This window comes from Halalkalibacterium halodurans (genome assembly GCF_004376175.1).
Taxonomy (GTDB): Bacteria; Bacillota; Bacilli; order Bacillales; family Bacillaceae_D; genus Halalkalibacterium; species Halalkalibacterium halodurans.
The window spans coordinates 57,672-107,192 of the sequence record NZ_SNUY01000005.1; the positions used below are offsets into that span (position 1 = coordinate 57,672).

General features: G+C 44.5%; 47 protein-coding genes and 1 pseudogene (1 of these 48 cut by a window edge). 22 read left to right on the forward strand and 26 right to left on the reverse strand.

The window, feature by feature from the left end; genetic code table 11:
* Nucleotides 1-502: the 3' end of a cardiolipin synthase gene (gene cls / locus E2L07_RS02865; RefSeq protein ID WP_134228805.1), read on the forward strand. Its footprint begins 695 nt before the window's first position; only the last 502 of its 1,197 coding nucleotides appear in the window; its start codon lies beyond the left edge, outside the window; it ends in the stop codon at nt 500-502.
* Between the two features lie 193 nt (nt 503-695).
* On the opposite strand, the gene E2L07_RS02870 is transcribed toward cls, so the two are convergent.
* From E2L07_RS02870 to speE, 8 genes are all read right to left on the reverse strand, one after another.
* A complete protein-coding gene (locus E2L07_RS02870) occupies nt 696-1,199 on the reverse strand; it encodes a GNAT family N-acetyltransferase (RefSeq protein WP_010899929.1) in 504 nt (167 codons plus the stop codon).
* Between the two features lie 186 nt (nt 1,200-1,385).
* Entirely contained in the window at nt 1,386-2,165 is a 780-nt protein-coding gene (locus tag E2L07_RS02875) for an alpha/beta fold hydrolase (protein WP_053430134.1), read from the reverse strand.
* Nucleotides 2,166-2,199: 34 nt separating this feature from the next.
* Nucleotides 2,200-2,361, reverse strand: a complete 162-nt coding sequence (locus E2L07_RS02880) for a XapX domain-containing protein (protein WP_010899931.1) — start codon at nt 2,359-2,361, stop codon at nt 2,200-2,202.
* A 59-nt stretch (nt 2,362-2,420) separates the two neighbouring features.
* Nucleotides 2,421-2,900 carry a DUF456 domain-containing protein gene (locus E2L07_RS02885; RefSeq protein ID WP_010899932.1) on the reverse strand — a complete coding sequence of 160 codons (480 nt, stop codon included), beginning with the start codon at nt 2,898-2,900 and terminating at the stop codon, nt 2,421-2,423.
* 205 nt (nt 2,901-3,105) lie between these two features.
* Nucleotides 3,106-4,776, reverse strand: a complete 1,671-nt coding sequence (argS, locus tag E2L07_RS02890; protein WP_134228806.1) for an arginine--tRNA ligase — start codon at nt 4,774-4,776, stop codon at nt 3,106-3,108.
* 2 nt (nt 4,777-4,778) lie between these two features.
* A complete protein-coding gene (locus E2L07_RS02895; protein ID WP_134228807.1) occupies nt 4,779-5,213 on the reverse strand; it encodes a YwiB family protein in 435 nt (144 codons plus the stop codon).
* A 111-nt stretch (nt 5,214-5,324) separates the two neighbouring features.
* A complete protein-coding gene (gene speB / locus E2L07_RS02900) occupies nt 5,325-6,194 on the reverse strand; it encodes an agmatinase (protein ID WP_053430131.1) in 870 nt (289 codons plus the stop codon).
* A 12-nt stretch (nt 6,195-6,206) separates the two neighbouring features.
* Nucleotides 6,207-7,034 carry a polyamine aminopropyltransferase gene (speE, locus tag E2L07_RS02905; RefSeq protein ID WP_010899936.1) on the reverse strand — a complete coding sequence of 276 codons (828 nt, stop codon included), beginning with the start codon at nt 7,032-7,034 and terminating at the stop codon, nt 6,207-6,209.
* 233 nt (nt 7,035-7,267) lie between these two features.
* On the opposite strand from speE, the gene E2L07_RS02910 reads away from it, so the two are divergent.
* Nucleotides 7,268-9,331 (forward strand): penicillin-binding protein 1A, encoded by a 2,064-nt coding sequence (locus E2L07_RS02910; protein ID WP_134228808.1) that lies wholly within the window; start codon nt 7,268-7,270, stop codon nt 9,329-9,331.
* Between the two features lie 182 nt (nt 9,332-9,513).
* Here the strand turns inward: E2L07_RS02910 and E2L07_RS02915 are convergent, their stop codons facing one another.
* Entirely contained in the window at nt 9,514-10,053 is a 540-nt protein-coding gene (locus E2L07_RS02915; protein ID WP_010899938.1) for a YwhD family protein, read from the reverse strand.
* 305 nt (nt 10,054-10,358) lie between these two features.
* On the opposite strand from E2L07_RS02915, the gene E2L07_RS02920 reads away from it, so the two are divergent.
* The 3 genes from E2L07_RS02920 (at nt 10,359) to E2L07_RS02930 (ending at nt 14,550) form a co-directional block, all read left to right on the forward strand.
* A complete protein-coding gene (locus E2L07_RS02920) occupies nt 10,359-10,544 on the forward strand; it encodes a 2-hydroxymuconate tautomerase (RefSeq protein WP_010899939.1) in 186 nt (61 codons plus the stop codon).
* 35 nt (nt 10,545-10,579) lie between these two features.
* Nucleotides 10,580-11,038, forward strand: coding sequence for a MarR family winged helix-turn-helix transcriptional regulator (locus tag E2L07_RS02925; RefSeq protein WP_053430129.1), 459 nt, complete (start codon nt 10,580-10,582; stop codon nt 11,036-11,038).
* A gap of 230 nt (nt 11,039-11,268) precedes the next feature.
* Entirely contained in the window at nt 11,269-14,550 is a 3,282-nt protein-coding gene (locus tag E2L07_RS02930) for an efflux RND transporter permease subunit (protein WP_134228809.1), read from the forward strand.
* Nucleotides 14,551-14,910: 360 nt separating this feature from the next.
* Here E2L07_RS02930 and E2L07_RS02935 read toward each other — a convergent pair whose 3' ends face one another.
* The 5 genes from E2L07_RS02935 to E2L07_RS02955 all read right to left on the reverse strand — a co-directional run bounded on the left by E2L07_RS02935 (nt 14,911) and on the right by E2L07_RS02955 (nt 20,244).
* Nucleotides 14,911-15,411 (reverse strand): YwgA family protein, encoded by a 501-nt coding sequence (locus E2L07_RS02935; RefSeq protein WP_010899942.1) that lies wholly within the window; start codon nt 15,409-15,411, stop codon nt 14,911-14,913.
* Nucleotides 15,412-15,423: 12 nt separating this feature from the next.
* Nucleotides 15,424-16,722: an HD domain-containing protein gene (locus E2L07_RS02940; RefSeq protein WP_010899943.1), complete on the reverse strand. Its 1,299-nt coding sequence runs from the start codon at nt 16,720-16,722 to the stop codon at nt 15,424-15,426.
* 115 nt (nt 16,723-16,837) lie between these two features.
* Nucleotides 16,838-17,884 (reverse strand): pectate lyase family protein, encoded by a 1,047-nt coding sequence (locus E2L07_RS02945; protein ID WP_134228810.1) that lies wholly within the window; start codon nt 17,882-17,884, stop codon nt 16,838-16,840.
* A gap of 471 nt (nt 17,885-18,355) precedes the next feature.
* Nucleotides 18,356-19,597 carry a dicarboxylate/amino acid:cation symporter gene (locus tag E2L07_RS02950; RefSeq protein WP_010899945.1) on the reverse strand — a complete coding sequence of 414 codons (1,242 nt, stop codon included), beginning with the start codon at nt 19,595-19,597 and terminating at the stop codon, nt 18,356-18,358.
* A gap of 422 nt (nt 19,598-20,019) precedes the next feature.
* The gene (locus E2L07_RS02955; RefSeq protein ID WP_010899946.1) at nt 20,020-20,244 is read right to left on the reverse strand and encodes a YuzB family protein; all 225 of its coding nucleotides are present in this window, start codon (nt 20,242-20,244) and stop codon (nt 20,020-20,022) included.
* A gap of 166 nt (nt 20,245-20,410) precedes the next feature.
* Between E2L07_RS02955 and lipL the strand changes: the two genes are divergently transcribed.
* A complete protein-coding gene (lipL, locus tag E2L07_RS02960; RefSeq protein ID WP_134228811.1) occupies nt 20,411-21,247 on the forward strand; it encodes an octanoyl-[GcvH]:protein N-octanoyltransferase in 837 nt (278 codons plus the stop codon).
* 127 nt (nt 21,248-21,374) lie between these two features.
* On the opposite strand, the gene pta is transcribed toward lipL, so the two are convergent.
* Nucleotides 21,375-22,394, reverse strand: coding sequence for a phosphate acetyltransferase (pta, locus tag E2L07_RS02965; protein WP_134228812.1), 1,020 nt, complete (start codon nt 22,392-22,394; stop codon nt 21,375-21,377).
* A 265-nt stretch (nt 22,395-22,659) separates the two neighbouring features.
* Between pta and E2L07_RS02970 the strand changes: the two genes are divergently transcribed.
* The 4 genes from E2L07_RS02970 to gerQ all read left to right on the forward strand — a co-directional run bounded on the left by E2L07_RS02970 (nt 22,660) and on the right by gerQ (nt 25,545).
* Nucleotides 22,660-23,400 carry an enoyl-CoA hydratase/isomerase family protein gene (locus E2L07_RS02970; protein ID WP_010899949.1) on the forward strand — a complete coding sequence of 247 codons (741 nt, stop codon included), beginning with the start codon at nt 22,660-22,662 and terminating at the stop codon, nt 23,398-23,400.
* Nucleotides 23,401-23,515: 115 nt separating this feature from the next.
* Complete coding sequence (hemQ, locus tag E2L07_RS02975) at nt 23,516-24,265, forward strand: hydrogen peroxide-dependent heme synthase (RefSeq protein ID WP_053431907.1); 750 nt, start codon at nt 23,516-23,518, stop codon at nt 24,263-24,265.
* Nucleotides 24,266-24,462: 197 nt separating this feature from the next.
* A complete protein-coding gene (locus E2L07_RS02980) occupies nt 24,463-24,894 on the forward strand; it encodes a cell wall hydrolase (RefSeq protein WP_208401969.1) in 432 nt (143 codons plus the stop codon).
* 105 nt (nt 24,895-24,999) lie between these two features.
* Nucleotides 25,000-25,545, forward strand: coding sequence for a spore coat protein GerQ (gene gerQ / locus E2L07_RS02985; protein ID WP_412733950.1), 546 nt, complete (start codon nt 25,000-25,002; stop codon nt 25,543-25,545).
* An 84-nt stretch (nt 25,546-25,629) separates the two neighbouring features.
* Here the strand turns inward: gerQ and E2L07_RS02990 are convergent, their stop codons facing one another.
* A complete protein-coding gene (locus E2L07_RS02990) occupies nt 25,630-25,995 on the reverse strand; it encodes a DUF423 domain-containing protein (protein WP_010899953.1) in 366 nt (121 codons plus the stop codon).
* Nucleotides 25,996-26,127: 132 nt separating this feature from the next.
* Between E2L07_RS02990 and E2L07_RS02995 the strand changes: the two genes are divergently transcribed.
* Nucleotides 26,128-26,748 carry a GNAT family N-acetyltransferase gene (locus E2L07_RS02995; RefSeq protein WP_134228815.1) on the forward strand — a complete coding sequence of 207 codons (621 nt, stop codon included), beginning with the start codon at nt 26,128-26,130 and terminating at the stop codon, nt 26,746-26,748.
* A 137-nt stretch (nt 26,749-26,885) separates the two neighbouring features.
* Here E2L07_RS02995 and E2L07_RS03000 read toward each other — a convergent pair whose 3' ends face one another.
* The 5 genes from E2L07_RS03000 to E2L07_RS03020 form a co-directional block, all read right to left on the reverse strand.
* Nucleotides 26,886-27,188, reverse strand: coding sequence for a YwdI family protein (locus E2L07_RS03000; protein ID WP_134228816.1), 303 nt, complete (start codon nt 27,186-27,188; stop codon nt 26,886-26,888).
* Nucleotides 27,189-27,365: 177 nt separating this feature from the next.
* Nucleotides 27,366-28,421 carry a M14 family zinc carboxypeptidase gene (locus E2L07_RS03005; RefSeq protein ID WP_010899956.1) on the reverse strand — a complete coding sequence of 352 codons (1,056 nt, stop codon included), beginning with the start codon at nt 28,419-28,421 and terminating at the stop codon, nt 27,366-27,368.
* A gap of 297 nt (nt 28,422-28,718) precedes the next feature.
* Complete coding sequence (locus E2L07_RS03010; RefSeq protein ID WP_243854891.1) at nt 28,719-29,450, reverse strand: 3'-5' exonuclease; 732 nt, start codon at nt 29,448-29,450, stop codon at nt 28,719-28,721.
* On the reverse strand, nt 29,447-30,457 hold the full coding sequence (locus E2L07_RS03015; RefSeq protein WP_134228818.1) for a DUF294 nucleotidyltransferase-like domain-containing protein: 1,011 nt from the start codon (nt 30,455-30,457) through the stop codon (nt 29,447-29,449). Before E2L07_RS03015 ends, E2L07_RS03010 begins: the two co-directional genes overlap by 4 nt.
* 2 nt (nt 30,458-30,459) lie before the next feature.
* A complete protein-coding gene (locus E2L07_RS03020; protein ID WP_010899959.1) occupies nt 30,460-31,725 on the reverse strand; it encodes an ammonium transporter in 1,266 nt (421 codons plus the stop codon).
* A 245-nt stretch (nt 31,726-31,970) separates the two neighbouring features.
* On the opposite strand from E2L07_RS03020, the gene E2L07_RS03025 reads away from it, so the two are divergent.
* Both E2L07_RS03025 and hpaB read left to right on the forward strand, forming a co-directional pair.
* Nucleotides 31,971-32,312, forward strand: coding sequence for a hypothetical protein (locus tag E2L07_RS03025; protein ID WP_010899960.1), 342 nt, complete (start codon nt 31,971-31,973; stop codon nt 32,310-32,312).
* Between the two features lie 130 nt (nt 32,313-32,442).
* A complete protein-coding gene (hpaB, locus tag E2L07_RS03030; RefSeq protein WP_053430119.1) occupies nt 32,443-33,882 on the forward strand; it encodes a 4-hydroxyphenylacetate 3-monooxygenase, oxygenase component in 1,440 nt (479 codons plus the stop codon).
* Between the two features lie 25 nt (nt 33,883-33,907).
* Here the strand turns inward: hpaB and E2L07_RS03035 are convergent, their stop codons facing one another.
* The 3 genes from E2L07_RS03035 to E2L07_RS03045 form a co-directional block, all read right to left on the reverse strand.
* Nucleotides 33,908-34,939, reverse strand: a complete 1,032-nt coding sequence (locus E2L07_RS03035) for an AbrB family transcriptional regulator (protein WP_134228819.1) — start codon at nt 34,937-34,939, stop codon at nt 33,908-33,910.
* Nucleotides 34,940-35,044: 105 nt separating this feature from the next.
* Nucleotides 35,045-35,731: a response regulator gene (locus E2L07_RS03040; RefSeq protein WP_134228820.1), complete on the reverse strand. Its 687-nt coding sequence runs from the start codon at nt 35,729-35,731 to the stop codon at nt 35,045-35,047.
* Nucleotides 35,728-37,353 carry an ATP-binding protein gene (locus E2L07_RS03045; RefSeq protein ID WP_134228821.1) on the reverse strand — a complete coding sequence of 542 codons (1,626 nt, stop codon included), beginning with the start codon at nt 37,351-37,353 and terminating at the stop codon, nt 35,728-35,730. Before E2L07_RS03045 ends, E2L07_RS03040 begins: the two co-directional genes overlap by 4 nt.
* A gap of 321 nt (nt 37,354-37,674) precedes the next feature.
* On the opposite strand from E2L07_RS03045, the gene E2L07_RS03050 reads away from it, so the two are divergent.
* From E2L07_RS03050 to E2L07_RS03065, 4 genes are read left to right on the forward strand one after another with little or no spacing between them, the layout of a single operon-like run.
* Nucleotides 37,675-38,673 (forward strand): sugar-binding protein, encoded by a 999-nt coding sequence (locus tag E2L07_RS03050; protein WP_010899965.1) that lies wholly within the window; start codon nt 37,675-37,677, stop codon nt 38,671-38,673.
* Complete coding sequence (locus E2L07_RS03055; RefSeq protein WP_010899966.1) at nt 38,670-40,115, forward strand: sensor histidine kinase; 1,446 nt, start codon at nt 38,670-38,672, stop codon at nt 40,113-40,115. The genes E2L07_RS03050 and E2L07_RS03055 overlap by 4 nt, the downstream gene beginning before the upstream one ends.
* A complete protein-coding gene (locus E2L07_RS03060) occupies nt 40,108-41,700 on the forward strand; it encodes a response regulator transcription factor (protein WP_134228822.1) in 1,593 nt (530 codons plus the stop codon). The genes E2L07_RS03055 and E2L07_RS03060 overlap by 8 nt, the downstream gene beginning before the upstream one ends.
* Entirely contained in the window at nt 41,690-42,694 is a 1,005-nt protein-coding gene (locus E2L07_RS03065; RefSeq protein ID WP_010899968.1) for a Gfo/Idh/MocA family protein, read from the forward strand. The genes E2L07_RS03060 and E2L07_RS03065 overlap by 11 nt, the downstream gene beginning before the upstream one ends.
* 157 nt (nt 42,695-42,851) lie before the next feature.
* On the opposite strand, the gene E2L07_RS03070 is transcribed toward E2L07_RS03065, so the two are convergent.
* Nucleotides 42,852-44,030, reverse strand: a complete 1,179-nt coding sequence (locus tag E2L07_RS03070; protein WP_134228823.1) for a hypothetical protein — start codon at nt 44,028-44,030, stop codon at nt 42,852-42,854.
* 293 nt (nt 44,031-44,323) lie between these two features.
* On the opposite strand from E2L07_RS03070, the gene E2L07_RS03075 reads away from it, so the two are divergent.
* From E2L07_RS03075 to E2L07_RS03090, 4 genes are all read left to right on the forward strand, one after another.
* Nucleotides 44,324-45,634: an ABC transporter substrate-binding protein gene (locus E2L07_RS03075; protein WP_134228824.1), complete on the forward strand. Its 1,311-nt coding sequence runs from the start codon at nt 44,324-44,326 to the stop codon at nt 45,632-45,634.
* Nucleotides 45,635-45,701: 67 nt separating this feature from the next.
* Nucleotides 45,702-46,688 carry a carbohydrate ABC transporter permease gene (locus tag E2L07_RS03080; protein ID WP_010899971.1) on the forward strand — a complete coding sequence of 329 codons (987 nt, stop codon included), beginning with the start codon at nt 45,702-45,704 and terminating at the stop codon, nt 46,686-46,688.
* A complete protein-coding gene (locus tag E2L07_RS03085; RefSeq protein ID WP_010899972.1) occupies nt 46,685-47,506 on the forward strand; it encodes a carbohydrate ABC transporter permease in 822 nt (273 codons plus the stop codon). The genes E2L07_RS03080 and E2L07_RS03085 overlap by 4 nt, the downstream gene beginning before the upstream one ends.
* A gap of 127 nt (nt 47,507-47,633) precedes the next feature.
* Entirely contained in the window at nt 47,634-48,089 is a 456-nt protein-coding gene (locus E2L07_RS03090) for a hypothetical protein (protein WP_010899973.1), read from the forward strand.
* Between the two features lie 47 nt (nt 48,090-48,136).
* On the opposite strand, the gene E2L07_RS03095 is transcribed toward E2L07_RS03090, so the two are convergent.
* Entirely contained in the window at nt 48,137-48,973 is an 837-nt protein-coding gene (locus E2L07_RS03095) for an aldo/keto reductase (protein ID WP_134228825.1), read from the reverse strand.
* A 162-nt stretch (nt 48,974-49,135) separates the two neighbouring features.
* On the opposite strand from E2L07_RS03095, the pseudogene E2L07_RS03100 reads away from it, so the two are divergent.
* A pseudogene (locus E2L07_RS03100) lies at nt 49,136-49,521 on the forward strand (DDE-type integrase/transposase/recombinase); the annotation flags it as partial.

The following is a 49,521-nucleotide window of genomic DNA, read 5'->3' on the forward strand; positions in this document are numbered from 1 at the left end:
TTTTTTAGAAGACAGCTTTCTTCAACTCGTCGAACAAGCGGAGGAAACGATTACGATCGGAACCCCTTACTTCATTCCTGGGGAAAAATTGCACCATGCCCTTTTGGATGCAGCCGCTAGAGGGGTGGCTGTTCGTCTACTCGTACCGAAAAAAGGCGATCACCCACTCGTGAAGGAAGCAGCGTTCCCTTACTTTAAGGAGCTCCTTGAAGGGGGCATCAACATTTATCGTTACTATCGCGGCTTTTTTCATGGAAAGGCAATCGTAATCGATGATAAGCTGGCCGATGTAGGAACAGCCAATTTTGATAAGCGCAGCTTTCGGTTGAATTATGAAATCAACTGTCTTTTATATGACAAAGAGATAATTCAGCTCGTTCGCGAAGAATTGGATTATGATTTTTCCATATCGGAACGGCTTCAAATGGAGGACCTCGCGAACCGCTCCTTCTTCCATCGTACGAAAGAACAAGTAGCTACCCTGTTCTCTGGTTTTTTTTAGCTGGTCAAGCCTGAGTCCGTTCGACTCAGGCTTTTCTGTGTTTATTTCAAAACACGTGACGTATCCCCATCCCCATATTAAACGAATGATTTTATGTTATTATCCACGCTGTGGCAAGTGCCCTTTTTCGTTTTCATTCTTTGATCCCTGCGTGGAAGCTTTCAAAGGGGGCGTAAAAGGGCATCCTTTCAATTTATAACTTTTTGTCCTCCATAGTACTGATTTTAAGCAAATCATAATGAAGAATCCGCTGCGGCCCTATAGGTCCTACCCGGCGTAGCCCACGGTCCTCAAAGCCTACCCGAGTGTACAATTGCTTAGCCGCTGCATTACGCTCATTAACGACGAGAAACAGTTCGCGAATGTTTGGCCAATGGACAGTAACGAAAGCCGGGAGAAGGAGCATCGCTTTTTTTCCATATCCTTTCCCTTGTTGCTTTTCGTCAATCGCCAAGCTACGAATGAGTAGCAACCCCTCTTCCTCTATGTAGGCCTTCGTTGCCTCCCCTTCATGGAGGACGAAAAAGCCTACAGGCTCTTGGTCAGCCAAAATGACGATGGGCGTTCGTGTAGGATCTTCCTCACATGCTCGGAGTGCATCCACCGGCAAGCTTGTAAATGGTAGCTGTTCTGGCGGCAATGAAAAGTTGCACAGCACCGATAAATGTTGTTGTTCGACAAAAGACAAAGTGATCATTCAAATCCCTCCAGAGAAGCAAACATGCGTTCTCTATATTATACCATAGTTATCTCCCGTGTTAAAAAGGAAACAAGTGAATAAGGTCGGTGCTCTTTAACACTAAGCAACCTCAAATAAAAGGGCGGCAAGGCCACAGCTCTAATCATGTAAAAAAGAGTACCTTTCAAAGGCACTCCTTCAATTTTAAGGAAATAATCCTTTCCGCTTCGCCCATGAGCGAATGATTCCGTTCAACTCAGCAGGATGGTGCGTTGGTATTTGGTGTGTCGAACCATCAATGTAGACAAGTTCAAGGTCTTTCACATGATCGATAAAAGGCCTCTTCGTCGAATGAATGTAATAATCATGATCCCCGTATAAAACAAGTAACGGAACGGTTAACCGGTGAAGCGCTCTTGTCACATTTCCCTGTTTTCCAACAGCGTACTGCTGTTCAATCATATGAGGGTCGGACTTTTTAATTTCTTTCTGGATTTCTTTTCTTACCTTCTTGTCTTGAAAATGGGCAATGGCTAATACCCATGCAAAGAAGTCAAGATGCTCGCTTCCTGTGACAGAAACGCCTAGATCGTATTGCTTTTTTAACAAAAGGGGACTCACCTCAGAAAACCCGCTAATGCTTACAACTCCTAGACATCTGTCTGGATACATTAGAGCAAACAACTGGGCAATTAACGCCCCGTTAGAATACCCGCACACAATGGACTGCTCTACACCAAGATCGTCTAGAATCGCTTTCACATCTTCCGCCATCTGCTCAAGAGTGATTGGTTCATCCGTTGTCTCACTCCGGCCATTCCCCCGCAAATCATAGGTAATCACTTGAAAACAACTCGTGAGCCCGCGCACCTGTTCGTGAAAGGTGAGGTGCCCCATGGCTGGCGGAGGAATAAAAAGAATGGCGGTCCCTTCGCCACTTACTTCATAATAAAGCTTCGGCCGATGTGCTGTGAAAGCTTGCATCTGTCATTCCCTCCTTGTCTTATCTTCCATCGATTCATATGGGCCAGATCCATTGGTATAGCTTGTATCCTACATAAATACCTACAATCCCTAATATCCCTGCCAATGCAGGAGGAGCAGGGATCGGTAGCTTAATCAAAGCGAACAAAAAACCTACCGCTAATCCTGCCACGAAGGCCAATAATAACTCTTGCATCGATTCCCCTGCCTTTCTAAGTGGAAACTTGGAGGATTGTCAAGCAACCCTTGTACTTACTATAACCAGACTTCGAGAAAAAACCAGCCGATCATAAAAAGTTGAATCACGAGCTTTGCAATTGAGCTACTTAAAAACGCAAATAATGATGCCGTCCCAATTTGGAATGCCAACGGAACATCGCGCTTGATGATCCACTCAGTGATAAAGACTGCTAGGAAAGGAACAATGAATATGCCGAATGGCGGAATAATAAATGCCCCCACAATAACACCTATAATCGCAGCCCATCCTCCTGCCCTTGAGCCACCGTAACGTTTGACAAAATAACTGTTGGCGACCGCATCTGCGGCAAAAATAAGCACGGTGAACAAGGCCATCCCAATCCAAAACATCGTGCTTAATGACCCACCAATTCCCCATATGTATAAAAGAAATCCAGCCCAAATGAGCAAAATCGAGGGGAGGATGGGAAAGATTAATCCGACAAAGCCAAGGATAAATAAAAGGACGATCACCGTCCAAAGGATAACATCCATGTTTATACCTCCTCTTAAGATTTAACAAAGCAACGAAAGGAGCTTGTGGGCGCCTTTCGCTAAACATCTCCGTTTATACTTACGGATTGAAAGCCTTCAGGTGACAGTATATTGAACATCTTAATAAATGCAGGATGGTTTCGATTCTTTTTCATATGAGTGTATGAAAACTCCCTCTCAACATTGAGAGGGAGTTAAAAATCATTTACATCCGTTCTGGTGCCTCAACCCCAACAAGGGAAAGGGCATTTTTGAGCGTTACTTGCGTTGCTTTCATTAATGCGAGGCGCGCTTTGCTTTGCTCGTCGTTCTCTGGATTAATCACCTGCTCGGCATTGTAAAAACTATGGAGGGTGGACGCAAGCTCATGCACATAATTGGTGATCCGATGTGGCATTTGCTTTTGTGCTGCTTCGGCGACCACTTCTGGGAACTCACCAATCTTCTTCAGCAAGTCGTATTCTTTTTCGCTAGCAATCGGTGACAAATCGGTGGATTCATCAAAGGATAGACCGAGTTCTTTCCCTTTGCGTAACATGCTACATACTCGTGCATGGGCATATTGTACGTAATAGACTGGGTTTTCATTCGATTTTGATACGGCTAAGTCCATATCAAAGTCTAAGTGGGAATCGGCACTGCGCATCGCAAAGAAATAACGGGTCGCATCAATCCCTACTTCCTCCATAAGATCACGAAGGGTGACGGCTTTTCCTGTCCGCTTGCTCATTTTTACTTTTTCGCCGTTTTGGAACAGGCTGACCATTTGAATAATTTGAACATCTAACTGATCTTTTTCATAACCGAGCGCTTGGATCGCCGCCTTCATCCGTGGGATGTAGCCATGATGGTCAGCCCCCCAAATGTTGATCAGCTTTTCAAAGCCTCGTAAAAATTTGTCTTCATGGTACGAAATGTCCGGTGTTAAATACGTATAACTTCCATCATTCTTCACAAGTACCCGGTCTTTATCATCACCGTATTCTGTTGAACGGAACCAAAGGGCTCCGTCTTGCTCGTACGTCTTCCCTTTTTCCTTAAGGACATTCAATGTTTTTTCCACTTTGCCCGTTGTGTAAAGAGACGTTTCCGAATACCAGTTGTCAAACGGGACGCGGAATTCCTCTAAGTCAGACTTAATTTTCTCTAATTCGCGCTTTAAGCCGTACTCTCGGAAAAATGCAAGCCGCTTTTCAGACGACTCATGAACGAACTTATCTCCATGCGTCTCTGCAAGGTCTTTTCCAAATTGAATAATGTCTTCCCCATGGTACCCATCTTCAGGCATGTCTTTCTCCATGCCAAGTGCTTGGAAATAGCGCGCCTCTAATGACAATGCGAGATTGTTTATTTGATTACCAGCATCGTTAATGTAATACTCACGTGATACATCATATCCTGCTTTAGCAAGAATGTTGCATAATGCGTCACCCACCGCCGCACCACGGGCATGCCCCAAATGAAGATTTCCCGTCGGATTGGCAGAGACAAACTCAACCTGGACCTTCTTTCCTTTTCCTACATTCGTTTCGCCATATGCGCTCTCAGCGCGCAAAACGGTCGGAATCATTTCGCGTAAATAGGAATTATCGAGAAAGAAGTTAATAAAGCCTGGTCCTGCGATCTCTATTTTTTCGATCGCTGCCCGCTTACGGTCTAGCTTAGCTGTCAGCTCTTCTGCAATAAGACGCGGGGCTTTCTTAGCGACTCTCGCAAGCTGCATTGCCATGTTCGTGGCAAAGTCGCCATGGGCTTTCTCCTTTGGGGTTTCAAGAATTACTTCCGGTATCGTTTCATCGGTCGCCAACCCTGCTGCTTTTACCGCTACGACAATTTCTTCTCTCAATTGCTGCTTCATCTGCTCCATTTTGTTCATGCTTATTCCTCCTCCAACGTCAAACGCACATCATGGATTCCTGTGTCTTGCCCTTGCAAAGAAAAATGATAACGAAGGTGAATGACACCTTTTTGTTTTCCTTGCGGCCATCGAACAATTACGCTCTCCGTCGTCGCCACTGATTCCCACGAAATTTGTGGTGTCACATACCGCCCAGATGTTTGTATCCCGCGTAAAAATGATTGACGCATCAAAACATCACCTTGGCGAATCAAGACGAGCTCACGTCCATCCCACTTCAATGTTGTTTGCACATTTTCTTGATCTGACAGCACATCCTGAAAACGAAGATAATCTTGTGTACCTTTATGATAAAGTTCCCCTTTTGTCGTGAACTCATAGTCTTCTATTTCTCCGTGACGGTCAATTTTCGTTTGAAACAAAATTCGCACATGGCGTTTCTCTTGTTTTTTCACTGCACGCACACCTTTCTTTTACAAGTGTAGCGACTTTACATAACGGTTGCAAGATCCTTAAAAACGACGAGGCCCGATTCACCGGACGTTGTGAATCAGACCTCAAATAGATTACACCCAACCTAGCAACATTTCACGAACAAACTTACTTGCGGCTATTGGCGTTTTCTCAGAGGGATCATACGCTGGTGCGACCTCGACTAAATCCGCTCCGATGACGTTCACATCGGAATGGGCAATCGCAACAATCGCCTCTAGAAGCTCCTTCGATGAAATCCCACCTGCTTCGGCCGTACCTGTCCCTGGGGCAAACGCCGGGTCAAGCACATCAATGTCGATTGTCACATAGACATTCCGTCCCGCTAACTTTGGCAACACTTCCTTTAGCGGCGTTGCCACCTCGAATTTGGCCATGTACATACCGGAATCTTTCGCATATTGGAACTCTTCCCGCATCCCTGAACGAATGCCAAACGAATACACATTCTCAGGGCCAATTAACGAACACGCTTTACGGATCGGTGTTGAATGGGACAACGGCTCCCCTTCATACTCCTCACGAAGATCGGCGTGGGCATCGATATGAATGATCGCCATGTCTGGATAAATCTTATGCATCGCTTTAAAAATCGGCCATGACACAAGGTGCTCACCGCCTAGACCGATCGGCATCTTTTGATCGGCGAGCAGCTTGTCCACATAGGATTCAATCATCTCTAAGCTACGTTGCGGATTCCCGAACGGAAGGAGCATATCCCCTGCATCAAAATACGCTACCTCTTCCAAGTGCTTATCCATATAAGGACTGTATTCCTCTAGCCCGAGAGAAGCTTCACGGATACGGTTTGGACCGAAACGCGAGCCTGGGCGGAACGACACCGTCCAGTCCATCGGCATTCCAAAAATAACCGCCTTGCTTTCCTCATAGTTTGAACGACTCATAATGAAAACTTTACCTGAATAGGCTTCATCAAATCTCATGCTGCACCTTCCTTACTTGATCAAATCATCCACAAATCGCGGCAAAGCAAAGGCGGCTTTATGGAGATCCTTTGTAAAGTACTTTGTCTCAATATCATAAAAACGGCTCGGCTCCACATGTAGTGGATCGTATGTTTTCGATCCAATTGTAAATGTCCAGAGTCCGCTCGGATAGGTTGGAATATTCGCTGTATACAAACGGGTGATTGGAAAAATCTCTTGCACATCAGCATAGACTTTGCGGATCAGTTCACCATGGAACCACGGGTTATCGGTTTGCGCAACAAAAATCCCGTCTTCTTTTAAGGCTTTCGCAATTCCTTGATAAAACCCTTTTTCAAAAAGTTTAACTGCAGGCCCTACTGGTTCTGTAGAATCGACCATAATGACATCATAAGCACTTTCAGCCTTGGCAATATGCAAAAAGCCATCATCGACTTGAACATCGACACGCGGGTCATTAAGCGCCGTCGCAATGGAAGGCAAATACTTTTTCGAGTACTCAATGACCTTTCCGTCGATTTCTACAAGAGTCGCTTTTTCCACTGATGGGTGCTTCAACACTTCACGGATAACCCCCCCATCACCACCGCCTACGACAAGGACGTGTTTCGGGTTCGGATGGGTAAAGAGCGGAACATGAGCCACCATTTCATGATAAACGAACTCATCCTTTTCCGTAGTCATGACCATTCCATCGAGAACGAGCATGTTCCCGAACTCTTCTGTCTCAATGACATCGAGCTGCTGAAAGTCGGTCTTTTCTGTATGTAGCGTCCGTTTAATTTTGGCCGTAATACCAAAATGTTCGGTCTGCTTTTCCGTATACCATAATTCCATTTATTGTCACCTCGATTTTTCGTAGCGTTTCTATCATTAGTCTTACCTGAACATTCGTTCATACACATTGAAAGGATAACAATTGAAGTATATAAGAACAGCACAAAAAAGCAAGCGAAATTTCACCGTCATTTTACATACTTCTTTTTTTCGTCCTCACGTTTAAAAGTCGCCGATTCTACCAATCCTAAACGTATCTATGAATTTATTTTTTCCTATTCGAGGTGACTCATATGGAAGTCGTCATTCAACAAAAAGCAAGAAAACGGTGGCGGTTGTTCAGACTTTGGCTCCGACTTTTGCTCATCGTTCTTGTCCTTGGGGCTGGAAGTGCTGTTTCTCTATTATCATACATTAAAATGCAAGGTCCTCCGCCACTCCAAGTATCACAAACGACCGTTTTATATGGACATGATATGTCTGTGATCGGGGAGCATCACCAGGGCCAACAACGATATTGGGTCGCCTTGGACGAGATTTCTCCTTATTTAAAAGAGGCTACGATTTCCATCGAGGATCGAAAGTTTTACCAGCATCATGGATTTGATCTTACTCGTATCGGCGGAGCTGTTGTTGCGAACCTACGCGCTGGCTCAATGGCTCAAGGAGCAAGCACGATCACGCAGCAATACGCACGGAACTTATACCTTGGTCATGATAAAACGTGGAATCGTAAAGCACAAGAAGCCCTTTATGCCCTACGTCTAGAAATGCATTACACGAAAGATGATATTTTAGAAGGCTATTTAAATACAATCTACTACGGGCACGGCGCTTATGGTATCGAAGCTGCTGCTCAACATTTCTTCGGAAAAAAAGCAGCCGACTTGACGTTAGCCGAAGCTAGCATGCTAGCCGGTGTCCCTAAAGGGCCGAGCTACTACTCTCCGCTCGTAGACGAAGAGCGGGCAAAGGCACGGCAAGAGATCATCCTCCAATCCATGGTCGAGAACGGATATATTACGGCTCAAGAAGCAGAAGAGGCGATAAATGAAGCGCTCGATTACGTGACAGATGGTGGCATGCGCTCAGAAACGATCGGGCCTTATTTTCAAGATGTGGTCGAGGAACAGTTAGTGGAAGAGGTAGGGCTGGATCCAGCATTATTAGAATCAGGCGGGTTGCACATTTACACCACACTCGACCCGCATATGCAGGAAGAAGCGGAACGTTGGGTGGAAGTGGAGATGCCAGATTCCGATTTACAGGTAGCTCTCGTAGCCATTGATCCAAGCACAGGTGACGTTCGCGCCCTCGTTGGCGGGAAAAATTACGGGGAAAGCTCGTTTAACCGAGCAACGAAAGCTCGACGCTCCCCTGGTTCTTCCTTTAAGCCATTTCTATATTATGCTGCCCTGGAGCAAGGATTTACGCCTGCATCGACGCTTATTAGCGAGCCGACAACGTTCTCATACGATCAAGGGCGTTCTACCTATTCGCCCCGGAACTTTCAAGACCGGTACAAGGACGATTTTGTGACATTGCTGCAAGCTCTCGCCTTTTCCGATAATATTTTTGCCGTGAAAACCCATATGTTTTTAGGAACAGATGAGCTCGTGGAGACCGCTAGACGCTTTGGCATTGAGAGCCCGCTTCGCGACATCCCATCGCTTGCGCTCGGAACCTTGCCCGTCGGTGTCCTTGAACTGACCAAAAGCTACGTTCCTTTCGCCAACAATGGGTTTACGGTCGAACCACGCTTCATTACAAAAGTAGTTGATCGAGACGGGGATGTTCTTTATGAGCAGATGCCGGAAACAGAGCAAACGTTAGATCCTAGACTAACCTTTATTATGGCAGACTTAATGACCGCTATGTTCGATCCATCCCTTAACGACTATATGTCGGTAACGGGTAGCTCCGTCAACCGTCTTGTCAATCGCCCTGTTGCCGGTAAATCTGGATCTACATCGACCGATAGTTGGATGGTCGGGTTTACGCCTCAGCTCGTAACAGGGGTATGGATCGGTTATGACCAAAGTGAAACCCTTAACCACGGAACAGAAGGCCAAGTGGCTAAACGGATTTGGGCCAACTTCACTGAACATGCATTAGAGAACGAGCTGATGCTACAATTTCGACAACCGCCAGGCGTCGTCTCTGTTAACATGAACCCATCTAACGGCTTTCTAGCAAATGATGTGTGCCCTAATGGCAGAAAAACCTTTTTCGTCGAAGGGACAGAGCCGACGGAAGGCTGCCCAGAAGAAGCGAGGGACAATGAAACCGATGCGATCGATGAAGAAAACCATGAAAAAGAGCGTTTTCTAGACCGCTTTATTTGCTGGTTCCATTGAATAGACAGCAAAAAACCGTGAGGAAAAGCTCCTCACGGTTTTTTGTGTCCTAGTATAAAGTGTCTTTATACTATTGATAAGTGTATATCGTTTTACACCTTAGCTCAATAGGTCATCATAGTTTTCATAAATCGTTCAAAACTAACCGATATTTACTCTTTACAAATCGCTAAAGCTTTGATCTACTTTTCGCCAAGCAATTTTTCCCGCAACTCTGGCTCGGACCGTTTCCACATGTCTTCATTAAAGGATTTTAAATACTCACCGAGAATACGTTTCGACCTTTCATCCATATCATCGACGACAATTTTCCCTTTGATCGACTTATCCATTTTATTCACATGCTCTGGCATGCTTTTATAGCCTCGGCGGATTTCACGGTCAACCGTCATTTCACATCCGGCAACGCCAGCGTAGTACGGACCTTCTTTTTTCGAATCAATGGTCACCCACACGAGCCAATACAATTTACCGTTTGGCACTTCTTCTTTATTTGGTAAAAATTTAATTCGCTTTTCGACCTCAGATCGAGCGTGAAGGGCCCCCAGATCCACAAACGCCCGCTCCTCTTCAGGGTCGACGAAAACAGGTGTCACATTATCTAAGCTTAAAACACCTGCCCCATACCCTCCGTGACCGTCAGTTGAATCCCCACTTAGAATCGTAAAGCCGCTTGTTTTTTTCTTAAGGTTGTCATTATTTAAAAGATCCACTTCGATCATCCCTTCTTTTCCTAAAATCCCTATACGTAAAGTGTACACAATGAGGAAGTTGTATTTCCACCATCAAGTGAACATTTTTCATCTTCCGTTGCTCCTCTTTCTCATTTCGTTATAAATCGTGTAAACTAGAAACGAATAAAGTGAAACTTCATTCTATGAGGGCTTTACTTCATCTTCACTAATTGTTAGCCTAACTCACGCGATATGAACACACCGACTTGGGCGTGACGTTCTTTGTCTATGTTTATTTAACGTCAAGGGTAAGTCTTAGCGCCAGTTAAACAGAATAAAGCGAGGTGATTTCCATGCCAATTGTCACAGTGAAATTTTTAGAAGGTCGATCGGATGAACAGAAGCGTGCACTTGTGGAGCGCGTCACCGAGGCGGTTGCCGAAACCATTCAAGCAAACCCCGAAAAGATTCACGTCGTATTAGAAGAAATGCGCAAAGATCATTATGGAGTGGCAGGAAAGCGGATCAGCGATCAGTAATTTACATTCTGACATACACGGAGGGAGGGTATCCATTGGAAGATTACAGACAACTATTGCGGGAATTACAATTTACTTTAGATGATATTTCGAGATTGTTTGCCCAAGAGTTAGCGATGGTCGAAAACCTCCCTCTCAACAAACGACAATTTCGGATCCTACTCCATATCATCTTTCGTGAAAACGTAACAACATCAGAAATTGCTGTCCATTTTGGAATAACGAAAAGCGCTGTCAGTCAAGCGCTTTCTGTTTTGGAACAACATCAGTTTATCATCCGCTCCATCAATGAAGAGAACAGGCGCGAAAATAGATTAGAGCTCGGACCCCAAGGAGAGCTTATTAAACAAAAGATAGAGGAAGCAGAGACAGTTTTAATTGAGCGTTACATAAGCAAACTCCCTTTTCAAGATATTGTCCACGTAAAAAACGTCTTAGAGCAATTTCGCGACATTATTCTTGATTTCAATCAACGAGGAGCAAAGCATAAATAATCCAATTGAAAAAGCGCACCCTAAAAGGAGGCGCTTGCTTTTTTCATGTGCCTGATCGGTTCAAAAACTTCGGATGATCAGAAAACCGATAAACCTAGGTTTTCATCAATTTCTTGAACTCAGGGGGAATTGATTGACTTCTCCGCTTTCCCACATTAGGATAATTGATAGTTCATTTTATAAACAGTTAAATTATTTACCTATGGATTGATAGAGAGGAGTAGCCTTAGATGACCCAGTTTTCCATTAGGCGACCGGTCTTTACGATCGTCGGAATGATCATTTTCCTTCTCGTAGGAGGAATTTCATACGTAAACCTACCATTGCAGTTAACTCCTGATTTAAACCCACCCATTGGAGCAGTGACCGCTTCCTACCCTGGAGCTAGTGCCGAAGAGGTGTCCGAAAATGTCACGAGGATATTAGAGGACGAGCTTTCAACCACATCAGGCTTGAATAAAATAACCTCCCAGTCGATGGAGGGTAGCGCGATCATCATTTTAGAATTTGGGTGGACGACAAACATTGATGATGTGGAAAACGACATTATTTCTACGATCAATCGCGCTGATCTCCCTGATGGAGCTAGCAACCCTAGCTTCTTAAAATTTGATCCTTCGGCTTTCCCGATCATGGAGCTTGTCGTCACATCAGATACTGAGGCCATTTCCGATATTAGCGAGGCCCTTGACGAACTCGAACGGGAAATTGGACGAGTTGAAGGCGTTGCTAGTGTTTCTTCCCACGGACGTTTAATGGAACGAGTAGAGGTTACCATTGATGACGAAGCACTTGAAGAGGCTAATCTTACCCAACAGGATGTCGTCGATGTCATCGAGGCAAACGATATTTCATTGCCAGGGGGAACGATTAGTGATGGGGATCGCTCGTTAACGACGCGCACCATTCGGACGCTCGACGCAGTTGAAACGATTGAAGACCTCGTCCTTACCATCGATCCTCAGACTGGTGATGATGTGTTACTTTCTGACGTTGCGGACGTATCGATTTCATTAGAAGATGAAACAGTGATTACACGGGCGAACAATGACCCTGCCGTGCAATTTAGCATTATGAAAGAAGATGCGGCCAATTCCGTCGATGTTTCTGTGGCTATTACAGAACGGTTGGACGAACTATTAGAGCAGGATCGCTTTGATAACGTTTCCGCTTTCGTTCTCTATGATGAGGGAGACTTCATTTTAGAGGCGATTAACAACGTTCTTGTCGCCCTCATCGCCGGTGCGACCATGGCCATGGTTGTCTTATTTTTGTTTTTACGAAATTTTAAAACCCCTTTAATTATCGGAATCGCTATCCCATTTTCTGTCATCGTGACGTTTGCCTTTCTTTATTTTACGAATGTTAGTTTGAACATTTTGAGCTTAGGTGGACTTGCATTAGGAATTGGAATGCTTGTGGACAACTCCATCGTCGTTATTGAAAATATTTATCGTCACCTTTCCATGGGAAAAGAGCCAAAGCAAGCGGCGCTTGAAGGAACGAGAGAGGTTCGCGGTGCGATTACGGCGTCCACATTAACGACAATTTCCGTCTTTGTCCCGATATTGTTTTTAACTGGACTCGTTGGTGAGCTGTTTATCCAGTTTGCTCTCACCGTTTCCCTAAGCCTATTTGCATCACTCCTTGTGGCGATTACGCTCGTCCCATTGATGGCGAGCCGCTTATTACGAAAGTTCCAACAAAATGAAGAAGCCAAACGCCAGCAATCTCGTTTTATCCTAACGATCGAACGAAGCATTAAATGGGCACTTCGCCACCGTGCCATGGTGCTTATCGCTACACTGCTTTTGTTCGTTGGTGGACTCTACGGTCTTTCCACAGTTGGAGTGGATTTCCTTGAGGATATGGACGAAGGATTGATGGTCGTCGAGATTGAGCATGAACCGGGAACGAGCCTCGAACGGACACGTGAGACGGTAGAAGCAATAGAACAAAAGCTTGAAGATTATAGTGAAATTGAGAACTTTGTTAGCACATCCGGCGCTAGAGGCACAAATGTTGGCAGAAGGGATGGCAATAGCTATGAAGGACAAGTCCAAGCAACACTTGTGCCTAGTAGCGACCGTGACCTTACAACGTTAGAATTTGTCGAATCGATTAAACGCGATGTAGAACGCGTTGACTCGGATGCAGAAATTAACGTATCGCCGCTCTCCCTCCAAGGATCGGAGCCAAACACACTAACCTTTTACTTGAGTGATTCGGATCCAGATCGTTTAGAGGAAGCGACAGAGGCACTCGAAGAGGAATTGCTTGAACGAAATGAAGTCACAAACCTAGAGCTGAGCATTGATGTCACAACGCCTGAATATCAACTCTTGATTGATGAAGAAGCCGCAAGAGAAAATGGGCTTGTTCCAGCACAAGTCGCCCAGTTTGTTTATGATGTCACCCTTGGGCAAACCGTTACAACTCTTGAAATCGACAATGACTTGTATGATCTATTTGTCCGTTACCATCCTGACGTACTCGATAGTCTTGAAACGATGGAAGAGTTAACGATTCGAAACAACGAAGGGGTCTATGTACCTCTTGGCGATGTTGTGACAATTGAAGAAGGAGAAGGGCCAGCCACCATCAACCGAATCGAGCAGCGAGATGCGGTTGAGTTTACGGTAATGTATGATTCCTCTCTCTCCCTTGGCGACATCTCATCCATTGTGTTAGACATTGTCGACGAGCAAAACTTCGAGGATACAACGGAGTTCGCCTTTACAGGAGATCAGGAAGCGCTTGAGACGGCCATGGCTGATTTGACAGGAGCGTTCATGCTAGCGGTCGTATTCGTCTTCCTTGTCATGGCAGCGCAATTTGAATCGTTCCGCTTCCCATTTGTCGTCATGTTCAGCTTACCCCTTGTCATGATCGGTGTTTCCCTTGCCTTACTCGTGACAGGGACGAGCTTCAGTGTCATGGCTGGCATCGGAATGATCATCTTAGCTGGAATTGTCGTCAACAACGCGATCGTCATTGTGGATTACATGAACCAATTGAAAGCGTCTGGTGCCACAAGCTATGAAGCGATCGTAGAAGCCGTTAAACAGCGGACACGGCCAGTCCTTATGACGGCCCTTACAACCATTCTTGGTGTTCTCCCACTGGCATTAGCCCTCGGGGAAGGAACCGAGATGCAGCGCCCAATCGGGTTAACCGTCATTGGCGGTCTCATTAGCGGAACGTTCTTAACCTTGTTCGTCATCCCGGTCATCTACAGCTTGTTTGACAAAGATACACGGCGATTAAATAAAACTTATATTACGCCAGACGGTGAGTTGATCCCAGCGCGATTGCTTCAAGAGCGCAAACAGCTTGAAGCTCCCGAACCGGAAGGAGAAGAAGTCTCTCAAGAACAACAAGAGTCCGTTAACGAAGCACCCGAGAACCAAAAGGAGTCAAAATCGGAAGACGGGCTCTCAAAGGACGAACTCGTGTCATTGCTTGAACAACTGATCGAGCAGACAAAAGGAAGATCAAATAAAAAAGACTAGACATTGGCCGAGACTTGGACAAAACGAGCCAAACGTAATCAAAAAGGTTCGGGTCATTTTATTTTGATGATCCGGCCTTTTTTCTTTTGATTCATGGGATCTGGTTTGATTTTTCGCTCAGGTCCCCACTGTAGTTCTCAATCGATTTTCGCCAAACGAATGTGTGAACTTGCCCTTTAGTCCCATCAATAAAGATCAATCATCTTCTCTTCAGCGGAATTGAACGAAGCACTCACGAAGGCCTTGAAACTTTCCCCCCTGTGTTTTGTCCTAGCCTCTCTATCATGAAGCCTTTTTAGAGACATGATAAAAAACCAGTGCATCCTGCGGAAGGAAACACTGGCTCTAGGTTTTGCTCAGTTAATGCTCCATACGGATTCGCTTAATAAACGAAGAAGCTTCTTCTATATCCTCATCTGTATAATTTTGCTTCGGTTTTAACGTCTTCACTTTTTCCTTCACTTCTTCTGGTGATAGGTCCTCAAAATAAAGCAAGGTCGACACAAGTTCAAGAAACCGTGAACTCTGCTCATTCATTTGTTCGATAATTCTTTTTCCTTCAAGGACGTCCGCTTCGTGGAGTTCCAGAAATTTTTTCCCTTCCTCCGATAAGGAGTACCGGTATTGATAGTAGTTCCCTTTGTCCTCTTTTAATTCCGTTACAAAGCCAAGGTTGCAAAGCTCCTCCACCCGCAACGTTAGTTCCTCAGAATAGGGCCCGTACATATGGAACTTGTAGCGCTCGGAAAAAGGCATTTCTACCTTTTTTGCGATGTATACCATTTTCTGTAGTTTCTTTCGCCCAACGATTTCACCAGCATGCAGGAGCATGGCCATTAATTTTGCGTGATCTTTTAACACCCCAGTTCCCCCTTACTTAAATAACAACGACAAAATTTCTTGCTTAATCTCTTTATGGTCAGACTGGTCTGTCAGACAATCCATCGGGAAGTAAAGCTTATGATCCGTTCGTTTCTTTCCTGAAATCGCTTCGACAACATCCGATTCTCGTGAAAGCTCTCGTAGTTTTCCGTTTGGCATAATCAAATGAATCGGTAACCGTTCTTCCTCTTCACCAGGGCGGTAAAAATCATACGGTAAATCGGACGATGAATCCACGACTAAATAATATTCAGGATCGATTTCAGCTTGAGCAAAAAGCTGCTGGAGCCGAGGCCAATCGTTCATTTGCAAGTTCGGGTTAAACTCTATGTATTTAAAGAGCTGCCTATTAATGAATCTTACACAAAGATCCGATAAAATTCGATCCTCTTCTTCCTGCCAAATTTGAAAATAATACATCGTTATCGACTCATCAAGCCGCAAATAATCGTCCAAGCTCATGTTTCCTTCAAATAGAGAATAAAAATGCTTCGGTTCCTGTTTAAATTTGTAGCCTTGCTCATATAAGTCCTTTACCCGCTTAAACACTTTACTTAAAATGACTTCCGCACTTCGGGTGACTGGATGGAAATAGACTTGCCAATACATTTGGTAGCGGCTCATAATGTAATCTTCTACTGCATGCATCCCGCTCTGTTTAATGACGACTTGATCCTCCATAGGTCTCATGACACGTAAAATTCGCTCCATGTCGAAATGACCGTAGCTCACCCCGGTGTAGTAGGCATCCCTCTGCAAATAATCCATGCGATCAGCATCAATTTGGCTTGAGATGATGCTAGTCACTAATTTGTTCGGGTACGTTTTTTCAATGACATCGGCCACTTTCTGTGGAAAATCATCCCCCATTTTTAGCAACACATTGTGGATTTCCGTATCTCCTACGATCATCCGCCGCGTCCATTCCTCATGATCGGTATCAAATACTTTTTCGAACGAGTGGGAAAACGGTCCATGTCCGATGTCATGAAGAAGGGCAGCACATAACGTGAGGAGTCGCTCCTCCTCGTTCCAATAAGGACGGCCTTGAAACACTTCAATAATCCGCCGTGTAATTTCATAAACGCCTAACGAGTGATTAAATCGGGTGTGTTCTGCACCGTGAAACGTTAAGAACGTCGTCCCTAATTGCCGAACACGCCGAAGCCGTTGAAATTCCTTCGTGCCGATCAATGCCCAGATCAATTCATCCCGAACGTGAATATACCGATGCACAGGATCTTTGAACACCTTCTCTTCGTCTAACAAACCGTAGTAGGATTCGCTCATTCGCTTAACTCTCCATTCATACCATTCATACAGCTATTATAGCGAACTTGTCTGCTCGTTTCTAACGTTGTTTTCGTCATTTCACTAAAGGATTGGTAAAAACCGTTCCATGTTTTTATGCAAAAAGCCACCAGAGCAATCGCTCGGATGGCTTTCTTGCATACGGCTGGATGACACCAACTCCCGCATAACGTGTGACAACCGATTTCACATCACCAACTGGTGTGACCGTATAGGGATAAGGAGGTCGATAATTGGTCGTGGAAGTGGTCGGCATGCTACCCGTGCTATTGATATAGCGGTTATTGGCAACATTCCAATAACCTGTTCGACTGCTATGCCAGAATCCTAACGGGTTGGTGGCATTCTCAAAAACGTTATGTTCAACGAGCATTTCCGCTCCCATCCGTGAATTAATGCCTGTTTCTAAAATGTTCTCAAAGTAATTGCTAAACAAGTGCGCCTTTCCAAAACGGTACGCAGGTACGCGAGAGTTTAAGTTTTTGAAGTAGTTATGGTGGAATGTTATGTTTCGGTCGTAGTTATCACTATCAGAGTTCCCCATGAGCATCGCTTTCCAGCCATCATGGACATAATTCCAAGAGAAGGTAATATTGTAAGCATCGCGCTTTACGTCAAACAAGCCGTCATAGTGGTCTTTATGAACGTTCAAGCTGGCATAAAGCTCGTTATGGTCAATCCAAATGTTCCGAGAGGGCCCTTCAATGCTAATCGCATCTTTATCACCTGTATGGACTTCATGGATCGTCAAGTTGCGAATGATGATATTATTCGCTCGCCATACTTTAATACCGATCCCATTTAATCGTCCATTTGTACCAACCCCTAAAATCGATACATTGGAAACATCCTTAATATCGATCTTACTATCAGACGTATTACTAGGTGTTATCGTACCGTTTACATAAATTGTTAACGGACGATTAGGGTTTTTGGACTTCAAAGCGTTTATTAATTCATTCCCTGTACGAACCGTCACTACATCTCCACCTGCACCACCAGTTGTTCCCCCATTTAACGTGGCAAAGCCTTGTAAGTTGAAATTTGGCGTATTCGCTTCTGCCGTTTGAAAGGATACACCGAGCCATAACATAACCACAACACTGAAAGCAACTAGCTTGACGATGCTTGATCTCATCATACTCTCACTTCCTTTTTCAATATAGAGTTTGTCCTACCATGACCACAAAATGGATCGCTAGCGAAAACAATCCGAGACCTGCCCCCTCCTTTCCTTTCACATGAGTGAATCCTACCATAGAAAGGAGGGAAAATAAGTATCACCAGCCCACTATTTTGAATTTTATAAATATTGTGAAAATACCCTGCGGTTTTTTATTTTTTCTTAGCTATTTTATCTATATAGCTATAGTGAAGCGCTTACATTATAAGTCATATCTAAGCAAGTGATTATGTTTATAAAAAAACGCGGAGTAGGCTACTGGTCTAAAGAGGGATACGACTAGGACTGGCTATATATTGCTTCGCATGTAAAGTAGGTCCATTGCACCCTACTATAAAATATGCAATTAAACTCTCTTAAAATTAAACTCACTTAAATGGAAAAAAGCCTACCATTCCGTATAGGAATCGTAGGCTTGTAGTGTATACCTTAGGCGCTTGCTGACGTAGAGGCTGCTTTCGCTTTGCTTCTTTTCTCTGACTCATCAATTACAACAGCGCATGTAGCGTCTCCAGTAATGTTAATGGCTGTACGGGACATATCCAAGATTCGATCAACCGCAAGGACAAGGGCAATTCCCTCCACTGGTAAACCGATGGACTGCAAGACCATGGCTAGCATGATTAACCCAACGCCAGGAACGCCAGCTGTACCAATACTAGCGAGTGTCGCTGTTAAAACAACCGTGAGCAAATCACCCATCGAAAGCTGCTGAGCATAAACTTGAGCAATAAATACCGTCGCAACAGCTTGCATGATCGCCGTACCGTCCATGTTAATAGTGGCCCCTAACGGCTGAACAAAGCTAGAAACAGGCTTAGAGACACCGAGTTTTTCTTGTGCTGTTTTCATGGAGACAGGAAGGACAGCACTACTGCTTGATGTTCCGAAGGCTAACGCCATTGCTGGGAAGAAGTTTCGCAAAAATTCGAGCGGGTTTCGCTTCGCAACAAATGCGAGGAAGCCACCATAGGTAATGACTGCATGCAGCAGCAACGCAAGTAACACGGCTATGACATACATGGCCATTGATCCTAATGCATCAAATCCTAGCTTACCGAGAGCTGAGGCGATTAAGCCAAATGCGCCGTATGGAGCTAACTTCATCGCAAGGCTCACAAGGTACATCATCACTTCGTTCCCCTGCTCCACGAGTTTTAAAATCCCGCTCGTCTTCTCTCCAAGTCTACCAAGGGCGAGACCGACTAACACAGCAAACGCAATAATTTGTAGCATTTGTCCTGAAGCTAACGCCTCAATTGGGTTTCTCGGAATAATGTTGAGGATCGTCTCCATGACAGGTGGTGCTTCCGTCGCTTCAAACTCCTCTTCGACTGTCCCCATTAGTCCAGGCTCTCCAGGTTGTAATACATAGGCAATCGATAGGCCGATGACGAGAGCAATCATCGTCGTTAGCAAGTAAAAGCCGACGGTTTTCGACCCAAGTTTCCCTAACTTTTTCGGATCTCCTAGCCCTGCAGTTCCGAGAATAATCGAAAACAAAACAAGGGGAACGACGAGCATCATAATTAATCTAAGAAATAATTGCCCCACCGGTGTAAAGACGTACGTATCAATAGGTACAAATAAATCTGGTGCAAATTTATTCATACCAAGCCCAACTAGAATCCCTAACACGAGGGCAATAATAATCTTCTTCGTTAAACTCATATCATCATCTCCTCTCACAACTGTACACTTTGCTGCACTACTGTATTAATGCAATAAATATGATAACACATGTTACATTTTATCTTTATTTATTAATAAATAAAGAGGCTTGTTAGATATTATGACATAAAATTTTTGATAAAGAGTAGATTCATTGGATCGATATTGGCGAAAACCCTCTTCCTCTGCAATGTAAGCCTTGTCAAATAGCCTAACACGCGGGAATGATCGCGTCAACGACGCTTTTTTCAAAAAATACCCAACATCTCCTCAAACCCCATCTTTCTCCTTTTTTACCAATGGTATTTCAGATAAATAACGTGTTGCCTAGTCTAAGGTGGAAGCGTTCGTTTTCTTATCCTCCCACTCCTTGATAGAAGGTAGCCTTCCCTAAAGTATAAAAAAGTGACCAATTAGGCCACTTATTTCTTCAGCTTTTTCTTTATTTTTTCGATCAGTTGATCTTCATCTGGCGCAGCAACGGGGCGGTTGTTCACAAATGTGAATGACTTTTTACGACCTGGACCGCAATAGGATTGGCAGCGTATATCAATGGTTGCATTTGGGTCTAATTTTTTCAGTTTTGGGATTAGTGTCTTGATGTTTGTCGCTTGACACTCATCACAAATACGAAATTCATTTGCCAACGCTCCCCACTCCTTTCCCTTCAACCTATTTATTGTAAAAACGAACTTGTAGATGATAAAAGCACTAACTTACAGTATAACACGTTTTTACTGGAAGGCAATCGTCAAATTCGCAAGAAAAACTATGCTATAATGAAGCGACGGTATCAAAGGGAGACTGACAATTATGAGTTTATTGCTACAGCAACATTTATCTCAACCATGGCGATTCTTAGACCACACATCGTTTGGTCCGACATTTCAGGCGCTGCAATCATTTGCTTATGATGACACCCTTTGCACATCGATTGGAAAGAGTCAATCCCCACCAACTCTTAGAGCGTGGGTTCACCATAACACGGTCGTGCTTGGCATTCAGGACAGTCGCCTGCCTCAAATAAAAGCAGGTATTGAAGCGCTAAAAGGCTTCCAACACCATGTGATCGTTCGTAACTCTGGTGGTCTAGCGGTCGTACTCGATTCTGGTATTCTTAACCTCTCTCTCGTTCTTAAAGAGGAGAAGGGGTTCTCCATCGATGACGGATACGAATTAATGTATGAGCTTATCTGTTCCATGTTCCAGGATCATAGAGAACAAATCGAAGCGAGAGAAATCGTTGGTTCTTATTGCCCTGGAAGCTACGACTTAAGCATTGATGGTAAAAAATTTGCTGGTATCTCGCAGCGCCGAATTCGTGGCGGTGTGGCAGTGCAAATTTATTTATGTGTAAGCGGTAGCGGGGCAGAGCGCGCAAAAATGATCCGAACCTTTTATGACAAAGCAGTGGCCGGACAGCCGACTAAATTTGTCTATCCTAGAATCAAACCGGAAACGATGGCCTCTTTATCCGAACTATTGGGCCAACCACACAACGTTTCAGATGTTTTGCTGAAGGCTCTAATGACACTGCAACAACATGGAGCTTCGCTGCTGACAGAATCTTTATCTGCTGACGAATGGCTGTTATATGAGCAGCATTTCGCGCGGATTAGCGAACGAAATGAGAAGTTGCTTGCGGAATAAGCTAAAAGGAGGACCGATCACTGGTTCCTCTCTTTTTAACGACTGACTCCCCTCATCAAAACACAAAAAACCCTGAAGTGATTTCCTCACTACAGGGTTCCCTCTACAGCGCTCGATTACTACGCTCCTAGTTATTGTCGCCTTTTTGGTTAATGGCTTGTAACGCAGTAATTAAAGACAGCTTGTAAACATCGGATGCGTTGCAACCACGGGACAAGTCATTCACCGGTTGGTTCAAGCCTTGCAAAATTGGACCAATTGCTTCGTAACCACCTAATCGTTGTGCAATTTTATAGCCGATGTTTCCTGACTCTAAGCTTGGGAATACAAAGACATTAGCCTCCCCTTTCAATGGAGATTCAGGTGCTTTTTTTTGCGCCACAGCTGGAACGAAAGCAGCATCAAATTGAAATTCGCCATCAATGACTAAATCTGAGCGAGCTTCTTGGGCAAGCTTTGTTGCCTCTGCCACTTTCTCTGTCTCGGGTGAGACGGCAGAGCCTTTTGTCGAGAAACTAAGCATGGCCACTTTAGGATCAATGTCGAACACTTTCGCTGTCTCAGCCGTAGCAACTGCAATTTCTGCTAAATCTTCGGCAGTTGGGGCAATGTTGATCGCACAATCAGCAAAGACGAGCTTTTGATCTTCCTTCACCATAATAAAAACACCAGATGTTCGTTTAATTCCTGGCTGTGTTTTAATGATTTGCAATGCTGGGCGGACCGTATCTCCGGTCGAATGGGCAGCCCCGCTTACAAGGCCGTCTGCTACGCCTGTATATACGAGCATTGTTCCAAAATAGTTAACATCTACTAGCTTTTCACGGGCTGTCTCTTCAGTTTCCTTCCCTTTCCGACGCTCCACGAACGCATGTACCATATCGTCAAATGCCTCATACGATTTAGGGTCGATAATCTCAACAGATCCAAGGTCAATATTTAACTCAGATGCACGTGCCTGAATATCTGCAACATTCCCCACAAGAATCGGCTTCACCACTTCATCTTTTGCTAAATTTGCTGCCGCCTCTAAAATCCGCTCATCCGTACCTTCAGGCAGCACAATAGTCGGTTGGTGACGCTTCACTTGTTCTTGAATGTTACGAAAGAGATCACTCACTTTACGATTCCTCCTAGGTTTGTTCAATTCCTCACAATAAAAAGCATACTCCTCTTTTTATAAAAAATAAACCGTTCGGTTAAAGTTCTTTAAAGTTTTATTTTTTATAAAATTCTGATCTAAAGCGCTTACAGATCAATGTTTTTTACAAAATTTCATCATTAAAACATTCCATCTAATTAAAGCGTTTCCAAAGGAATTTCGGAATATGTGTCGAACTTGTTTAAAATCATTGGTTTACACTTTAATCTAGACAGTACGTGTGCAAAAACAAAAGGAGCGTGTATGAAGTATGACAAAATCATCTGTGCTATATGAAGTTACAAATGATGTGGCAACCATTACGTTAAATCGACCGGAAGTAAAAAATGCGATAAATAAAGAGATGCATCAAGAGCTCTTTTCTGCTTTTCAACAAGCCGATGGAGATGAAAACGTAAAAGTCATTGTCCTTCAAGGAAATGGTGATGCTTTTTGTGCCGGTGCAGATCTAAAAAGCATTCCGCTAGAAGAACTTGAAGATTTTGATCACGGTACGTATTTGCGAGATACATACAATCGACTCATTTTGCTTATTGACTCCATTCAAAAGCCAACCGTTGCCTATATTAACGGAACTGCTGTTGGGGCAGGGCTTAGCATCGCCCTTGCCTGTGATTTACGTGTGGCTACCTATAATGCAAAGCTTGGACTCGGCTTTTTGAAGATTGGCTTAGTTCCTGATGCTGGCGCCTCTTACTTCTTGCCTCGGCTCGTTGGCTATGGTAAAGCCTTAGAGCTAGCCCTTGGGAACCCTATTTCAGCTGAAGAAGCTTATCGCATCAATTTAATTCATCAAATCGGAGAGCCGGACAAATTAATCGAACAATTGCGGCATACATCAATTACTGCATTCGGCCTTATGAAACAAACGTTCAAGGCTAGCTTTGAACAAACGCTCCCTTCCATTCTGGAGCAGGAAGTATTTGCCCAAAGCGAAGCGGGTCAAACACGTGAACACCGACAAGCGATTCAACAATTTTTGCAACGATAACCCACATATCCACAAGTTGTTCACATAAATGCCTAAGTCTCGTCATTTTGGCACCCTTTTAAAATGTGGTATGATATCGATGGGATTCGTGATTTTAAAAGGAGTGAATCATGCCATGAATGAAGCAGCAAAAACGTTAGACGGCTGGTATTGTTTACATGATTTCCGCACGATTAATTGGGCGGAGCTAAAAACTTTATCAACAGAAGAACGTCAACAAATCATCAACGAATTTTTAGATCTTATGGAAAAATGGAATGATACAGAGGCTCAAGGTGAAGGAAGCCATGCAGTTTATACGATCGTCGGTCAAAAGGCTGACGTGATGCTCATGATCTTGCGTCCGTCGATGGAAGAGTTAAATGAAATAGAAACTGCATTTAATAAATCACGCTTTGCTGAATTTACCGTTCCTGCCTATTCATATGTCTCTGTTGTCGAACTGAGCAATTATATGGCCGGAGATAGCGATGATGATCCGTATCAAAACCCGCACGTTCGGGCAAGACTCTACCCGCAATTACCGAAGGCAAAGCACGTTTGCTTCTATCCGATGGACAAGCGTCGTCAAGGTGATGACAACTGGTACATGCTTCCGATGGATCAGCGTCGCGAATTAATGAAAAGTCACGGCATGATCGGTCGTAGCTATGCAGGAAAGGTGAAGCAAATCATCACTGGATCTGTCGGCTTTGATGACTGGGAATGGGGCGTTACCCTTTTTTCAGATGACGTGCTTCAATTTAAAAAGCTTGTCTATGAAATGCGCTTTGACGAAGTCTCCGCCCGTTACGGCGAATTTGGCTCGTTTTTTGTTGGTAACCTTCTTACAGCAGAAGGTATCCCCTCTTATTTTTATGTTTAATTTTATGCGTCTGTTGGTTGGGTTTTCCCTGCCACAGGCGCTTTTTTATTTTGTCTCATTTGCTCGTCCACCGTCAAAATCTGTTTTGTTTTGTCATAGGGCTCGTGCCTCGCACATATAGATTGGAGTAGCACCGTGCGTGTAGATCACTTTCGACACAACGCACCGATATGGCAGAGTTAAGAGGAGGTGAGAATTTGGCCGTCATTCGAACAACATCACGGGATATCGATCTGTTGGCACGCTTAATGAGAGCCGAGGCAGAAGGCGAAGGGGATCTCGGAATGTTAATGGCCGGGAATGTCATGGTCAATCGTGTCCGTGTCGGCTGTCTTGACTTTGCAGACATTAATACGGTCGAACGGATGGTCTTTCAGTCTCCTGGCGGATTTGAGGCGACACAAAAAGGGTATTTTTATCAACGGGCACGGGATAGAGATCGCCGCCTCGCACAACGAGTTGTGAACGGGGAACGCACCCATCCTGCCGAGTTTTCGCTTTGGTTTTTCCGTCCAGATGGTCCTTGTCCTGAGCAATGGTTCGGACAATGGAATTCCGGTCGGTATAAAGCCCATTGCTTCTTTAACCCAACTTCGGCAGATTGTCCAGAAGTGTACGGTGTATTCTAGTTGCTGACGTTTTATGGAGAATGAACTTTGAAGGGGTGATTCATCGTGAGTCAAGACAACAACCAAACCGGGCAAGAGCCGGTCGAGGAATACGGAACAAACGAGGTGTCTACGTCTACGTTTCCGTCATCCATTCCTTATCAATATTCGTTTGCGCCTAACCAAGGATATCGACATAATCTACAACCGCAAACGGGATACGGACAGTTCGGCTCACAGCAAACGCATCCGGGAATGCATGGTCAACAAACACCGCAAGGACAGCAACCAGGTTATTTTTCAGCCCAACAGTACCAATTCCAGCCGCCAGGCTTTACACAGCAGCAAGTCCCCCAACAGCAACAACCGATGATGCAGCCAATGGCAATGCCCGATAGTTTACCATTAGAGCAATCGTACATTGAGAATATTCTTCGCTTAAACCGCGGAAAACAAGTGACCGTCTACATGACGTTTGAAAACAACCTGCAATGGAACGCGATGGTTTTTAATGGCCGTGTTGAAGAAGCCGGACGTGATCACATCATTTTAAGCGATCCAGAGACTGGCCTCAACTATTTACTGCTCATGGTTTATCTTGATTACATTACGTTTGAAGAACCGATCGAATATAGGCCACTTTTTGGTCTCGCTACTTACGCTCCACGTTAAGCATTGACCATCATGAGAGAAAGATTCATTTTTTGTCTATTAAAAAAGAAGCAGGCATTCCTGCTTCTTTTTTTCATTCCTTTTCTACCGGACAACAGCAATCCCTAATAAAATCCATCCAGCAATGAACGCTAGCCCACCAATAGGGGTGATCGCTCCGAGTTTGGTAACTCCGGTTAACGCCATCGCATAAAGACTTCCAGAGAACAACAGAATGCCGACAAAAAAGCTCCAACCTGCTGCCGATAATAAAGCAGAAGGCAACATCTTAAGCCCTACAAGACCGACAACAAGGATCCCAATTCCGTGAATCATCTGATATTGCACGCCGGTTTGGTAGTTTTTCATCATTCGTTCACTTAAACGCGGCTCAAGCCCATGGGCTCCAAATGCACCAATGATGACCGAAAGCCCCATAACGATACTACCAAGTAATAAAAACAATTTCATGTCATTTCCCTCCCTAAAAACTTCAGCATCTCACCGATCTGTATCATTTGATCTGATGGAACAAAATCTAGACCTTACGTTGCAGAAATATGTATACTTAGGTCAAACAAACGGAAAAGGAGTGAAAACGAATTGGACGAACTGATCGTACGCCCTTATACTCTTGCTGATTTCGACGGCTTATTAGAAGTGCAAAAAGAAGCATTTCCCCCGCCATTCCCAGAAGAACTATGGTGGAACCGTGCACAAATTGCTGCCCATGTAGAGTCCTTTCCCGAAGGAGCGAAGGTAGCGGTTATCCGAGACAAAATTGTCGGCTCCGCTACTTCGCTATTGATTAAGTATGACGGTAAGCCTCACACGTGGGAAGAAGTGGCCGATAACGGATACATCCAAAGCAGTCATCAGCCTGATGGCGATAGCTTGTACGGGATCGATTTGTGTGTTCGCCCCAGCTTTCGCGGAAAAGGCGTTGCCAGAGCGTTATATGAAGCTCGGAAACAACTCGTCCGTGAGCTTGGCCTCACTCGCTTTGTCGCGGGTTGCCGAATCCCTGGCTACCACCAAGTCGCTTCTCAAATGACAGTCGAAGATTACGTTCAAGCTGTTGTGGATGGAAAGCGTCACGACCTAGTTCTTACCTTTATGCTAAAACAAGGATTGCGGCCGTTGCAAATCCTCCCAAACTATTTAGAAGATGACGAATCTCTTCATTATGCCGTTCTTGTCGAATGGAAAAACCCTGACCTTTAGAAAAGCGTAATGCACCCGCTTAAAAAACGTAGCACCTTATCCGTAGGGAGCCCTCGGGAAGGCCTTAAAGCTAAACTTGTTTTTGCCAAACTCTATCGCGAAGGCGATGTTTACAAAAGCCCTCCGTTGTGTAAATTCTAAAAATCAAGCAAGTTTCCTTTCTCTTCGTCTTGACGTTGATCCGAATCTACTGTTTGAAAGGGTGTAGCTGCTTTTGACACAATTTGTTGCCCATGAATCGGTTGTTTGACAGAGACTGATGCAGGGATGCGCGGCGCTGATACACCCTTTTCTACTCCTTCAAGAAATAAATCACAGTACCCTTTTAAAACGGCAGCGTGCTCCGTGAGCGCATTTTTCTGGTCAGCTTGAACTGCTGCCTTTAGTTGCTCTAATTGTTTTTCCATTAGCGTTAATACTTTTGTTGTGGATATTTCCATCCGTACCACTCCTTTGTTTCTACCAATATCATATCATAGCTCGATTGCGATTCGCACATCGCTTCCCCTTAAAAATGCCATAAAGGAATCGAGCGTTTAACTTTCTCCTCTTTTTAGAAAGATAAACTTCATTAAAGGGGAAAAAAGCACCCGACCAGTGTCGGATGCTTCCGTCGATTATTCTCCTTCTTCCTCTCCGATCGGGCGTTGAAGGGGCAGTTCATCCCAAAAAGAAGTATCCGCCTCCAGAATCGAACCATCAGCAATGGCTTCCATCGCCGCAGTCATGGCAATCTCTGCCTGCTTAATTAAGTAACCATTGCTCTTCTGTCCGAGAACCGCTTCCTCTCGTGAATGATCAGTCATTCCCCGCATTTCAAAAAGGAGTGTAGAAAACCCATACGTTGACGCTAACCCATTTCGGGCAATCGTATTCGCTGTGCCACCATTATATCTTCCGATTAAGCCAAAGCCTCGCGCTTCCACTGCATCGTACACAACTTTTCCTAACTGTTTCGAACCTTCGACCACCTCGGGAGTGACACTTGAATTGGTCGGGTAAAGCATCGACCCTGACACATAACGGCCATCAATCGCTTGTGATGTGCCTTGGTGATGAAAATCAATCAAATAATCAATGTCATACTTTTGCAATACATTTTCGTGTAAAGCCCTCGTTTCCGGTTGGGTTAAATCCGTATGATCACGATTTAAGTCGACTCCGTTGGCATTCGTTCGTGTCGAAAGCCCACCACCCACGTAATCTTCTAACTCAAAAAGCACGTCTGCCTCTGCCCCATCAGGATTTAAGCGAGGGACAAACAAAACGTTGACGCTATCTGCCAACTCGCGTACTTGGCGACTATTCGTGCTTAAATTTTTTATGACGTTTAAGGCCCCTTCTGTGACCATCTCTTCATTTCCATGCTGCTGGGTTAGAAAAACAATCGTTGGATTATCAGGGTTCGTACCAAACGTGACGAGAAACAAGTCCCGCCCCATAACCGATTGACCAATTGTCTCTAGCTCTAGCAAATCAGAGCGAGATGTCACATGTTCTAGAAAGGAGACCATTTCTTCATAGTTCTTGACTCGCTCCTTCTTAATCGTCTCGTTCCCATTATAGTTTGGGCCATTACCTACAGCAAACGCTTGCTGTATTCCACTTGGAACGACAAACAGACTGAGAATAAGAAAAAGACCACTAATTGCCTTCATCCATGCTTTCGCCACCGTCCATTCCTCCCTTGGTTTATGGTATATGAACGGTTACGACGTAAGAAGGAGAAACCCTTTGCCCTTCTTAAAAATTAAGTGAAAGGTACTAGCCTAACATATAGAACGGCGTACCATCCTACCTGCACCTCTGTCATTTATTTGAATATGCGATTGGCTCGATCTAATGTTCCACTTTTGATCAACCCTGGTGAAAAAGCGAAAAATAACACGTCCCAGACCGAACGTAAACATAGGATTGATCTTTTTTGAACGTGCAAAATCGTCCTTGATGGCAGATGCCTACAAGGACGATTATTTACGCTGATGAGCCAAATGGACATAAATGTCTCTTAGCGTTTCAAAACCTGCCTCTTTCGCAGCAGCGATGGCCGCTATCCATAGCTTCGCTGTCATTAGGGAGTCTTCAAGAGCATGATGACGATTTTGTACAGGAATGGAATAATAGGCACAGCAATCATCAAGGGTGACCAGCTCTTGCGGTGCCACTATTTTCGTTAAAAACGATGTATCAATCACTCGGTGCTCAAAAGGAAGCTTCATCGTTTGCCAAGTGACATGGGACATAAACGCTTTTTCATGACTGGCATGGTGGGCCACGAGCGTCGAATGACGAATGAACGCATAAAACGATTCAAGCACGCTCGTTAATGGAGGAGCAGCCTCCAGTTCTTCCACGCTCAAACCTGTTAATTCGAGGATGTTTTCAGGGGGAACTGTATCGGTATGGACGACAGAATAAAATGTTTCCTCCTCCTGAATCGTTAATCCAACAACTTTGACAGCACCAATCGACAAAATCCGATCCCCTTGGTCTGGATAAAAGCCGCTTGTCTCCAAATCAAAAACGACGACGGGCAGCTTTTCTAACGGGAGATCCAATACGTCAGATCGCCTTATCTCCCGTTGCAGCTGTCTGACGTAAGACCATTGTTGAGCAGAGGAAGGTGCCTGAGCCGATGTATAGACATTCGGGCTCAATTTCGAGGATAACTGCTTCATTAGCTGTACCATTTGATTCATCATAACGACCATTCCCTTTTCACAGCTTCCTCGACTGAACGGTATAATTTGTGCCCTGTGACCGTCCATGCTTTTAACTCATTCCGTTCGTCTTTCGTTAACTGTGTGAGATCAAGATAATGAATTCGCTCATAATTGGGTACATCTTGCTGCCACTCCAATCGTTTGGACAGCAATTGCTCAAACATTCGCTTTGTTTCATAGACGTCCAAATAACGATCTCGAATCGCTTCATATCTGGCGACTGTTGGAGCCGCTGTAATCTGCTCTTTTAAGGCTAATAGCCGTAGTGCGTTCACATACGGAAACAACGTTACTTGCTTAATATCGAACAGTCCTCTAGCTGTACCCTTTGATTCAACGAGCAACTGTCCGAACAGACCGATCCCCTTTTTTAGTCGTTCGGTGTTTTGCATAAATCGTTTTAACAGCTGACGATTCGTTTCGATGCGCTGTAGCAAGTTCACCTTGACGTCTTCCATTAAATTGGCATCCCCAACGAGAGGGCGCCCATCGAAAAACGTTAACAAATGGCGATAGGCTTCCCACGTGTTTTCTTTCATCCATCGTTGCTGCTGATCATGCCAAGCCGCTTGACTGCAACACCAGCGCGGATGTGAAGCCATGACCAGCCCATCACACCGTTCATAGCCGACTTTGGCTAGCCCCTCCTCAATTTCACGGCCTAGAGCTAAAAAATAAGCTTGATTGTCATCATGCTCCTCTAAGTAAAGAAGACCGTGATCTTGATCGCTCCAAATTGACTGTTCCATTCGGCCGGCACTGCCCATCACAAAGAACACAAAGTGAGTAGGAGGTGCCCCCCACTCACTTTCGATTCGTTGTAGTGCTAGTGCAACGACTTGTTTGATGATCTCATCATGACAATGGTTTAACGTCTGATGATCCTTTTTTGTAGAGCTAATCAAGGTCAGCCGATGTTGCAAAAGTTCACCATAACTGTCCGCTGCACGGATAATGCTCAGATCATCCGACCTTTTCTGAGCCATCTTTATGCTCCTGATTTTTCGGAACCTGGCATGCTTTCAGGATATCCGTAGCTTCCATGCTCACTTAAGTCAAGACCAATGATTTCTTCTTCTTCTGTTACACGAAGACCACCGAGTACAGACTTACATACAAGGAGTAGTACGTATGAAGCGATAAAAGCGAACACACCACAAGCGACAACGCTCAACGTTTGAACGCCTAATTGTGCAAAACCACCGCCGTAGAACAAGCCCGCTTGACCACCGTTCATCTCTGCAAGCTCAGGAGTGGCAAAGAACCCTGTAGAAAGTGTCCCCCACACCCCGGCCACACCATGGACCGAGAGAGCAAAGATTGGGTCATCAATTTTCGCTTTATCGAAAAATTTCATGCTGAAGTAAACGATAAGTCCACCAACAATTCCGATGACAACTGCGGCCCACGGCGCAACGAACGCACATGACGCTGTGATCGCAACAAGACCAGCTAATGCTCCATTTAAGGTTGTCGGTACATCTGCTTTTCCTGATAGAGCCCATGCAATGAACATGGCAGCGACTGCACCTGCAGCGGCAGCAAGCTGAGTATTTAACGCAACATAACCGAAGAATGCGTCGGCCACTTCTAGCGTACTACCTGCGTTGAAGCCGAACCAACCGACCCAAAGAAGCAATACACCCAATGCTGTATACACTTGGTTGTGACCTTGAATATCGTTCATCGAGCCATCTTTGTTGTATTTGCCTAAACGCGGCTTTAATAAGATCGTAGCTGCTAGAGCCCCCATCGCACCCGTTAAGTGAACGACGGTCGATCCTGCAAAGTCTTGTTTTCCTAAGTCAGCAAGCCAGCCATCTCCCCAAATCCAGTGAGCGACAATTGGATAAACGAATGCAGAAAACAAAACCGCAAACAGGATATAGACTGATAGCTTCGCACGCTCCGCAAATCCACCAAACGCAATCGTGAGCGCAATGGCAGCGAACATTAATTGGAAAAAGAAATCGACCGAGCCGACTAGTCCCTCTTCAGCCGTTGAGTAATCGCCGAAGAAGAAATCAGAAAGACCGATAAAAGCGTTCCCCTCTCCGTAAGTGAACCCCCAGCCTACTGCCCAATAAACGAGGGATGCAATCCCAACTGTAAAAATCGTTTTTCCGGCAATATGACCAGCGTTCTTCATTCTTGTTGAGCCAGCTTCAAGTAAAATAAATCCACCTTGCATTAACAAAACAAGAACGGCACATAGCATAATCCACACGTTATCCATTAAAGCAATGGAATCCATATAGCCTCTCCTCCCCTTTGTTACTGTAAGTTTTTCTAATATGAACAGTTGATGTACTCCTTATTATAAGGTCTAAATATTCTGAATCTACAACCATGTCAGATAATCAGACATGGTATTTTGTGCCTATATCTGACATTAAGCGCTTACAGTTTGATTGTGACAGTCATTGACGTACCAATTGTTTTCAGTCGAAAAAAATGGACAAACAAGCTAAAATAGAGGAGGAGAGGGAGTGAAAAACAATGTTCATTGATGTCTTTGTCCCTTATTCATTCGTGTTGCGGATACGTCAACAGCACTCCACCGAGATGGCAACCGTTTCGTTAACGCTGATCGAGCGAACATTTGGCAAGAAAAATGGCCGCTGGACACAAACGACGACATCCCTTGTCTCAACGGGAAAAGCATTCTCAATCGACGAGCTAGATCTTCCACAAAGCTGGCAGCTAGAGCTAGCATCAAACGAAGGAAGATTCGAAATAGATCAGCCGATTCGACGAGATTGGTTTGACGAATATAAGTACGCTTCACCAGAACGACTTTGGGAACTTTGTAAGAAGCTCTATCCAGCCCTTAGCCTGTAAGACAGTTGCCCTTGTTTGGGGTAGCTGTTTTTTGTTTCATTCGAGTTAAACTCTAGCGATGGGCGTATGGCACCTCCCATAACGAAGCGCATATATTGAAAGAGACTCTTACATCAAGGAAGGAGATACTATGGCGATCATTAAGGGAAGTGACTATCTCGAGAGAATTAATAAGCTCCAGAATGAAGTATGGATTGGCGGAGAAAAAGTGACAGGGGCCATTTCAGAGCATCCTGCCTTTAAAGGCATTATGAAAAGCAAAGCTGCCTTGTATGACCTCTATCACCATTCGGATAAAAAGGATTTGCTCACATGTTGGGATGAAAAAACAAACGAGTATCATTCTTTTTCCTATTCTCAACCAAAAACAAAAGAGCAGCTTCGCAATCGCCGACAAGCGACACAACTTCTCGCACGAGAGAGCGGTGGAACAATGGGGCGATCTCCCGATTACATTAATACAGCCATCATGTCTCTCGGTAGTGGAGGAGTTGGAATGCCCAAACCTTACGGAGACAACGCGCGAAAAATATTTGAAGAAGCAAGGGAAAAAGACTTCTCCTTTACCCACACGTTTATTAATCCTCAAGTGAATCGCTCTAAGCACTACGTGGAGTATTCTAATGAAAAAATTATAGGTGCAAAGGTGATTGACGAAACGGAAGAAGGCGCCATCATCCATGGGGCACGACTCTTAGCGACCCAAGGGGGAATTACCGATCAACTCCTCGTCCTGCCTGCCGGGGGTAATTTTATCGAGCCTTCGTTTGTGTATGGATTTGCTATTCCTTCCAACACTCCTGGCTTAAAGTTTCTTTGTCGTGAATCGTACGCACACGGTAAAACAAGCAGCTATGATTACCCATTAACGAGTCATTTTGAAGAAGGGGACGCCGTTGTTGTGTTCGATCATGTTCTCGTTCCTTGGGAGCGAATATTCATCTACAGCGACCCGTCCCAAGTTCAGACGATGTATGATGAAACGAACATGAACGTATTACTGCTCTATCAAGCAGTCAGCCGACAAGCGGTTAAGTCTGAATGGCTTCTTGGACTAAGCGAATGGATGGTGCGAACGATAAATGTTGTTGAACACCAACACATTCATGAAAAAATGAGCGAAATGATTATAAGTCTTGAGATCATGAATTCCCTTCTGATTGCAGCAGAAGAAGAGGCTCAGCCAAATAAGCACGGGACGATGATTCCAGACATTCGCAAATTGGGGGCCGCCTGCAGCTATTATCAAAAAACGTATCCTCGCCTCGTCGATGCACTGCAACAAATCGGTGCTAGCGGGTTTATCTCCTTACCGTCTGAAGCCGATTTCCATTCATCCATTAAGGAAGATCTCCATCAATATTTGCAAGCAGCCAATGAAGATGCCTATGAGCGGGTGCGCATGTTTCGCCTTGCGTGGGATTTAACAATGAGCCCGTTTGGATCGAGACAAACGCAATACGAACGTTTTTTCTTCGGTGATCAAGTTCGACTATCTAGTTCTCTTTATATGAACTATCCAAAAGAACCATTCGTACAGCAAGTGCAATCGTTTTTAAAAAAACGTTGAGGAGACGTCTCTGACATCTCCTCGTTCACACTCCATTGTTATCTTGCTTTGAAAACCACTTAATCAGAAATGGTAGGCAAAGGAAAAGGGCAAGCACTCGCGCCATCTGTAAGGTCGCTACCATCGCTGGCTCCATTTGCAAGGCCGTAGCCGTTGAAGCCATTTCCGCTGCTCCAGCCGGGACAATGCTAAGTAAACTCATGTACCATTCTAGTGGTGTCATCCACGTAAATAAACCTGCCAATCCAAGACTCATAATGAAATATAGCAACAACGTAATGGCGCTAATAAACCCCATTCGCTTCAATTCACCAAAGGTTTCTCGATCAAATCGAGCACCAATTACCGCTCCCATCACTCCTTGAGCCACACCTTGCACATAGCCCGGAAGAATGATCTGAGGAAACAGTGTGTGGACAAGAAAGCCAAGACCGATCGCAAAGAAGAGGGATGCTCCTGGGAACGTCACATGCTTGCTCAGAAAAATGGTCAACACAACGACTGCCATTAATGCCCCAAGCGCTAAAAGCGTCTCATCTAGTGGGAGAAACATTGTACCCAGTCCCGTCCGCCCCGTCACATTTAAGCCAACAAATAGAGGGATGACAAAAACAAAAAATGTAATCCTTGTCGTATGAAAAGCTGCTACAATCCGTTGATCAGCCCCATAGTCTTTACTGAGCGCAATAACCTCCGAGGCTCCTCCTGGCATGCAGCAAAAGAACGCCGTATTGTGATTCACGTTTGAGAACCGTTTTAAAAACTTCCCGAGTAAAATCCCGCCGCATAATGTCAAAACAAGAGTAACGACAAAAGGACCGAGCAAGGAGTGGTATTGCAAAAATTGCTCAGGCCTTAACATGAAGCCGATGTTGCCACCAATCACAGCCAATGTCCATTTAAACAATCGATCAGGTAGCATGATTTTCTTTATCCATAATGTACAGACCATTCCTGACAAAAGTGAGCCTAATAGCCATCCTGCAGGCACTTGAAAAGCGGCAAACAGCGCGCCAACCGCTACTGTCACCGCGAGAAATACCCCTTTACTGAGCATCGTATCGCCTTCTTTTGCAAATTCAACCCTTCTATCTTATTATGATGGAAAAACGGCTAATACGAAAATCATCTGACTGAACAGATGGAAATCACACCCTTACTTTTAACATAAAAAGTAGCGACGTTCAGGGCGGCCCACATCTCCATAATTCACTTCGGCCTTTGCCTTTTTTGTATGGATCAAATATTCAAAATAGCGGCGAACCGTTGAACGACTTGCCCCAATGAGCCGGGCACCTTCCATCGCCGTAAGCCCTTGAGTTTCCGCCTCCTCTAACGCCTTTACCACCTTTTCAAGCGTTAGACGATCAATTCCTTTAGGCAATGGAGTCTCCCCTACCTGGACTTGGACTTGACGCAATTGGTCAAGCTCTTCTTGACTGACCTGTCGCCTCTCTCCGAACAACTCCCGCTTTTGTACATACGCGTCTAACCGTTGATGAAGGACTTCTTTTTGGACTGGCTTTAATAAATAATCAATAATTCCGCCCCGTAGTGCTTCTTGCACCGTATCCACTTCCTTGGCTGCGGTCACCATCATAATGTCCACACCTCGGAACTTTTCTCGAATCGCCCATAACAGTTCAAGACCTTTAACATCAGGGATATAGACATCCAAAAGAATCAAATCAAGAGCAGCAGCCTTTTCGCTCAAATAATCGAGCGCTTCAGCCCCAGTCCGACACGTAGAGATCACATGAAAATTGGGATGATCGTTCACCATTTGCTCTTGTATTTGAGCGACGCGAAAATCATCTTCTATGATAAGTACTTTGTACGGTTTCGTCATGATACCCAACCCTCCTTTGCTTCATGTTTTGGGATCGTTAATACGAAACAAGCTCCGCCTAACTCACCTTCCTCTAAGAAAATAGCTCCCCCCAGCTCGTGAACCGCCTTTTTAACAAGGGCTAGGCCAAACCCGCGATGCGTCCCTTCCTTCGTCGAAAATCCCTCTTCAAAGATCGATTCCATTAATTGCGGCGGAATGCCCGGTCCGTTATCTTCCACTTCAAAGATAAAATCATCGCCCATGTCTGTGAATGAGATGTAAATCTTTTTATTCTCTATCCCACTTGCTAACAACGCATCAAATGCATTTTCTAACAGATTACCGATCATCGTAACGAGCAGTTCCTGCTGTCGTTCATGTAGCGGTGTCAATAGTTGGCTGGACGGGTCAATATCCACATCGATTCCAAGTTCCTGGGCCTGACTAATTTTTCCTAATAGAACAGCGCTTACCGTCGGATCGTTCACACGTTCAATAAAAAAGTGAATCCATTCTTGCTGAATTTTTCTTTCTTTATGAATAAAGTCAACGGCCTCATCTATCTTTCCTAGCTGAAGGAAGCCTGAGATCGTGTTCAATTTATTAGAAAACTCATGAGTTTGCGCTCGTAAAGCGTCGGCATAATTTTTCACGTTCGTTAACTCTTCTGAAAGCTTTTTTATTTCATTTCGATCGCGAAACGTAGCAACCGCTCCGACAATCTCATGATCGTAGTAAATCGGCACCCGATTGACAACGGCCTGCTTATCCCCAATGCGAAGTTCCTGATCATACTGGCCCTTTCCTACTTGAAGCACTTCAGGCAAGCGCGTATGTTTGACAAGATCGGTTACGTGCCGGCCTAATACATCCTCCTTGTCAAGTCCCGGGTCTACATACTTCATAGCAGCCTGATTAAACAACGTGACCTTCCCTTCTTTATTGACTGCGATAACCCCTTCATGAATCGACTGTAGGATCGCCTCTTTTTGTTGAAATTGCTGACCAATCTCCTCTGGTTCTAGCCCTAATGTCGCTTTTTTCACCGTGTTTGCTACGAGCCATGTACCCATTAGACCGAGAATCATGATAACAACGACAATTTGCCACATGGCGATTAACCGTTCCCCGATCACTTGCTGAATATCCTCCATTAAAAATCCAACTGAAACAATCCCGATGATTTTTCCATTGTCATCAAAGACCGGTACCTTGCCGCGAATCGATGGACCGAGCGACCCAACAGCTTTTGATACGTATGATTCCCCGTGTACAAGTGCCCGTTCATTATCACCGCCCACCATCCGCTGACCGATCCGTTCAGGAAGAGGATGGGCATAGCGGATCAAGTCCGTATTCCCAACAACAATAAACTCAGCCCCTGTTTCGACCCGAATACTCTCAGCAATCGGTTGGATGATTTCGTCTGGCCGTTCCGCTGAAAAAGCCTCGCGAAGTTCCGGGATGAGGGCGACCGCCTGTGCCACACTTAGCGCTCGCTCCCCCATTTGTTCCTCGAGTGTGCGAGCATATTGCTCATTTAAGAAAACCCCGAGCAACACAAACATGGCAATGATTAATAAAGCGATAAAGCCCATCATTTTTGCGGAAAATGTAAGTGGAAAGAGTCGTCGTTTCATGGCCCGCTCTCCTGCTCTCTTAAAGTAATAAACGCTTTCATTTGTTAATGATAGCGAATTCTCGGTCACTTTTCACGGATGGGATGAAAACGGTCACAGCATCCACCCATAATTACCCATATATAGAATCAGTTTATTTGAAATTTTATCATTCTTTTCTATCATTTTTCGAAAATTCTTAGTAAAATGATAAAAAAGCGTCAAGTGCCCACTAAACATCACGGTTTATCGAAAAACTGGCACAGTGGCAAGCCAAAGAGGCTTGCCGTTTAAAAGCATACACTAGCATCGATAACAGATACATGAAAGGGGGAGGTTCTGTTGAAGCGCCACCTTTTTTTTGTGGTTGGTTTTATGATTTGTATTAGTGCTCTCGCAACGTCTATTTATTCGTTCGTCCAAGTCACTAGAGTGGAGACGAATGTCCCTTCATCCACATCTATTTCGCTTCCCTCCTCTCATTTTGTATTAATCGCAGAGGAAGAAAACAATTCTTATTGGCGCCTCGTTGAAAAGGGAGCACGAGAAGCAGAAAATCAGTTTGACGTCCTTGTAGAATATAAAGCACCGAAGCGCTCCAATCCGGAAGAACAATTAAAACTAATTGACATGGCAATTTCAGCAAAAGTGGACGGGATCATCGTGCAAGCTGTAAACGAAGAAATGTTTACACCGCTCATCAATAAGGCGGTAGACGCTGGCATCCCGGTTATTACAATTGATACCGATGCACCTCGAAGCAATCGTGTCGCATACATCGGCACCGATAACTACTATTCTGGGACGATTGCCGGTAAGGCGATGCTAGACGACATGGAAGGTGACATTCACGTCGCTGTCATCACAGGTAGTCTAGAATCTTCCCATCAAAAGCTGCGCGTCCAAGGATTTATCGATATGATTTCAAATGAGCCCCGCGTGACGCTTGTTGAGGTGGAAGCATCCAACATTTCTCGTTTAGAAGCGGAACTAAAAGCGCATCAACTAATGGAGGAGCATCCACACATTAATGCATTTTACGGAACGAGTGCCCTCGACGGTATCGGGATTGTGGCAGCAGCCGAAAAACTGGGCCTAGACGACTTGTATGTGATTGCGTTCGATACGTTACCAGAAAACCTATCGTTACTAGAGCAAGAAAAAATCGATGCTATTGTCGTACAGGAGCCTTTCGAAATGGGATTGAAAAGCGTCGAGCTCCTTTTGGATATTCGTGAAGGTCAACCCTATTCAATGACAAACCATACGCACACATCGATCATTCGGAAACCAGATCTTTCTTTACTTCAAGAACATCAACGGTTAGGTGATAAACAATGATCCGAATTCGCACAAAACTGTTAGCCTACTTTCTCGTCTTACTCGTTATTTTGATAGCGGTTTCATACTTTTTGTACGCAAGCAATCAACGAACACTCTACCAGTATAATGAAAGTTTTGAACGTTTTTTAGTATTAAATGACATTTCGCAAACGACCAACCAAATTTATGAAACCTTAAACCAATATGTCACGGAAGAAACACCAGACTTATTCGAAGAGTACAGCGAACAACGCAGCAAGCTGATTACCATTCAACAGCAAATAGAGAAGCTTATTCGCAATGAACGCAATGCCGTCCATTTAAAGAACTATGACCATATGGTGACGAGCTTTTTAGAAAAAACCGAGCAAGCGGCCGAAGGATTTGACGAGCAACGGATCGATGCCTACCCGTTCTATTTGGATGAATCCCAGCAAATTGCCCAATATATTCGGGAAATGACCTTAACGCTGATCGATGATGAACTGACGAACTACCAACAGTTTTATAACAGCATGCTGCAAAAGCATTCGTACACGACACAGCTCGCGATTTCGATCTTCGTATCCATCCTTGTGTTAAGTTCTTTTTTTGCCATCTGGCTTTCGGACGGGATTACTAAACCGATTTCTCGGCTGACGAATGCAGCATATGAAATTTCTAGCGGCCAGCTGGACGGCAAAGATGTGAAGGTTTCCTCCAATGATGAACTGGCCTTTTTAACGGAAACCTTTAACGACATGAGACAGAACATTTCCGGACTCGTAAAAGAAATGGAGGAAACGTCCCGCTTAAACCAATTGTTAAAGGAGATGGAATTGCGGAGCTTACAAAGTCAAATTAACCCTCATTTCCTGTTTAATACGCTGAATGTGATTTTGAAAATGTCTTATATCGAGCAGGCGGAGAAAACGGGAAAATTAATTGCTTCCGTCTCCTCCTTGTTGCGCTACAATTTAGGCTCGCTTGATCGTACGACAACGGTCGCCGACGAAGCCAACATGCTTCAAGAATACTTTCATATTCTTAAGGCCCGTTTCGGAGATTGGATTTCCCTGTCCTTGAACGTGGATGATGAGGCTCGGCCTTACCTCATCCCGTGCTTGACGCTGCAACCTCTCGTAGAGAACGCCTTTATTCATGGGGTTGAACAGATGGAATCAGGAGCAGCCATTGACGTAACGATTCAAAAGGTGGGAGACTCTCTAACCATTTCAATTTCCGACAATGGAGCAGGAATGGACGAAGCGACGAGGAAAGAGTTGTTATCATCAAAAGAAGAAGACCAGACCGAGAAGCGAGCAAGTGGAGGTCACTCCACAGGAATCGGCATGAGAAATGTCATGAGACGACTGGAGATTTTTTATCAGAAAACGGAGTTACTGACGATTGAATCTAGCTTAGGAGAAGGAACAACCGTCTCCTTGCTGCTTCCAACAAAGGAGGTTTGCGATGATTAACGTACTCATTGTCGACGATGAACAAATCGAACGAGAAGGCTTGAAGCTTTTTTTAAAAGACCGACCCAACATACACATCGTCGGTGAAGCGAGCAATGGCCGCCAAGCGATCGAAAAAGCGCTCGAAACCCAGCCTGACCTAATGATGATGGATATTAAAATGCCGGGAGTGGACGGTGTCCAAGCAGTAAAAGAAATTAAACAACAGTTACCTGAAACCGAGTTTATTATGGTTTCGGCCTTTGATACGTTTGAATACGCTCGTGAAGTGATGCGATATGGAGTAAAAGAGTATTTATTAAAGCCGACAACGAAGGAAGATGTTCTTACAGCCCTTGACCGGATCGTGGGTGAAATTGAACAAGCTCGTGAGGAAAAAAACGACCAGTACAAGTTACAACAACGGTTAGAGCAGATCTCTTCCTTTGTGCAAACCGAATCGATTCTTTATTTACTAATGGACCATATCCAAGACTATGAATGGATGGAATGGAATGAGTGGCTACGAACAGAGCAGGAAGGTTATGCCGTCGTCTTCTCTTTCCATCAACAAGGAAAAGAGATTCGCAAAACGGAAAAACAGCAATGGCATGCACGGATAAAAAAAGAGATCGGGTTACAGTTGCCAAAATCGACGGTTGGTCCGTTTATCGGCCATCATTTACCGATTTTAATGCTCACAGAAAACGAAAATGGTATGACGAAACAAGAACGCGAACAAGTGGTGATCCAGCTTTTACATAAGGTGAAACAGGCCGTACAACCTGCAAAAGTAAAGACAGGGGTTGGCGGAATTTACCCATTACACTCTTTTTCTACTTCCTATCGCGAGGCTCTTCTTGCCCTTGATATTATTTATGATCACAAGCAAGCATCGTACTATTTTTATGATAAAAATGTTAAAATTAGGGCAGACGAACAACTTCCCATTGAACGGGAAAACAAGCTCATTGAAGCCATTAAAAGTGGGGACGGAGAAAAAGCCCTTCAAGCATTCGACCACTACGTCCAAGCAATCTTGCGTTGTTCTAAGCACCCGCTGCATGACATGCGTAAACACTTGCAGCAGCTCTTTATTATACTCGGTCGCCTGTTGAACGAGATGGGGCTTCACTGGGAGACGGCACAGGATTTCGCTCGTTTCTCCACGGTGCATCAAGTAACCGAACACGGCAAAAGCGAAATTCTCCACATCGTTCGTACACTGCAAGAATGGCGGACAACCGATGCGCAGTCGCTGATGCTCCTTGCCCGTGACTATGTGCACGATCATTTTCGTGAACCGCTCACCCTCGATGACTTAGCGAAGCACATTGGACTTAGCCCTTACTATGTAAGCAAGCTTTTTAAAGAGCGGTTTGACTTGACGTTTTCCGAGTATGTGACACAGTTGCGCGTGGAGCATGCGAAGCAGCTGCTGTCGTTGACCCAAAAGAGCTTAAAAGAAATAACGTATGAGATTGGCTACAAGGACCCGAATTATTTTAGCCGAGTGTTTAAAAAATTAACTGGCAAAAGTCCGAGCGACTATCGAAAATCGATAAATGGTCTCGGCCCAAGGGAGGATACACTAAATGGGGAATAACGTACGATGGGGCATTTTAGGAACGGCTGGAATTGCGAAAAAACAACTGATCCCAGCCATCAAGCGAGCGTCTAATGCTGAAGTGGTAGCGGTCAGCTCTCGAAATGATATGGAAAAGGCCAATTGCTATGCCGACGAATGTGACATTCCAAAGCGATATGCTCGTTATGAAGACTTGCTTAACGATCCTGACATTGATGCTGTCTATATCCCACTGCCGAACCATTTGCACCTCACATGGGCGAAAAAAGCGGCTGAACACGGAAAACACGTGTTATGTGAAAAGCCTGCTGCACTCACAGCAGCTGAGGCAAAAGAAATGGTGGACGCTTGCGCAGCACACGGCGTCGTCTTTATGGAAGCGTTCATGTATCAATTCCATCCGCAGCATGGAGAAGTGAAACGTCTAATTGACAGCGGAAAAATTGGCGAGGTTCGTCTCATCCGCTCAAACTTTTCCTTCCAACTGCCATTAGAAGCAAACAACATTCGCCTTAATCGAGAAATGGGCGGTGGCAGCCTTTACGATGTCGGTTGCTATTGCATTCACTTAACCCGTTACCTTACAGGGAAAGAACCTGTCCATGCGTACGGCACAGGCTATCTTCATCCCGAGCTTGGCGTCGACACATCGTTCACCGGTGTTTTACAAATGGAGGGCGGCGTAACATCTGTCTTCACCTCAAGCTTTGAGCAACCTGCCGACGACTCGTATGAAGTGGTTGGCACAGAAGGCACGATAATCGTTCCATATGCGTTCCGTCCTGACAAGCACCAAGACGGAACTGGAGTCATTATCGTCCGTACAAGCGATGGCCGTGAGGAAACATTGTCCGTTCAGGGAGACCAGTACCGGCTACAAGTGGAACACGTCTCCGATGCCATTTTAAACGGAACCCCGCTCCTCTACCCTGGGGAAGAAACGGTCAACAATATGAGTGTGGTTGAGGCTTGCCTTCACTCCTTGCAAGAAAAACACGCACGTGTAAAGTAGAACAAAAACCGGCTAACAGCGTCTATGTTGGCCGGTTTGTTCTGCTCGTTTTGATTGAAATCTATAACTCTCGTATCGACCTCTATATTATTGGTATTCACCCTAAAATATCGAAATTGTCATTCAAAGAAGATACTATTGTTTTGAATTCGTCCATTTAGTTAATGATCTCAAAATCCTGAATATAACGAGTTTGAAATCCTTTCTTTTCCATTTTTTGCAGCTCAGGAACGTCATAAGTAGCCGTCCGTTCTCCACCCAATGAGTAAACATCGATTACATGTACATCTTTCTGCTCATGAAACCTTATAAAATAGAGTTGATCATCGTTAAACGTAATATGCTCATCTATATCCCATTCACCTCTAGTGTAGTCTTCCAACGTAAACAGTGTCTTTACTGCTCTGTTCTGTAAATCCATCTGCTGAACCTCGCCGTAGCCTGTCACAAAGTAAAGCTCCTTTTCGGTCACATGAAAAGCATCTTGATTGAAGGGAAAAAAGTATGGATCCTCCTCTGCTGGATACGTTCCTACTAGGAAGTCGTCTTCCAATTCTAATGTTTCTTTGTTCACCTTCAGCACCCGTAGTTCTTCTTCACCCCTAGAATCCTCTTCCCATAAGTACATCACGTACAAATGAGTTGAGTTGCTAACAATATTGGATAAACTTAATTCGAGAGTGTCCTCACGTAATGTCGCTTCTTTTATTTGGAACTCATTCCCTTTAGGCGTGTATTGTAAAATGTTTAGTTCTCCAAACTCCCCATCACCGATCATCTTAGTTGTCATCATAAAGATGCTTTCCTCGTCTGAACCGTCAGCTACTAAATAATGAGGAACGTCTGTACACTCGTGCTGTTTTTCATTTCCCCATCTTATAACAGAACGGTAGTTACTCGCATTTTCATCATAGTCTTCAAATCCGTGATTGAAAAGCTCATAATATATTTCTGACGTCTTCAGATAACCGGATGAATTTTGATAGCCACTATGTACAGAACATTCACTTTTAACCGTATGAACGTTTCCAGTCCCCTTGTCAACTAAGGTGATGTGATCTTGACCATTTAAAACAATGTCATCAGCTGTGTTTATAACGGTCCCCCATTCGATGTTATCTCTCGTCATCTGTTGAATCGTCCCATCCTCTTGTATAAAAGCGGTTACGCCTTTACTATTTTCCGAAAGAGCAGACGTTCCAACATAAACAGCTGCGAACACATCCTCTAATGTCACCGTGTTTTTATTTGCATACGTTGAATAAAACACGATACCAACGCCAATAGCGATCGCTAATACTACTCCTAAAATCACGTATCGATTAAGCTTCCCCATCAATGCGCCTCCTAAACGTTAATCAAGTGCCTCTCTTTGTTAAGAGGCACTTTGAACCCCTATGTATACAAAATTAGAATAAATGACTTCGTGCAAAATGATCTTACATCCATATTTATCAATAATCAAGAATTATTTTACATTTCATATTATTTCTTCACTTCCCTCTCTATCCAATGACAAAAAAGTGCAGAGAGAGGACAAAATCGTCTAGATGAAAGCGATTTCTTTTCTGAAAATTCGTGTTACGTTTAAAGAGTCATCTGACAACCATAGATAAGGGGGAGTTTTGCATGGTGAAAAAATGGTTCGCTCTAATGATAGCGCTTTCTGTTCTTGTGATTGGACTGGTCGCTTGCGGTTCTTCAGAAGATAGCTCTAATGAGCCAAGCGAAGAGCCAGAGACGAGTGATTCTGAAGAAGCTACTGGTGAAGCTAGTGGCACGCTCGAAATCTTCAGTTGGTGGACAGGTGCTGGAGAGGAAGATGGATTGCTTGCATTGATTGAGTTATTCGAAGAGAAGCACCCGGAAATTGAAGTGGACAATGCAGCGATCGCAGGTGGTGCCGGAACAAACGCTAAAGCTGTTCTCACAAGCCGCATGCAAGGAAATGATCCACCGGGGACGTTCCAAGTTCATGGCGGTGCAGAGCTAAACGATAGCTGGGTCGCTGCTGGACAAATGGATCCGTTAAATGACCTCTTTGAAGCGGAAGGCTGGGCTGACAAATTCCCAGAGGAGTTAATCGAACTTGTCAGTAAAGATGGAAACATCTATTCCGTCCCTGTAAACATCCATCGTGGAAATGTTCTTTGGTACAATACAGAAATCTTTGAAGAGCATGGACTTGAAGTACCAACAACATTTGAAGAGTTTTTTGATGTAGCTGATGCTTTGCAAGAAGCGGGTGTCACACCTCTAGCACTTGGAGATCGTGAGCCGTGGGCGGCCACTCATTTGTTTGAAACCGTTCTTCTCGGCACACTTGGTGCTGACGACTATAACAAGCTATGGTCTGGTGAAGTAGGAATGGACGACCCTCGCGTAGAAGAAGCGGCTGAAATCTTCATTCGTATGCTTGATTACGTAAATGAAGATCACAGCTCCCGTAACTGGCAAGACGCTTCACAGTTAGTTGCTCAAGGTGAAGCTGCGATGAACGTAATGGGTGACTGGGCGAAAGGATACTTCGTTAACGATTTGAATCTAGCCGTAAAAGAAGACTTTGGTTGGGCAGCTACTCCTGGAACAGAGGGAACGTTCATGGTTATTACCGATACGTTCGGTCTACCAACAGGTGTTGAAAACCCTGAAGTCGTGAAGAGCTTCTTAGCTGTACTAGGTTCTCAAGAAGGACAAGACGCATTCAACCCATTAAAAGGCTCTATCCCTGCTCGTGTCGATGCCGATGTATCGAAATACGACGAGTATGGACAAGAAACAATTGAAGACTTCAAATCGGCAGAGCTTTCTCCAAGCTTGGCCCATGGTTCTGCAGCAAATGAAGGCTTCCTTACACAAGTAAACCAAGCGATTAATATTTTCGTGACACAAAAAGATGTCGATAGCTTCGTTGATTCATTGAAGCAATATCAGCCATAAACAAAGATGACCTTGAGCAGAGAATCTTCTCTGCTCAAGGCGTCTGTTTTACAAAGGGGGCACATTTATGGAAACAACACAGAGCAAACAGCAACCCTTAACGGCACCGGCCACAAAAGAGGAACAAGCTCCGCAACAGAAGCGGAGGCGCAATAAAGATCAATGGTACGCCATTCTCTTTCTTGCGCCATCCATTCTTTTAATCGGTGTGTTTATTTATGGATTTATTGGGTGGACAGGTTATGTATCCTTAAGTAATTGGAACTCGCTTGTACCCGATTTTTCGTTTGCTGGGTTGAAGAACTATCTCTTTTTATTTCAAGATTTTCGCTTCCAAGCGGATTTACGGAACACGCTCTTTTTCACCATCTTATTTATCGGTGCGGTCATCGTTTTAGGTCAAGGGATTGCGATTTTATTAGATCAAAAAATACGGCAAGAGTCGCTGTTTCGCAATATTTTCTTCTTTCCTATGGCCCTGTCCTTTGTCGTTACAGGGGTTGTGTGGCAATGGCTATTAAATCCATCTACCGGCGTGAACTTGTTTCTAGAGCGATTTGGCCTTGATTCTCGTTGGTATACTGATACGACGATCGTCCCTGCGATTTCACTCGGAAAAATTGAGTTTGGACTTCCCGTTGCGATGATTGCTGTCGTCATCGCTGCCGTTTGGCAGATGACCGGGTTTGCTGTCGCTATGTATTTAGCGGGCTTACGCGGCATTCCAGATGATGTCCGAGAAGCGGCGCGCATGGATGGAGCAAACGAATTCCAAGTGTATTGGAAAGTCATTTTACCACTTTTACGCCCAATTACGATGAGTGTCATTATCATCATGGCTCACATCTCATTAAAGATCTTTGATCTCATCTTTGCAATGACCGGTCCAGGAGCAAACTTTGTCACCGATGTTCCTGGGGTGTACATGTTTGAGACAACGTTCCGCGGGAACTTCTACGGCCAAGGGTCGGCGATTGCCATCATTATGTTAGTTTCTGTCGCGATCTTTATCGTTCCTTATTTAATTTCCAGTCGAAAGGGGGAATCCTCATGACATTGCAACGAATGACGCGCCCTTTACTTTACCTCTTCTTAATCGGACTTAGCTTGTTTTTTCTCATGCCTGTCTATGTCATGCTCATTACGAGTGTGAAGCCGATTGATGAAGTGACGTTAGATCAAATGTGGGCCCTCCCTACCTCCATCGACTGGAGTAGCTACAGCCAAGCGTTTTCTCGGTTGGCGCCCAACTTGCTCAATACATTGTATTTAGTCATCCCCGCAACGATATTATCGGCGTTGCTCGGATCTCTTAACGGATATGTTCTTTCTAAGTGGAAGTTTAAAGGGGCCGATTGGATTTTTACAGCGATTTTGTTCGGGATGTTCATCCCGTATCAAAGCATTCTCATTCCGCTCATCCAATTTTTGCGCGAGGTGAACCTTTACAATACAATTCCTGGGCTCATTCTCGTCCATGTTGTGTACGGGATTCCAATTACGACGTTAATGTTCCGTAACTTTTACGCGAACATTCCTAAGGAAATGCTCGAATCGGCTCAAGTGGACGGGGCTGGATTCTTTCGGATCTATCGTCACATTATGTTTCCCCTTTCCATCACTGGATTTGTCGTCGTCGGGATTTGGCAGTTTACGAACATTTGGAACGAGTTCCTATTCGCGGTTTCGATTACGACAACCTCGCAGCAGCCGGTTATGGTCGCACTGCAAAACTTGTCCGGGAGTCAGATCGTGCAATGGAACGTGCAAATGGCGGGTGCGTTACTCGCAGCATTGCCTACCTTGCTCGTCTATATCATTCTCGGAAAATACTTTGTCCGTGGTCTTCTAGCAGGCTCCGTGAAAGGATAAGCTTGAATCTTTGAAGAATTGGTTCGTATAATGGAATAACAGAGCACAATCAATAGCCAAGGGTGACCTCCTTTGGCTATTTCACTATTTTTACCCTGAAAGCAGTCCTGAAGAGGAGGATTAATTGTTGCCTAAACGGAAAACGCTCATCGTTTTATCGCTCATTGTTTTAATTGGGGTTGGTGTTGTTTTGTATCAATTGGCAGCGAGAACGACCTTTGGGAATGTACTAGACGAAACCATTCCCAGTCAAGAGGACATCACGCACATTACCGTAGAAGCGTATTCAGAAGAACTTGGGGAAACTTTGTGGGCAACCATTGACGATGTGGAAATTATTGACCATTTACTAACAGAACATAAAGAGATTGCTCTGAAAAAACAAAGGACCAAACATACTAAAATCCTAGACTATACGATGACGATCAGCACACCAACGAAAAGTGATTCGTTTCATTTTGACGAAACTCATTTTGTTGCAAGTGGAACCGACTATAAAATGTTAAACGGTCATTTGGTTGATTCGATCGATAGGCTGGACGTAGAGTGGCAAACAACCGATGAGTTCCTTGGGATTGAATAAAGAACCGCCGTGACCCGGCGGTTCTTGAACACTTTCGTTTAACCTTTCTAAAAATCAAAGGAGAAGGAGTCTGGATTTTGTCCGAGGCGGCGGTCTTCATTTAATCCATCGAGAGCTTCGACATCCTCTGGTGACAGGTGGAAATCGAAAATGTTTGCGTTTTCCTGAATCCGCTCCTCTCGCACCGACTTGGGAATCGTCACGACCCGATGCTCTAAATTCCAGCGCAACACAATTTGAGCTGGCGTCTTCCCGTACTTTTTCGCAAGTGCTTGCACGACAGGGTGTGTAAAGATCTCCCCTTTCGTTAGCGGCCGCCACGCCTCCAGTTGAATGTCGTGCTCCTTGCAAAATGTAAGCAATGGCTTTTGCGTCAAAAACGGATGAAATTCCACTTGGTTGACCATCGGATTAATATCGGAAATGTTCATCACCGCCTCTAGATGATGAATGTTAAAGTTGCTCACCCCGATGGCTCGTACCTTCCTCTCTTTATAGAGCGTCTCTAGCGCCCGCCAAGTATCGAGAAACTTCTCCTTCACCGGCCAATGGATTAAATACAAATCGATGACCTCAAGTCCTAAACGCTTTCGGCTGCGCTCAAAAGCGGCGAGTGTTTCGTCATATCCTTGTTCAGTATTCCATACTTTTGTTGTGACAAAAATCTCATCTCGCGGAATTCCGCTCTCGCGAATCGCTTGGCCGACCCCTTCCTCGTTTTGATAAAGACTCGCCGTATCAATGCTTCGGTATCCAGCTTTTAAGGCTGCTCGAACAGCCCTTATCACTTCTTCTCCTTCGGCTGCTTTATATACACCAAGGCCAAACCATGGCATTTCAACGCCATTGGCTAGTTTGACACGATCTTGTATCGACTGTATCATGCAATCACTCCTTGTATTCATCACGTATTGTCAAAACTTTATATAAAACAGGCTATTAAATCCTATGTTAGAGGGCTTTATAAGCAAAAAAATTGCCACTCCCTGATTTCTGTAGATAATTGAGGTTACCAAACACCCAATTCCAGAAAAGGAAGTGACAATTTGTACCCTCAAATTATAACCTATTTATTAACTTTTATAAACTATCAAGAACAAATTATTCGAACTTTGCTTACTCTATTGATTGGAAAAAGCATGTTCGATAAACCCAAAGAAGCTCCTGTTAATCAGCCTTATCGAAAGCTTCAAATTGATGATTTACCTATCATTGAAAAGGTAGAAAAGCTCGATTATCAGCTTTTATTAACGGAATATCTTCAATCAAAAGGAAAACCGTTAAAACCAGTACGCCGTCGAGCCAATTCTACGCCCGTACCTTCTGCATTGTGTTGTCCTAAGTGTGGTGCTCCTTCTGCGTATTTGTACGCAAACAACGGAGGAAAAGGACAATATCAATGTAAGGTGTGTGCGTGTGTTTTCAATAAAAA

Bases quoted from the DNA above. Each gene is read 5' to 3' on its own strand.
- E2L07_RS02870 (WP_010899929.1), bottom strand. From the start codon at position 1,199: ATGATCACTTTGTCTTTTGTCGAACAACAACATTTATCGGTGCTGTGC.
- E2L07_RS02875 (WP_053430134.1), bottom strand. From the start codon at position 2,165: ATGCAAGCTTTCACAGCACATCGGCCGAAGCTTTATTATGAAGTAAGT.
- E2L07_RS02880 (WP_010899931.1), bottom strand. From the start codon at position 2,361: ATGCAAGAGTTATTATTGGCCTTCGTGGCAGGATTAGCGGTAGGTTTT.
- E2L07_RS02885 (WP_010899932.1), bottom strand. From the start codon at position 2,900: ATGGATGTTATCCTTTGGACGGTGATCGTCCTTTTATTTATCCTTGGC.
- argS (WP_134228806.1), bottom strand. From the start codon at position 4,776: ATGAACAAAATGGAGCAGATGAAGCAGCAATTGAGAGAAGAAATTGTC.
- speB (WP_053430131.1), bottom strand. From the start codon at position 6,194: ATGAGATTTGATGAAGCCTATTCAGGTAAAGTTTTCATTATGAGTCGT.
- speE (WP_010899936.1), bottom strand. From the start codon at position 7,034: ATGGAATTATGGTATACGGAAAAGCAGACCGAACATTTTGGTATTACG.
- E2L07_RS02910 (WP_134228808.1), top strand. From the start codon at position 7,268: ATGGAAGTCGTCATTCAACAAAAAGCAAGAAAACGGTGGCGGTTGTTC.
- E2L07_RS02915 (WP_010899938.1), bottom strand. From the start codon at position 10,053: ATGATCGAAGTGGATCTTTTAAATAATGACAACCTTAAGAAAAAAACA.
- E2L07_RS02920 (WP_010899939.1), top strand. From the start codon at position 10,359: ATGCCAATTGTCACAGTGAAATTTTTAGAAGGTCGATCGGATGAACAG.
- E2L07_RS02930 (WP_134228809.1), top strand. From the start codon at position 11,269: ATGACCCAGTTTTCCATTAGGCGACCGGTCTTTACGATCGTCGGAATG.
- E2L07_RS02940 (WP_010899943.1), bottom strand. From the start codon at position 16,722: ATGAGCGAATCCTACTACGGTTTGTTAGACGAAGAGAAGGTGTTCAAA.
- E2L07_RS02945 (WP_134228810.1), bottom strand. From the start codon at position 17,884: ATGATGAGATCAAGCATCGTCAAGCTAGTTGCTTTCAGTGTTGTGGTT.
- E2L07_RS02950 (WP_010899945.1), bottom strand. From the start codon at position 19,597: ATGAGTTTAACGAAGAAGATTATTATTGCCCTCGTGTTAGGGATTCTA.
- lipL (WP_134228811.1), top strand. From the start codon at position 20,411: ATGAGTTTATTGCTACAGCAACATTTATCTCAACCATGGCGATTCTTA.
- E2L07_RS02970 (WP_010899949.1), top strand. From the start codon at position 22,660: ATGACAAAATCATCTGTGCTATATGAAGTTACAAATGATGTGGCAACC.
- hemQ (WP_053431907.1), top strand. From the start codon at position 23,516: ATGAATGAAGCAGCAAAAACGTTAGACGGCTGGTATTGTTTACATGAT.
- E2L07_RS02990 (WP_010899953.1), bottom strand. From the start codon at position 25,995: ATGAAATTGTTTTTATTACTTGGTAGTATCGTTATGGGGCTTTCGGTC.
- E2L07_RS03000 (WP_134228816.1), bottom strand. From the start codon at position 27,188: ATGGAAATATCCACAACAAAAGTATTAACGCTAATGGAAAAACAATTA.
- E2L07_RS03010 (WP_243854891.1), bottom strand. From the start codon at position 29,450: ATGATGAATCAAATGGTACAGCTAATGAAGCAGTTATCCTCGAAATTG.
- E2L07_RS03015 (WP_134228818.1), bottom strand. From the start codon at position 30,457: ATGGCTCAGAAAAGGTCGGATGATCTGAGCATTATCCGTGCAGCGGAC.
- E2L07_RS03020 (WP_010899959.1), bottom strand. From the start codon at position 31,725: ATGGATTCCATTGCTTTAATGGATAACGTGTGGATTATGCTATGTGCC.
- E2L07_RS03025 (WP_010899960.1), top strand. From the start codon at position 31,971: ATGTTCATTGATGTCTTTGTCCCTTATTCATTCGTGTTGCGGATACGT.
- hpaB (WP_053430119.1), top strand. From the start codon at position 32,443: ATGGCGATCATTAAGGGAAGTGACTATCTCGAGAGAATTAATAAGCTC.
- E2L07_RS03035 (WP_134228819.1), bottom strand. From the start codon at position 34,939: ATGCTCAGTAAAGGGGTATTTCTCGCGGTGACAGTAGCGGTTGGCGCG.
- E2L07_RS03040 (WP_134228820.1), bottom strand. From the start codon at position 35,731: ATGACGAAACCGTACAAAGTACTTATCATAGAAGATGATTTTCGCGTC.
- E2L07_RS03045 (WP_134228821.1), bottom strand. From the start codon at position 37,353: ATGAAACGACGACTCTTTCCACTTACATTTTCCGCAAAAATGATGGGC.
- E2L07_RS03055 (WP_010899966.1), top strand. From the start codon at position 38,670: ATGATCCGAATTCGCACAAAACTGTTAGCCTACTTTCTCGTCTTACTC.
- E2L07_RS03060 (WP_134228822.1), top strand. From the start codon at position 40,108: ATGATTAACGTACTCATTGTCGACGATGAACAAATCGAACGAGAAGGC.
- E2L07_RS03065 (WP_010899968.1), top strand. From the start codon at position 41,690: ATGGGGAATAACGTACGATGGGGCATTTTAGGAACGGCTGGAATTGCG.
- E2L07_RS03070 (WP_134228823.1), bottom strand. From the start codon at position 44,030: ATGGGGAAGCTTAATCGATACGTGATTTTAGGAGTAGTATTAGCGATC.
- E2L07_RS03075 (WP_134228824.1), top strand. From the start codon at position 44,324: ATGGTGAAAAAATGGTTCGCTCTAATGATAGCGCTTTCTGTTCTTGTG.
- E2L07_RS03080 (WP_010899971.1), top strand. From the start codon at position 45,702: ATGGAAACAACACAGAGCAAACAGCAACCCTTAACGGCACCGGCCACA.
- E2L07_RS03085 (WP_010899972.1), top strand. From the start codon at position 46,685: ATGACATTGCAACGAATGACGCGCCCTTTACTTTACCTCTTCTTAATC.
- E2L07_RS03095 (WP_134228825.1), bottom strand. From the start codon at position 48,973: ATGATACAGTCGATACAAGATCGTGTCAAACTAGCCAATGGCGTTGAA.